Source organism: Acidimangrovimonas pyrenivorans (genome assembly GCF_042643245.1).
In the GTDB taxonomy this organism is placed as follows: domain Bacteria; phylum Pseudomonadota; class Alphaproteobacteria; order Rhodobacterales; family Rhodobacteraceae; genus Acidimangrovimonas; species Acidimangrovimonas pyrenivorans.
Genome location: NZ_JBHRSK010000011.1, coordinates 109,782 through 152,516, shown reverse-complemented (window position 1 = coordinate 152,516; position 42,735 = coordinate 109,782). Strand labels below are relative to the sequence as shown.

Here is a 42,735-nt window from a genome sequence, read left to right as displayed (position 1 = left end):
TCCTCAGCCGCCGCCGTCAGCCGCCGTCCTCAGCCCGCCGCTCGACCGGCTGATCCCGCGCCAGCCCGAAACGCCCGCACAGCAGCAGCCAGAGAACCGCAAGACAGGGAAAGATTGCCAGCGCAGCCAACATCGATCGCTACGGCTCCGAAAAGATTAATATGTTAACACATCGTGTCACAGCACGGCGCGGGCGGTCAATTAATGCGGTGCTTGCCGGGTAATTTGATCCGCAAGGGTTGCAAAATGGCCTTGTGACGGGACGGGCGGCGCGATCGGGGCGGGGCCGCGAGCGCCGCTATCGGGCATATTGATAATTCTAGGTTATCGTTGCGATCAGAAAACAGAACTTATTCTAATAAATGGTCTCTGCTACTGTCCCGCGCAGGGAGAGGAGCCCCCGACAAGCCGCAAGCCGGCCGGTGCCACTGGCGCCGCCGGGCGTTTCGAGGGCCTCGTCCGGGAGAATTCAAGACGCAGCCATGATCGGAGAGACCCATGGACGGAAATGACATCGACAACAGCGGCAAGTGCCCGGTGATGCACGGGGTGCGCCCCAACGCCATCTTCGGCGGCCGGTCGAATCGCGACTGGTGGCCGAACCAGCTCAACCTGCGGATCCTGCACCAGAACGCGCCCATGTCGAACCCGCTGGGCGATTTCAACTATGCCGAGGCGTTCAGGAAACTCGACCTCGCCGCGGTGAAGAAGGACCTGAGCGCGCTGATGACCGACAGCCAGGACTGGTGGCCGGCGGATTACGGCCATTACGGCGGGCTGTTCATCCGCATGGCCTGGCACAGCGCCGGCACCTATCGCACCGGCGATGGCCGCGGTGGCGCCGGCTCGGGCTCGCAACGTTTCGCGCCGCTCAACAGCTGGCCCGACAACGGCAACCTCGACAAGGCCCGGCGCCTGCTGTGGCCGATCAAGCAGAAATACGGCAACGCCATTTCCTGGGCCGACCTGATGATCCTGGCCGGCAACGTCGCGCTCGAGTCGATGGGCTTCAAGACCTTCGGCTTCGGCGGCGGGCGCGAGGACGTCTGGGAACCCGAGGAAGACATCTACTGGGGCGCCGAGGGCGAATGGCTCGCCACCAGCGACACCGCCAACAGCCGCTATTCGGGCGAGCGTGACCTCGAGGACCCGCTGGCGGCGGTGCAGATGGGCCTGATCTACGTCAACCCGGAAGGCCCGGACGGCAATCCCGATCCGCTCGCTTCGGCCAAGGACATCCGCGAGACCTTCGCCCGGATGGCGATGAACGATTACGAGACCGTGGCGCTGACCGCCGGCGGCCACACCTTCGGCAAGACCCATGGTGCCGGCGATGCCGCGTTGGTCGGGCCAGAACCCGAGGCCGCGCCGCTCGAGGCGATGGGGCTGGGCTGGCTGTCCTCCCATGGATCGGGCAAGGGCCGCGACGCCATCACCTCGGGCATCGAGGGCGCCTGGACGCCGAACCCGACGCAATGGGACATGGGCTATTTCGACGTCCTGTTCGGCTATGAGTGGGAGCTGACCAAGAGCCCCGCCGGCGCCAACCAGTGGACGCCAAAGGACCTCAAGCCCGAGGACTTCGCCCCCGATCCCGAAACCGGCGAGCGCAGCCACCGGATCATCATGACCACCGCCGACATGGCGATGCGGATGGACCCGGATTACGAGAAGATCTCGCGCCACTTCCACGCCAACCCGGAGGAGTTCGCCGACGCCTTCGCCCGCGCCTGGTTCAAGCTGACCCACCGCGACATGGGGCCGAAATCGCGCTATCTCGGTGCCGAGGTGCCGGCCGAGGACCTGATCTGGCAGGACCCGGTGCCGGCGGCCGACCACCCGCTGGTCGAGGCCGCCGACATCGCCGATCTCAAGGCCAGGATCCTCGCCTCGGGCCTGTCCACGGCCGAGCTGGTCTCGACCGCCTGGGCCTCGGCCTCGACCTTCCGCGGCTCGGACAAGCGCGGCGGGGCCAACGGCGCGCGCATCCGGCTGGCGCCGCAGAAGGACTGGGAAGTGAACCAGCCCGCGCAGCTGGCCAAGGTGCTGAAGGTGCTGGAAGGTATCCAGGCCGAGTTCAATGCTGCGGGCGCCAGGAAGGTCTCGCTGGCCGACCTGATCGTGCTCGGCGGTGGCGCCGCCATCGAGCAGGCGGCCAAGGCCGCGGGCCATGCCGTCGAGGTGCCCTTCGCTCCCGGCCGCACCGACGCCAGCCAGGAGCAGACCGATGTCGAGGCCTTCGAGGTGCTCGAGCCGATCGCCGACGGCTTCCGCAACTACCTCAAGGGCGACTATTCGGTCTCGGCCGAGGAACTGCTGGTCGACCGGGCGCAACTGCTGACCCTGACCGCGCCCGAGATGACGGTGCTGGTCGGCGGCCTGCGGGTGCTGGGCGCCAATGCCGGCGGTTCGCAGCACGGGGTCTTCACCGAGATGCCGGGCACGCTGACCAACGACTTCTTCGCCAACCTCGTCGACATGGGCACGGACTGGACCGCGACCTCGGAGAAAGAGAGCGAGTTCGAGGGCCGCGACCGGGCGACGGGCGAGGTCAAGTGGACCGCGACGCGGGTCGACCTCGTCTTCGGCTCGAACTCGCAGCTGCGGGCGATTGCCGAGGTCTATGCCCAGGACGACGCCAGGGAGAAGTTCGTCAACGACTTCGTCGCCGCCTGGACCAAGGTGATGAACGCCGACCGCTTCGACCTCGCCTGAGGCCGCGGCCGGACAGAGGAACGGGAAAGGCGCGCCGGGCATCGGCGCGCCTTTTCAATTTCGCGAGGGGGCGTCAGTCTTCGCCCTTGTGGATCGGTTCGGCGCAGAAGGCGCCGCCCTGCCACCTGGCCGCCGGATCGTCGCGGTCGGGCGCCGGCTCCGCCGCCTCGACCTCCTCGCGGAAGGTCTCGGCGCTGTCCTGCGGCCGCCAGCCCAGGAAGGCGGCCTCGGAATTGTCCCACCACGAGGACGGATTGTCCGAGGCGCCCCAGACGATGGGGCAGCCCAGCCGCGGCACCGCGAACATGCGTTCGATCAACCGGGCGAAATCGTCGGCCGAGAGCCAGGTCGACAGCATCCGCCGGTTCTTCGGCCGCTCGAAGCACGAGCCGATGCGCACGATCAGCGTCTCCTGGCCGAACTTGTCGTGATACATCGAGGCGATCGCCTCACCGAAGCACTTGGAGACGCCATAGAGGCTGTCGGGCTTCACCGGGTCCGAGGCCGCCAGCCGCCGGTCCTGCGGGTAGAAGCCGATCGTGTGGTTCGAGCTGGCGAACAGGATCCGCGGCAGGCCATGGGCGCGGGCGGCCTCGTAGAGGTTGTAGAGCCCGACGATGTTGGCGTTGAGGATCTGGTCGAAGGGCCGCTCGACCGAGACGCCGCCGAAATGGACGATGCCGTCGCAGCCCTCGACGAGGCGCAGCACCGCCTCGTCATCGCCCAGTTCGCAGGGCACGATTTCCTCGTTTGCCCGCGCCGGGCCGATCTCGGCGACATCCGACAGGCGCAGGGTTTCGGCCAGCGGCGCGAGGCGGTCGCGCATCGCGCGGCCAAGGCCGCCGGCGGCTCCGGTGATCAGCAGTCGTTTCATGGGCACTCCTTGCTACAGCAGGCCGGGCAGGAACATCGAGAAGGCGGGCACATAGGTCACCAGCATCAGCGCCACGAAGATGGCGAGGTAGAAGGGCCAGATCGTCCGCACCGCCTGGTCGATCCGGATTTCGCCCACCGCGCAGCCGACGAAGAGGCAGGCGCCGACCGGCGGGGTGCACAGGCCCAGGCCGAGGTTCATCATCATGACCACGCCGAACTGCACCGGGTCCATCCCCAGTTGCGTCACCACCGGCAGGAAGATCGGCGTGCAGATCAGGATCAGCGGCGCCATGTCCATGATCATCCCCAGCACCAGAAGCGTCAGGTTGAGCATCAGCAGGATGATCAGCGGGTCGGACGAGATGCCGGTCACCGCGTGGGCCAGCAGATCGGGCACCTGGTAGAGCGCCAGCAGGTAGGCGAAGGCATCGGCGCAGGCGACCAGCACCATCACCATCGCCGTGGTCCGGACCGAGGCGACGACGGCGCGGCGGAACTTCTCCCAGGTCAGCTCGCGATAGACCCGCAGGGTGACGACGAGCGCGTAGATCGCCCCGAAGGCGCCGCTCTCGGTCACCGTCATGATGCCGGACAGCACGCCGCCGACGATGATGACGGCGGTGAACAGCCCCGGCAGCGCCATGACGAAGGAGATGGCCAGCGCCCTGAAGCCGGGAAAGCTCTCGGCCGGGTAGCCGCGGCGCACGGCGATGACATAGGCGGCGACGGCGAGGCACAGGCACATCAGCACGCCGGGCACGATGCCGGCGATGAACAGCTTCGAGACCGAGACACCGCCGGCGGCGACGGCGAACAGGATCATGTTGTGGCTGGGCGGGATGACGACGCCGGCGATCGACGAGGCGACGGTGACGTTGGTGGCGTAATCGGCGTGGTAGCCCTCGCGCTTCATCACCGGGATCAGGATCGAGCCGAGCGCCGAGGTGTCGGCCACGGCCGAGCCCGAGATGCCGCCGAACAGCATCGACGAGAACACGCCGACGACGCCCAGCCCGCCGCGCATCCAGCCGACGGCGGCGGCGGACAGGCGCACCAGCCGCTGGGCGATGCCGCCCTGCAGCATGATCTCGCCGGCGAAGATGAAGAACGGGATCGCCAGCAGCGAATAGACCGAGACGCCCGAGACAATGCGCTGGAAGGCGAGGAACAGCGGCAGGCCCTCGTACCAGAAGCCGCAGACCGCGGCGAGGCCGAGGGCGAAGGCCACCGGCATGCCGATGAGCAGGCCGAGGAAGAAGGTGCCGAAAAGCAGGGTCAGGCCCATTCTCAGAGTTCCTTATCCCGGCCGGCTAGCAGGGCCGCCAGATGTTCGACGGAGAAGAGCGCGATCAGCGCGCCGGAGATCGAGACGGGCATTGCGCGCCAGCCCTCGGCGATTCCCAGCATCGGTACGGCGCGGTCCATGTTCGCCGCGGTCAGTGCCGCGCCCTGCCAGGCCATGATCGCGCCGAAGAAGATCATCGCCAGCAGCGCCAGCGCGGTGCAGAGCAGCCGCAGTGGCCGGGGGAAGGCCTCGCGCAGGAAATCGACGGAAAGGTGGTGGCTGCGCCGCACGCCGAGCGCGGCGCCGAGGAAGGTGATCCAGACCACCAGCATCAGCGCCACCTGCTCGACCCAGGTCGGGGTGTCGTTCATCACATAGCGGCCCCAGACCAGCCAGCCGAAGATCGCGATCAGCGTCACCATGAAGGTGCCGGTCAGCAGGGTGCAAATCCAGCAGACCGCGTCGAGCAGCCGGCTGACGGCCCCGAGCGGAGCGTTCGAAGCGGTCATCCCACCCCTCCTGAGGAAAAGGCCCGGCCCGTGACGGGCCGGGCAGGCCGGGCGCCTACTTGGTCGCCTGGATTTGCTTGATGATCGGCGTCAGCTTGGGATGCGCCTTCTCGAACTTGGTGTAGATCGGAGTCATCCGGGCCTGGAAGGCGCCCAGGTCGGCGACCTCGTTCACCTTGACGCCCGAGGCCTCGACCTTGGTCTCGCTCTTCTGCACCTGCTGGGCCCAGAGCTTGCGCTGCAGCTGCGCCGAGGCGATCGCCGCCTTGCGCACCGCCGCCTGGTCGGCCTTGCTCATCCCGTCCCAGGTCTTCTTGGCGACGCAGAGGCATTCGGGCAGGATCAGGTGGTTGTCGATCGAGTAGTACTTCGCCACCTCGTAATGGTTCGAGCTGTCATAGGAGGGGAAGTTGTTCTCGGCCCCGTCGATGACCCCGGTCTTGAGCGACTGGAACACCTCGCCATAGGCCATCGGCGTGGCGTTGCCGCCCAGCTGGGCCACCATCTGGACGTAAAGGTCGTTGTTCATCACCCGCAGTTTCAGCCCCTTGAGGTCGGCCGGCGTCTTGATCGGGTGCTTGGTGTTGTAGAAGCTGCGCGAGCCGCCGTCATACCAGGACAGCGCGATGATGTCCTTCTTCGCCATCGCCTTGGCGAATTCCCGGCCCACCGGCCCGTCCATCACCCGGTGCATCTGCGCCGGGCTCTTGAACAGGTAGGGCAGCGAGACGATGTCGGTCGCAGGCACCACCGGCCCCATCGGCCCGAGGTTGAAATTGGCGAAGTTCAGCGCCCCGGCGCGCAGCTGGTCGATGGCGTCGGGCTGGTCGCCCAGGATGCCGCCATTGTAGACCTTGGCGGTGATCCGGCCGTCGGTCGCCGTGGCCACGTCCTTGGCGAATTGCTCGATCGCGGTGGTGTTCGGATAGCCCTCGGGGTGGATGTTCCAGCCGCGCCAGTTCTGCGCGACGGCCGGCGCCGCCACGGCGGCCAGCGTCAGCGCCCCGGCCAGCGCCGCCCCGATGTGAAGACGGATAGTCATGTACTCCTCCCTTGGCGAATGCTCGCCATCTTTAACCAAAGCGCGCTCATCCTTATATGTCATATAAGTTCTGTCAATATGTAATATGTCGGCGCGGATTTGTCGTTTCAGATTGACAAGTTGGGGCGCGGCGGCCTTTCTGGGGCGGCAAGATCGGAGGGATAGGTGACGAAGAGCGAGACCGGAGAGGGCCGGGCGGGCCGCCGCAGCGACAGGCGCAACCTGGTCGAGTCGGTGCGCGAGGGGCTGCGGGCGGAGATCCTGTCCGACGCGATGAAGGCCGGCGACAAGCTGCCCAGCGAGGCGCAGCTGACCGAGCGTTTCGGGGTCAGCCGCACCGTCGTGCGCGAGGCGATCGCCTCGCTGCGGGCCGACGGTCTGGTGGCGGCACGGCAGGGCGCGGGGGTTTTCGTGCTCGAGCGCAAGCCGTCCCCGGCGCAGCCGTTCCAGGCCGTCGATCCGGAGCGAATTTCCCATATGATTGAAATGCTTGAGCTGCGCGCGACGGTCGAGATCGAGGCCGCGCGGCTGGCCGCGATCCGGCGCTCGCCGGCCCAGGAAGAGGAAATCCTGCAGCGCATGCATGTCATCGAGGCGCTGATCGAGCAGGGCGCGCCGACGACCGAGGCCGACTTCGCCTTCCACATGGCCATCGCCGAGGCGACGAACAATCCCCGCTTCGCCGAGTTCCTGCGCCTGATGGGGGCCAGCATGATCCCGCGCGCGGCGCTGCAGAAGGATCGGGCCGAGGCCAGCTCGCCCGCCTATCTCGCCCATATCGCCGACGAGCACCGCGCCATCGCCGAGGCGATCTCGAATCGCGACGAGCAAGCGGCGAGCCAGGCGATGCGGACCCATCTGAAGGGCAGCGAGCAGCGCTACCGCGAGCTTCTGCGCCAGGCACGCACAACTTATCATACAAGTTGTTGACACGCGCGCCCGGGCTGGTCTAATTGCGGGCAAGCCTGCACGGCGCCCGATCCCGTTTCGAGAGGACGACCCATGACCCCGCAAGACCTCAAGGCCGCGCTCGGCGCGGGCCTGCTGTCCTTTCCCGTCACCCCCTTCGGCCCCGACGGCGCTTTCGACGCCGATGCCTACCAGAAACACGTCTCCTGGCTGTCGGGTTTCGAGGCCGCCGGGCTGTTCGCCGCCGGCGGCACTGGCGAGTTCTTCTCGCTCGCCCCCGATGAAGTCCCGGCCATCGTCGCCGCGGCGAAAGAGGCGGCAGGGGACACGCCGATCATCTCGGGCTGCGGCTACGGCACCGAGATCGCCGTGCCGTTGGCCAAGGCGGCCGAGAAGGCCGGCGCCGACGGGTTGCTGCTGCTGCCGCATTACCTGATCGAGGCGCCGCAGCAGGGCCTGTTCGACCACGTCCGCCGGGTCTGCGACGCGGTCGGCATCGGGGTGATGATCTACAACCGCGACAACTGCATCTTCCACCCCGACACCGTTGCCCGGCTGTGCGAGGCCTGCCCGAACCTCGTCGGCTTCAAGGACGGCTCGGGCGATATCGGGCTGGTGCGGCAGGTGACCGCGACGCTGGGCGACCGGCTGACCTATCTCGGCGGCATGCCGACCGCGGAACTGTTCGCCGAGGCCTATCTGGGCGCCGGCTTCACCACCTATTCCTCGGCCGTGTTCAACTTCGTCCCCGGCCTTGCCGTCGATTTCTACCAGGCGCTGCGCGGCGGCGACCGGGCGCGTTGCGAAGAACTGCTGACCGGCTTCTTCTATCCCTTCATGGCGATCCGCAACCGGCAGAAGGGCTATGCCGTCTCGGCGATCAAGGCGGGCGTCCGGCTGGCCGGGTTCGAGGCCGGTCCGGTGCGGCCGCCGCTGACCGACCTGACGGCGGAGGAGATGGACATGCTGGCCGATCTCGTGGAACGTTTCGGCCAATGAAGATCGCGCGCGTCCGCACCCATCTGCTCGAACACCGGCTCGAGGTGCCGTTCGAGAGCGCCTCGATGCGCTTCGACCGGCGCAGCCACCTGCTGGTCGAGATCGAATGCGACGACGGCACCACCGGCTGGGGCGAATGCCTCGGCCCGGCCCGGCCCAATGCGGCGGTGGTCGAGTTCTATGCCGGCTGGCTGATCGGCCAGGACCCGCTGGAGACCGAGAAGATCTGGCTGACGCTCTACAACGCCTCGCGCGACCAGGGCCAGCGCGGGCTGGCGATCACGGCGCTGTCGGGCATCGACGTGGCGCTGTGGGACATCAAGGGCAAGCGTTTCGGCGTCCCGGTCTCGACCCTGCTCGGTGGCCGGTTCCGCGACCATGTCCGGGCCTATGCCACCGGCAGCTTCAAGTGCGACGGCGTCGACCGGGTCGAAGACAACGCCGCCGAGATGGCGGGGTATCGCGATGCCGGCTTCCATGGCGGCAAGATCAAGATCGGCTTCGGCGTCGCCGAGGATCTGCGCGTGATCGAGGCGGTGCGCGCGGCGATCGGGCCCGGGATGCGGCTGATGATCGACGCCAATCACGGCTATGATGCGCGCGAGGCGATCGCGCTGGGCCGGGCGGCGGCCGAGCATGACATCGACTGGTTCGAGGAGCCGGTGATCCCCGAGGCGCTGGCCGCCTATCGCGCGGTCCGGGCCGGGCAGCCGATCCCGGTGGCGGGCGGCGAGACCTGGCACGGCCGCTGGGCGATGAAGGAGCCGCTGGAAGCTGGCTGCGTCGACATTCTCCAGCCCGACCTGTGCGGCACCGGCGGCTTCACCGAGATGAAGCGGATCATGGACATGGCGGTGCTGGCGGGTGTCCGGCTGGTGCCGCATGTCTGGGGCACAGCGGTGCAGATCGCCGCCTCGCTGCAGTTCATGGCGGCGCTGCTGCCCAACCCGCCGCGGGTCAACCCGGTCGAGCCGATCCTCGAATTCGACCGCACGCCGAACCCGTTCCGCCAGGCCGTCCTTACCCGGCCGATCGAGCACGAGAACGGCATCGTCGCGATCCCCGACGGTCCCGGGCTGGGGATCGAGATCGACCGGGCGGCGCTGAGGGAATTTCGCCCCAAGGAGGGATGATGCTGCAGCGTCGCCATGAGGGGGCCGCGCCGCGCCTCCGGCTGCCGAAGGGCGCCGTCGACACCCAGATGCATGTCTACCTGCCGGGCTATCCGGCCCTGCCCGGCGGGCCCGGCCTGCCGCCCGACCCGCTGCCGCAGCCCGAGGATTACCGCAAGGTGATGGGCTGGCTGGGCATCGACCGCTTCGTCATCACCCAGGGCAACGCCCATCAGCGCGAAAATGCCTGCCTGCTGGCCTGCCTGGCGCGGTTTCCCGACCTCGCGCGCGGGGTGGCGGTGATCGACGGCGCCACGGACGATGCCGAGCTGCGCCGGCTGGATGCGGCCGGCATCGTCGGCGCGCGGGTGATGGAGCTCAATGGCGGGGCGGTCGGGCTGGCGGCGCTGGAAGAGGTCGACGCCCGCGCCCACGCCATGGGCTGGATGCTGGCGGTGCAGTTCGACGGCTCGGATATCCTCGAGCATGAGCCCCGGCTGGCGCGGTTGAAAAGCCGCTGGGTGCTCGACCATCACGGCAAGATCTTCCGCGACGCCACGCCCGACGGGCCCGAGATGGCGGCGATCAGGCGACTGATCGACGGCGGCAACGTCTGGTACAAGATCGCCGGCTGCTACGAGAGCAGCCGGGACGGGCCGCCCGACTATGCCGATACCGCCGCGATGACGCGGGCGGTCGCCACCCACGCGCCCGAACGCATCGTCTGGGGCACCAACTGGCCGCACAACCTGGCCAGAACGACGGCCGACTACCCGGACGACGCGGCGCTGCTGGACGTCACGCTGGGCTGGCTGGCCGACGATGCGGCCCGCCGCCTGGCGCTGATCGACAACCCGGAGGCGCTGTTCGGCGGTCGCCTGCCGCCGCTGGCGGGCTGATCTTCCGGTCGCCGCGCCGCCGGTTCCTCTTGCACGGGTGGCGCCCGGTCGGTCAGGTCCGGTGCCGGCGCTGCCCTCGAACCGGGGGGCAAGACACCGGGGAGCAAGCCGTGCTTGCCGCCTTCCGGCCGGGAAGGCGGGGGCGCACCCTTCGCCCGAGATCAAGCTCCCGTGTTCGGGGCGGCGGATCACCCCCGGGGCCACGCAACCTGGCTGCAGCGAAACGTCATCCCTTCTGGTGTCGCGGCCATTTATTCACTAAAAGTCAATGAGAACGGGGTAGCTCGGGCAACCCGTAGCGGTCGATCCGCAAGCCGAATCGCCAGGCCGCACAAGCGGCGGCAAGGCAGGAGCCCGATCGTGACGAGTTGACGGACGTTGCTTCGTGGAACAGATAAAATCCGTGGCCAAGCGGAGCGATTGGAAAGGCAGCAGCACTCCGATGAAGATACTCGCAGTCGACGACGACCCGCTGTTCCTTGACGTGCTGAAGGAAGTCCTGGCTTCTGCCGGGCAGCAGGATGTTGCCCTGGCGACCTCGGCCGTCGAGGCCGCCAAGCTCATCAGCGAGGCCGAGCCTGCCTTCGACGTCTGCTTCATCGACATCCGCATGCCCGAGATCGAGGGCGACTACCTGTGCAAATGGGTGCGCCGCCTGCCGCAATATCACGACAAGGCGATCGTGATGCTCACCGCCAGGAAGGACAAGGCGGATATCGACCGCGCCTTCGCCGCCGGCGCGTCGGATTATGTCACCAAGCCGGTCGATTTCGGCGACTTCATCGACAAGGTCAAGGAGATCGAGCATCGCCTCCGGCGCGAACGGCAAGGGGCGCAACCGATGCGTCCGACGACGCGCGTCCCGTCGCGTCCGGGGATCGATTTCGCCCTGCCGCTGGCGCTGGACGACGTCAAGGGCGCGATCGAGATCGGTGCGCTCGAGAATTACCTGCTCAAGCTGTCGGAATCGCAGACCCACCAGATGACCGCCGTCGCCCTCAAGGTGGTCGATGCGGCCAAGCTGCATCTGACCTGCACCCCCGGCGATTATGTCCAGCTGCTCGAAACCGTGGCGAAGGGCATCCTCAAGACGCTGGGGGTTTCGGGCGCCTTCATCTCCTATGCCGGCTATGGCGCCTTCGTCTGCGTTGCCGAGGACCCGAGGATCGCCGACTGGACGCCCGAGTCGCTCGAGGCGGCGGTGGCCAAGACCCTGGAGGGGATGGGCGCGCCCAAGACCGACCTTTGCGCCAGCCCGCCGCTCAAGCTGGGGCGGTGGTCGGGCCGCAAGGTCGCAGACGCGATGTATCGCACCATCGGCGATGCCGAGGCGCGCTGCAGCATGTTCCGGATCGAGGCGCTTTCGGGCGTGATGGACGGCCTGGACGAGAAGTGACGCCGCGGGCCGACCCGCCGGGTCAGGACCGGCGCCGCCCGACCCGCATGTTGTGCAGCACCACCCACAGGTAGAGCGCGGCCAGCAGCCACAGCTCGGTCTCGCCGCCCAGCAGCCACAGCCAGACCGCCAGCGCCGTGCCGAGCCCCTTGGCGGCGATCAGCGCCGGCACCACGCCGATCCGCCGCATCAGCCAGGCCAGAAGCGGGTTCACCTCGCGTCCGCCGCGGCGCAAGGCGCCCAGCGTGCTGGTCATGTCGCCGATCTGCAGCGCGATCACGGCGAGGGCGAGAAAATCGATGGTCGTCATGCGGGAATGCGCGGTCGGGTGGATCAGTAGACCGCGGCAACCTCGTACATCACCGGCTCGAAGCGCGAGCAGAGCTCGGCGATGCGGCGGTTGCGCTCGCGCATCTCGGGGGTGCGCAGCATGGCCTGGAAATCCTCGCGCCGCTGCCATTTCGAGTAATTGGCGATCCGGGTCTGGGCGTCGTTGACATGCAGGCCGGCGCCGAGGAAGCCCGGCTGGTGGCGGATGAAATGCTCGTAGGCGTCCCTGAGCTCGTCGAGGAGGTCGGCGCAGGTGCCCGGGGTCATCTCGAAGGTGGTCAGGACCGTCTGACCCTCAAAGGCGCTGGAAATGTCTGGCATGGCGGCTCCTCCCTCATCTGCCCGGGGATCATGATAGGAGCCTAACATAGTCTTCGGGAAGGGGTGTTTCTTCCCCCGCCGAGCCGTCGTGCACGAAGCCGCTGACCGCGGCGGCATGGGCGCGCAGCAGCAGGACGATATTCGCATCGTCGCTGGTCTGGCGCACCTCGACCCCGTCGGCCAGTCGCGTCACCTGCATCCGCACCGCGTTATGGGCGGCGAAGATCTCGCGGAAGGCTGGGTCCCAGTGGCGCAGGCCGAATCCCTCGGTCAGGCGGCGCTGCATCTGGGCGACATGGTCGTGGAGCAGCGCGACGACCTCGGGCACCTCCGAGGTGGTGCGGGCAAGGACGCCGTCGGGCAGCTCGATCACTTCGCGGGCGATCTCGTCGTGGCGGGCGAGGAGGGTGTGGAAGACCTGCTGGTCGTGGCGGTGGCGGCGGGCGCGGTCGGGGCCGTGCGGCCCGCCACCGCCATGGCCCATGCGGCGCGGAGAGGGGATTTCGGTCATGATGCCTCCAAAATATGTGATAATATCACATTCATTTCCCGCTCTCCCCCAGACCGCAGATTGTCGCAGCTCTTTCGCGGTCGCGGCGAAGCGGATAAGCTGCGGTCATGAAGCTGCTCGATCCCAACGACCCGTTCTTCCGTCCCGCCTGGCGTCGCTGGGCCACGGCCGGGGTGCCCGGGCTCTGGGCCTGTGTCGAGGCCTGGTCGGGCAGCAAGACCTGGGCGCTGGTCTTTGCCGCCATCGCCGTCTTCGCCTATTGGCAGCTGATCCTGAAGGGCCCCGACGACGAGGCCAAGTGAGGACGTGGCGTCGCCGTCAGCCGGGCTCGGCCAGCAGGCCCAGGACCTCGTCCATCAACGCCGCGATTTCCGCCTTGGCCGAGCCGTTGCCCGCTTCCGGCGCGGCCAGGCCCTGGCCCAGCGTCTCGGCATAGACCACCCGGTTGGCCAGCCGCGACGCCGCCAGGGCCGCCCCCAGCGACTCGGCGGCCGCGGCGACATCGCCGGCCAGCCTTGTCCCGGCCCGGCCGCGGTTGAGCACGATCGCCGCCGGCCGTCTTTCCCGCGCGGCGAGGTCGAGCACGCCCTCGGTCGCCCACAGGTCGACATGGCTCGAGGCAACCGGGATCAGGACGAGGTCGGCGGCCCGCAGCGCCGGGCGCAGGTCGGCATCGACCTTGGGCGGGGTGTCGACGATGACGAAATCATGCGCCTTGCGCAGCTTCTCGCATTCATAGGTCACGCCCCAGGCCGAGGCGGTGGCGAATTCCAGCCCCGGCGCGCCCAGCCGCTCGATCCGGGTCATGAACCAGCGCCCCAGGCTGCCCTGCGGGTCGGTGTCGAGCAGGGCGACGCTGTGCCCCGCCGCCGCCAGCGCCACGCCCAGGTTGACCGCCAGCGTCGTCTTGCCGCTGCCGCCCTTCTGCTGCGCCACCGTGATGATCCCGTCGGCCATGGTCCGCTCCTGTGATGCTGCGTTGCAGCATGGCACGTTTGCGGCGCGATGCAAAGCGGCGGCAACAAAACGTGCGCGGCCAGGGGCTCAGGGAGTGGCCTTGGCCGGCGTCGCCTTCTTGGCCTTGGTCTTGCTCAGGTCCCAGCTGAAATAGAGATCGTGCGTCATCTTGCGCGCATCCCGGACCACCTTCTGTGCCAGATCGGCGGGCACCCAGTGTTTCCAGCTCGAGAATTGCCAGGTCAGCGCCATGTATCCGCCCTTCGAGGAGGTGCCGTCGAAACTGTAGCTGAAGGCCGGGTTGTCGAGGCTCAGGCTCTTGGGCGGGTTGAAGTCGATCGGCGCGTTCTCGACGGTGACCCGGTGCAGGATCGAACGCGGCTCGCGCTGGGCGAGCGGTGCCATCCGCGGGGCGGGCAGCGAGTCGGGATAGTATTTGTCGATCTCGGGCCCGACGAAGGGGTAGTGCTGAAGCAGGTCGTTGTCGCGGATCGCCTTCATCGGCACCAGGTAGTGTTCGTGCACTTCGAAGGTATTGGCTTCGCGGTTGTCGGTGCCCCGGGCCGGGGCGGCGACGGTGATGCCGGGATAATACTGGCGGTAGTAATCGAGAAACTGGTCGCGAATGTCGCGCACCGCCCGGGTGGCCCAGTCCGAGCGGGCAATGTTGGCGGCGTCGCCCTGGTAGCGCGTGGTCACCTCGATGCGGTCGCCGGCCTCCGAGAAGTGATGATCCTCGAACAGCGTCATCGCGTAGGTCTGCGATAGCGGCCGCACGAGCTTTTCCAGCTTGCCCGGCGCGTCGCGGCCGACCCGCAGCACGTAGCCGTAATCCGGGGTCACCGCGTTGGCCAGCGTGCCGCCCTCGAACTGCGCCGTCGGGTCCATCCAGTAGAGCCGGCCCGCCACCCGGGTCCAGGTGATCATGTGGTCGAAGAGGTCGGCGCCGGGCGGTTCCTTCGCCAGGCCCTGCCCGGTATCGACCGCGGCCAGGGCAACCCCGGCGGGCAGGCCGAGCCGGTGCAGCACGGTCTCGAGCAGCACCGCCTTGCCCTTGCAGTCGCCGAAGCCGTTGGCGATCACCTCGGCCGGGGGCTGGGCGAAATAACCGCTGCGGCCGATCTCGACGCCGACATAGCGGATCTCGCGCTGGACCAGCCGCAGCGCGGCGATCGCCCGGTCGGCCGGATCGGAAGAGGCCGCCCGGATCGCCTCGACCTTCTTCTGCCAGCTTTCGGGCAGCGCCTCGTCGCGGCTGTAATAGGCGTGCAGCGCCGCCTCGACCGGTTCCCACGAGTCGTTGGCGCTGTAGCGCAGCCCGGCCCGGTTGGGATACCAGGCGGGCACCCGTTTCTCGGCCCGTCTCACCGGCAGGTCGCCGCGCTCCCAGACCTGCTGGGTCACGCCGCGTTCGGTCACCGTGCGATGCGTCATCTCCTCGGGGTGCCAGACGCTGACATGGAACGGCCATTCGTTGGGCCAGTCGAGGATGACGCGGGCGTCCACGACCGGGACCGAGAAACCGATCCGCAGTTCGCCGGCACGGGTGGCGCCGGCGAACAGGGGCGTCCGCGACCAGAGAAAGCCGACATCGACGACATCGCCGACCCGGACATCCGGGATTTCGAAATGCGCAGTCAGGGTCCCGTCGATGATGCCGCGGTCGAGCTGGGTCTCGCGGCGATAGACCTGCGGCTCGATGCTGCCGAGATGCGAGATCGTCTTGCCGTCGCGGATCACGTTCAGGCGGGTCGCGGTCAGGGTCTCGGATCGGGGATCGAAGTCGCGCAGCAGCGAGGCGGCGGTTTCCAGTCCGGCGCGGTTGAGCACCTTCATCGCGATCCGGCGGTAGGTCTGGCGGACCTCGCCCTGCCAGCGGATCTGGGTGTCGTAGACCAGGTAGAGGACGCCGTTCCGGGCCTCGTCGAGCCGGTCGGTGGAGGGTTTGGGGATCGGCAGGGGTTCGATCCAGCCCGGCTCGGGCTTCTGGGCGACCTGCGCCGCCGCCGCGGGCAGGCAGGGAAACAGCAGGACCAGAAACAGGACCACAAATCGCATCGCGCGTCACTCCTTGAGCCGTCCCGCCCACGCTACTGCGCAACTTGGGCGGGTGGAACAGCCGGCGTGAAGAAACCCGTTCGCTGTGTCGGCGGAAAAGCGGCGCTGCGGTCGGGCGCGCAAACGAAAAAGGGCGCGCCCGGCGGACGCGCCCCGTTTCGGTCAGCTCAGGCGGAGGCTCAGGCCTCGGCGCCTTCGACGGCCTTGGTCTCGATATCGTTGCTGCGCGCGATCTCGATCCGGCGCGGCTTGAGCGCCTCGGGCGTCTCGCGCACGAGGTCGATATGGAGCATGCCGTCGGCATGGGCCGCCCCGGTCACCTTGACATGATCGGCCAGCGCGAAGCGGCGATCGAAGGCGCGGGTGGCGATGCCGCGATACAGGTAGGTCTTTTCGCTGTCATCGGCGGCCTTGCGGGCCGACACGACGAGGGTATTTTCCTTCACCTCGACCGAAAGCTCGTCGGCCGAGAAGCCGGCGACGGCGATCGAGATGCGATAGGCGTTCTCGTCGATCTTTTCGATGTTGTAGGGCGGATAGGTCGGCTGGCTGCCGTCATTGGTCAGCACGCGGTCCATCAGGTCGGCGACGCGGTCGAAACCGACAGTGGCGCGGTAGAGCGGAGCAAAGTCAAAGGTACGCATTTTCATCCTCCATCGAGCGATGTTCGTGACGCTTTCCCCCGCGGGGACAAGCAGGTTGTCCGGACCCGTTGCGGCGCCCGGTCAGGCTGAGATGGGATCGGATTTCCGCGCTTTCAAGACCCGGCGCTGCGCCGCCCGCCCGGTCAGGGTCGGACGAACTTGGCGCCGCCGGCCCGCAGCGTGTCGTGCATTGCCAGCCCGGGGCTGGGCGCCTTCTCGAACCGGCTGCCGTCGGCCCGCGCCAGCGCCGCCCGCAGTATCTGCAGCGGCCCGTCCAGCGCGATCCCCAGCGCCACCGGCGTATCCTTCATCTTGGCCTTGGCCGAAATGACGGCGACCACCCGGGCGATGCCGTCGCGGAGCGAGAAGACCGGCGCGCCGGACGAGCCGAAATCGACATTGCAGGTCATCACCGCCACCGAGGCCTTGCGCCCGACCACCTGGCAGCTCTTCTGCAGCGAGGGCACCTCGGCCCGGTGCTCGGCATAGGAGACGACGCCGACCGAGTCGCCGCGGCGCGGGCTGGCACCGGTGGCGAAGGGGGTGATCGAGGGCAGGCGGATCGGCCGCGCCAGCTCGAGCAGGGCGAGGTCGTAATTCACCTCGGCGATATCCTCGCGCGCGGTATAGACGTAGTCGGGATGCAGCACCGCCCGCTTGACGGCGCGATAGGCGGCGGCGCGGCCGTTGCGCCAGCCGGCCAGGAACTCCATCTGCGCCGGCGCGACCCGCTGGCCGGTGGCCTTGTCGAACAGGCAATGGCCGGCGGTCAGCACCAGTGTCGGCGAGATCAGCGCCCCGGTGCAGAAGCTTCTCTTGCCGATATTGATCCGCCCGACGGCATCCCAGCCCCGGCTCTGGTCGCCGGTTTCCAGTGCGGTCAGCCGGCTGGGCCGGGGCAGGGTGGCCGCCTGCTGGGCCTGCAGGGCGGCGGGGGCGAGGGTGCACAGGGCGGCAAGGGCAAGGAAAAGGCGGCGCATGGAACCTCCGGAAACGCCGTCTTCCTAGCCCGGCGGTACGGCAATACTATGGCCGTTTCTAGCCGCCTCCCGTCAGCCCCGTCCAGCCTCCAGCGCCCGCGGTTTCGGCCCGCCCGTGGCCCAGTCGAGCAGTTCGACGGTATGGACCACCGGCACCCCGGTGCCCGAGCCGATCTGCATCATGCAGCCGATATTGCCCGCGGCGATGATCTCGGGTTGGCGTGCCTCCAGCGTCCTGACCTTGCGCTCCTTCAGCTTGGCCGAGATCTCGGGCTGGAGCAGGTTGTAGGTGCCGGCCGAGCCGCAGCACAGGTGGCTGTCGGCGGGCTCGACGACCTCGAACCCGGCACGCTTGAGCAGGTCCTTGGGCGTGGTCTTGATCTGCTGGCCGTGCTGGAGCGAGCAGGCGGCGTGGTAGGCGACGCGGATGTTCTTTTCGGCGCCCTCGGGCAGGCCGACCCTCTCGATCAGCTCCGAGACGTCCAGCGCCATGCCGGCCACCGTGGCGGCATCCTCGGCCAGCGCATCCTGCGCGAACATGTGACCGTAATCCTTCACCGTGGTGCCGCAGCCCGAGGTGTTGATGACGATCGCGTCCAGCCCCTTGCCGCGCTTCTCGGCCATCCAGGCGCGGATGTTCTTCGCCGCCGAGGAATGGCTCTCGCCCTCCTGGCCCATGTGATGGGTCAGCGCCCCGCAGCAGCCGGCGCCCTTGGCCACGACCACCTCGCAGCCCAGCCGGCGCAGCAGCCGGATCGTGGCGTCGTTGATGTCGGTGTTCAGCGCCTTCTGGGCGCAGCCGGTCATCAGTGCTACCCGCATCCTGGTCTCGCCCTGGGCCGGGAAGACCTGCGGCGCGTCGTTCGGGCTGACCGGCGGCACCCGCTTGGGCGCCATTTCGATCATCGCCTTCAGTCGCGGATCGGGCAGGAAGCGGGCGAAGGGGCGGCCGATCCTGGCCCCCAGCAGCGCCAGCCGGAAGCGGCCGGGATAGGGGATGATCCGCGCCAGCATCCAGCGCAGCGCCCGGTCGCCGAAGGGGCGGCGGTAATTCTTCTCGATATAGGCGCGGGCATGGTCGACGAGGTGCATGTAATGCACGCCCGAGGGGCAGGTCGACATGCAGGCCAGGCAGGACAGGCAGCGGTCGACATGCTTGACCGTCTTGGCATCCGGCACCCGGCCGTTCTCGAGCATGTCCTTGATCAGGTAGATGCGGCCGCGCGGGCTGTCGAGCTCGTCGCCCAGCACCTGGTAGGTCGGGCAGGTGGCGGTGCAGAAGCCGCAATGGACGCAGGCGCGCAGGATCTCGTTCGAGCGCGCGATGCCGGGATCGGTGAGCTGTTCGGGGGTGAAATTGGTCTGCATCTGATCAGCCCATCAATCCGGGATTGAGAATGCCGCGCGGGTCGAATTTCTGCCGCAGCCCGGCGGTGAGCGCCGCCAGCGGCGCCGGCTCGGGCTGGAACGGCGCGATGCGGGCGCGGGTCTCGGCATCGGCGCGGACCAGCGTGGCATGGCCGTTGAAGGCGCCGATCCTGTTGCGCAGGTCGGTCCCCGGCGCCACCAGCGCCCAGATCAGTCCGCCGGCCCAGTCGAGCAGCCGTTCTTCGGCCTCCAGCCGCGCCGCGATCCCGGGCGCGTCCGAGGGTTTCACCGACAGTCGCCAGACATCGCCCGGCTTGTCCTGGAACGCCGCCACGTCGCGGATCGCCGCCCAGCGGGCAGCCACCGCCGCGGCCCCTGTCTCGGCCTCCGCCGCGCCGAACTTGGCCAGCAGCGCCGTCAGCTTGCCGATGCGATAGGCTACCGAATTGGCGAAGCCCTCCAGCCGCAGCACCACCCCGGTGCCCGGCAGCCAGGCCGCGCCCGACACCTCGTAGGGCGAGCCGACCGCGGCCGCCATCGCGGTGACGGCGGTCTCGGCCTCCGCGACCGGCAGGATCAGGCTGGCCGCCGATTCCGGCACCGGCAGCAGCTTGAACGAGACCTCGCTCAGCACCCCCAGCGTGCCCCAGCTGCCGGCCATCAGCTTGACCAGGTCGTAGCCGGTGACGTTCTTCATCACCCGGCCGCCATTCTTGATCACGGTGCCTGCCCCGTCGACGAAGCGCAGCCCGATCAGGCTGTCGCGGCAGGCCCCGGCGACGAACCGGCGCGGGCCCGAGGCGTTGGCTGCCACCACGCCGCCGATCGTCGAGTTGCCCTCGGTGCCCAGCAGCCCGCGCATGTCCGGCACCTCGAAGGGCAGCCGCTGCCTCTCCGCCGCCAGCGCCGCCTCGATCTCGGCCAGCGGCGTGCCCGCACCGGCCACCAGCGTCAGCGCGCCCGGCTCGTAGAGCGAAATCCCGGCCAGCCCGCCGGTCTCCAGCAGTTCGCCCTGCACCGGCCGGCCGATGCCGCGCGTGCCGCCGCCGCGGATCGCCAGCGGCCCGCTGGCGTCCCGCACCACTTCGCTCAGCTCTGCCTCGGTCTCAGGCCGCATCCTGCCCCCACTTTCTGTTCAAAAATATCCTCCGGGGGCCCGGGGGTGGAAAACCCCCGGCGTCCCGGCTTCAAGCCGCGCGCCGGCCGGCGGTCACGGTCAGCGGAAACACCTTGGCCGGGTTCAGCAGCCACTTCGGGTCGAACACGTCCTTGACCCGCAGCTGCGCCTCCAGGTCGTCGGGGGCGTATTGCACCGTCATCAGGTCGCGCTTCTCGATGCCGACGCCATGTTCGCCGGTCAGGCAGCCGCCGACCTCGACGCAGAGCTTGAGGATGTCGGCGCCGAAGGCCTCGCATTTCTCCAGGTCGCCCGGCTTGTTGGCGTCGAACAGGATCAGCGGGTGCATGTTGCCGTCGCCGGCATGGAAGACGTTGGCGACGTCGAGGCCGTAGTCCCGGCTCATCTCGCCGATCCGGCGCAGAACGGTGGGCAGGCTCGAGACCGGGATCGTGCCGTCGAGGCACATGTAGTCGTTGATCTGGCCCATCGCGCCGAAGGCCGACTTGCGGCCGAGCCAGATCTTGGCGGATTCCTCGGCCGACTGGCTCTCGCGCAGTTCCACCGGGTTGTGCTTGGCCGCGATCTGCTTGATCAGGCCGAGCTGCTCGTCGATCTCCTCCGGGCTGCCCTCGACCTCGATGATCAACAGCGCCTCGCAATCGGGATAGCCGGCATGGGCGAAATCCTCGGTGGCGCGGATGCAGGGCCGGTCCATGAACTCGATCGCCACCGGCAGCACGCCGGCCTTGATGATGTCGCTGACGCATTCGCCCGCGACCTCGTTGGCGTCGAAGCCCATCAGCACCGGCCGCGCGCCCTCGGGCTTGGGCAGGATGCGCAGCGTCGCCTCGGTGACGACGCCCAGCTGGCCCTCGGAGCCGCAGATCACGCCCAGCAGGTCCAGCCCCGGCGCGTCGAGATGGGCGCCGCCGATCTCGACCACCGTGCCGTCCATCAGCACCATGGTCACGCCCAGCAGGTTGTTGGTCGTCACGCCGTATTTCAGGCAATGCGCGCCGCCCGAATTCATGCCGATATTGCCGGCGATGGCGCAGGCGAGCTGGCTCGACGGGTCGGGGGCGTAGAAGAAGCCGTCGGCCTCGACCGCGCCGGTGACGGAGAGGTTGGTGCGCCCGGTCTGCACCCGGATGAAGCGGTTGTCGTAATCGGTCTCGATCACCTCGTTGAGCCGGGCGACGCCGAGGATCACGCTGTCGGCGGTCGGCAGCGCCCCACCGGCGAGCGAGGTGCCCGAGCCGCGCGGCACCACCGGCACGCCTTCCTCGTGGCAGATCTTCAGCACCGCCGCGACCTCCTCGGTCGAGCGCGGCAGCACGGCGCAGAGCGGCGGGCAGCGATAGGCGGTCAGCGCGTCGCATTCATAGGCGCGGGTCTCGGCGGCGTCGGAAATGACGGCATCGGCCGGCAGCACCTCGGCCAGCCGGGCGACGATCCTGTCCTTGCGGGCCAGGATGGCCGAATTCGGGGCAGGCATCTCCATGATCCATCCTCCTCGCGGAACTGGTCAACAAATATAACCAATTGCGCCCGCAAGCAAGGGATCAATTCGCCGCGGCGGCCTCCGGCGCGGCGCAGTCGCGGTCGCCGACCGCCTCGCGCCAGTGGCGCCGACAGAGCGAGACATAGGTCTCGTTGCCGCCGATCTGGACCTGCGCCCCGTCCTTCGCCACCTCGCCGTCGGGGCCCATCCGGACCACCATCGTCGCCTTCTTGCCGCAATGGCAGATCGTGCGCACCTCGCGCATCTCGTCGGCCAGCGCCAAGAGGGCAGCCGAGCCCGGGAACAGCTCGCCCCGGAAGTCGAGCCGCAGCCCGTAGCACATCACGGGGACGTTGAGGTCGTCGACGACGCGGGCAAGCTGCCAGACCTGATCCTTCGACAGGAACTGCGCCTCGTCAAAGAAGATGCAGGCGACGGGCCCCTCGGCCAGCCGCGCTTCGATCTTGGCGAAGAGGTCCTCGCCCTCGACGAAGGTATCCGCCGGCTCGTTGATGCCGATGCGCGAGCCGATCCGCCCGTCGCCGGCCCGGTCGTCGAGCTTGGCGGTGACGAGATAGGCGGTCATCCCCCGCTCGCGATAGTTATGCGCCGCCTGCAGCAGCAGCGTCGACTTGCCCGCGTTCATGGTCGAGTAGTGGAAGTAGAGCTTGGCCATGCAGGGGATGTGCCCGGTTGCGGGGCGGGGATCAAGGGGGAGGTGTGGAGAATGGAACGGGTTGCGACCGAGGACCACGCAAATTGCCCCTGCTCCGGGGCGTCAGCCCCGGATCGCGCCCGACCCGCCCCTATGGGCGGGCGCGATGCGCCCACCCTCGGGCCGGGCGCGATCCTCTGTTCTATCGACTGTGCTGTGGTGCCAGACGGGGGCCGCCCGGCGCCGGGCCTCACCCCTGCAGCGTCCGCACGCCAATCTCGCCTTCGCCGCGGGCCTGCATCGCCTCGACCGCGGCGATGCTTGCCGCCGCCGTGGTGTAATAGGCGATCTTGTCGTAGAGCGCGACGGCGCGGATCTCGCGGCTGTCCTCGATCGCCTGCTGGCCCTCGGTGGTGTTGAACACCAGCGCGATCTCGCCGTTCTTCAGCCGGTCGACGATGTTCGGACGGCCCTCGTAGACCTTGTTCACCAGTTCGCAGGCGACGCCGGCCCCTTTCAGGAACCCAGCCGTGCCGCGGGTGGCGACGATCTCGAAGCCCATCCCGACCAGCGCCCTGGCGGCGGCGGCCAGCGCCTCGGTCTTGTCAGCATCCTTGATCGAGACGAAGACCCGGCCGCTTTCCGGCAGGTTGGTGCCGGCGCCGAGCTGGGCCTTGAGGAAGGCGAGCGCGAAGCTGCGGTCCCAGCCCATGACCTCGCCGGTCGAGCGCATCTCGGGGCCGAGGATGGTGTCGACGCCGGGGAAGCGGGCGAAGGGCATCACCGCCTCCTTGACCGAGAACCAGGGCGTCAGCGGGTCGGCCAGCGTCAGCGGATCGGCCAGCGGCAGCGGCGTGTCGGGGCCGACGCCCTCGGGATAGGCGGCGCGCTGCGGGAAGGCCGACAGCTTCTCGCCCGCCATCAGCCGGGCGGCGATCGAGGCGATGGCGCTGTCGGTCGCCTTGGCGACGAAGGGCACGGTGCGCGAGGCGCGCGGGTTGACCTCGAGCACGTAGATCACCCCGTCCTTGATCGCGAACTGCACGTTCATCAGCCCGCGCACGTCCAGCCCCTTGGCCATCAGCACGGTCTGGCGCTTGAGTTCCTCGACCGTCGCGGCGTCGAGCGAATGGGGCGGCAGGCAGCAGGCACTGTCGCCCGAATGCACCCCGGCCTCCTCGATATGCTCCATGATGCCGGCGACATGGACCGTCTCGCCGTCGCAGAGCGCATCGACATCGACCTCGATCGCGCCGGTCAGGTAGCTGTCGAGCAGCACCGGGTTGTTGCCCGAGACATGCACCGCCTCGCGGATGTAGCGTTTCAGGTGGGCGGTGTCGCGGACGATCTCCATCGCCCGGCCGCCGAGGACGTAGGACGGGCGGATGACCAGCGGGTAGCCGACCCGCTCGGCGATCTCGAAGGCCTGCTCGTCGGAGGAGGCGATGCCGTTGACCGGCTGCTTGAGGTCGAGATCGTTGAGCAGCTTCTGGAACCGCTCGCGGTCCTCGGCCAGGTCGATCGCGTCGGGCGAGGTGCCGAGGATCGGGATGCCTTCCTCTTCCAGCGCGTTGGCCAGCTTGAGCGGGGTCTGGCCGCCGAACTGGACGATGACGCCGTGCAGCGTGCCCTTGTCCTGCTCGACGCGCAGGATCTCCAGCACGTGCTCGAGCGTCAGCGGCTCGAAATAGAGCCGGTCCGAGGTGTCGTAGTCGGTCGACACGGTCTCGGGGTTGCAGTTGACCATGATGGTCTCGTAGCCGGCATCGGTCAGAGCGAAGCAGGCGTGGCAGCAGCAATAGTCGAACTCGATGCCCTGGCCGATCCGGTTCGGGCCGCCACCGAGGATCACCACCTTCTTGCGGTCCGAGGGCCGGGCCTCGCATTCGACCTCGCCCATCACCGGGCTTTCGTAGGTCGAATACATGTAGGGCGTCTGGGCCTCGAACTCGGCGGCGCAGGTGTCGATGCGCTTGAACACCGCCTGGACGCCGAGGTTGCGGCGGGCGCGGCGGACCTGGCCCTCGTCGCGGCCGGTCAGCGCGGCCAGCCGGGCATCGGTGAAGCCCATCATCTTGAGATTGCGCAGCCCGTCCTCGGTCACCGGCAGGCCCTCGGCGCGGATCTTCTCCTCGGCTTCGACGATCTCGCGGATCCGGGCCAGGAACCACGGATCGAAGGCGGTGGCGTGCTGGATCTCGTCGTCGCTCAACCCGTGGCGCATCGCCTGGGCGATCAGCCGCAGCCGGTCGGGCGTCTGCGCCGAGATCGCCTTGATCACGGCGGCCTTGCCCGAAGCCGGATCGTCGGCGCCCTCGATGGCGATCTCGTCGAAGCCGCTCAGGCCGGTCTCGAGCGAGGCCAGCGCCTTCTGCACCGATTCATGGAAGGTGCGGCCGATGGCCATCGCCTCGCCGACCGATTTCATCGCCGTGGTCAGCTCGGCCTTGGCGCCGGGGAATTTCTCGAAGGCGAAGCGCGGGATCTTGGTGACGACATAGTCGATGGTCGGCTCGAAGCTGGCCGGGGTCACCTTGGTGATGTCGTTGTCGAGCTCGTCGAGCGTGTAGCCCACCGCCAGCTTGGCGGCGATCTTGGCGATCGGGAAGCCGGTGGCCTTGGACGCCAGCGCCGAGGAGCGGCTGACCCGCGGGTTCATCTCGATCACCACCATGCGGCCGTCGGCCGGGTTGATCGCCCATTGCACGTTCGAGCCGCCGGTCTCGACCCCGATCTCGCGCAGCACGGCAATCGAGCCGTTGCGCATGATCTGGTATTCCTTGTCGGTCAGGGTCAGCGCCGGGGCGACGGTGATCGAATCGCCGGTATGGACGCCCATCGGGTCGACGTTCTCGATCGAGCAGATGATGATGGCGTTGTCGGCGCGGTCGCGCACGACTTCCATCTCGTATTCCTTCCAGCCCAGCAGCGATTCGTCGATCAGCACCTGCGCGACTGGCGAGGCATCCAGCCCCGAGCGCACGATGCGCTCGTAATCGTCGCGGTTATAGGCGACGCCGCCGCCGGTGCCGCCCAGCGTGAAGGCGGGGCGGATGATCGCCGGCAGGCCGACATATTCGATCGCCTCGATCGCGGCCTGGACGCCGGCATTGATGTCGTAGGCGCCCTTGTCGTCCTTGGGCGCGGCGATGATGGTGGCGCGCGGGTTCTCCAGCCCGATCCGGTCCATCGCCTCGCGGAACAGCTTGCGGTCCTCGGCCATCTCGATGGCCTCGCGGTTGGCGCCGATCAGCTCGACCCCGAACTTCTCGAGAACGCCGGCATCCGCCAGCGCCAGCGCGGTGTTCAGCCCGGTCTGGCCGCCCATGGTCGGCAAGAGCGCGTCGGGGCGTTCCTCGGCGATGATCTTGGCGACGACCTCGGGGGTGATCGGCTCGATATAGGTGGCGTCGGCCAGCCCCGGGTCGGTCATGATCGTCGCCGGGTTCGAGTTGACGAGGATGACGCGGTAGCCTTCCTCGCGCAGGGCCTTGCAGGCCTGGGCACCGGAATAGTCGAACTCGCAGGCCTGGCCGATGATGATGGGGCCGGCGCCGATGATCATGATGGACTTGATATCGGTTCTCTTCGGCATGGTCGGACCCCCTGCGTGCAAATCGTCCGGGGTTATACCTACGACGCGCAGATGCGCAAGGCATGTCTTGCCGCTACCGGATGACGCGGAGGCTGTCGATCCGGCGCTCGGCCTCCCTCGTGAAGCCCGGCCGGCGCCGGGGCGGAGCAACGATGCGGGACAACGGCGGCGCTGGCACCGCGTCCGGCGCGGGTCCGGAGCGAAGGGCGAGGCCCCCCGGACGGGGGGGGCTATTCGGCGGCGCGGGCGCTGGCCGGGGCGACGTCGGTGTGGAGGTAATCGCGCGTCAGCGGCACGGCGTCCTGCTTGTGGGCGAGCTGGATCTGGAAGACGCACTGGTTGTTGTGGCGGAAGGTCAGCTCGGAGGCGACGAGGTAGTAGCGCCACATCCGGCAGAACCGCTCGTCATAGAGTTCCCGCGCCTTGTCGCAATTGGCCATGAAGCGGTCATGCCAGTGGCGCAGCGTCTCGGCGTAATGCAGCCGCCAGATCTCGATGTCGGTTTCGTAGAGATGCTCGCGCTCGACCGCGGCCATGGTCTCCGACAGCGCCGGGCAGTAGCCGCCGGGAAAGATGTACTTGGTGATCCACGGGCTTGTGGCGCCGGGTGGGGTCGGCCGGCCGATGGTATGGATCAGCGCCACCCCGTCGGGCGCCAGCCGGTCATGGACGTTGCGGAAATACTCGCGGTAATGCGGGATGCCGACATGTTCGAACATGCCGACCGAGACGATGCGGTCGAACTTGCCGGTGACGGTGCGGTAGTCGCAGAGACGGAACTCGACCTGGCCCGACAGCCCGGCCTCGGCGGCCCGGCGTTGCGCGATCTTGTGCTGCTCCTCGCTCAGCGTCACGCCCAGCACCTTGGCGCCGTAGTCGCGCGCCAGCGTCAGCCCCAGCCCGCCCCAGCCGCAGCCGATATCCAGCACGGTCATCCCCGGCTCGATCAGCAGCTTCCTGGCGATATGGTCCTTCTTGGCGCGCTGGGCCTGCTCCAGCGTGTAGTCCGGTTCGCGGAAATAGGCGCAGGAATACTGCCGGTCGTCGTCGAGGAACAGGTCGTAGAGCTCGCCCGAAAGATCGTAGTGATGGGCGACGTTGGCCCGGGCCTTGCCCATCGGGTTGAACTGGGCGGCGCGGCGGAACAGCGCGTGCAGCTCCATCAGCCGGTCGCGCCAGTTGCTGGGCGCGGCGGCGATATTGGTCAGCGCAAGTCCCAGCAAGCCGTAGAGATCGTCGTTCTCGATGATGACGGTGCCGTCCATGTAGCCCTCGCCCAGCGCCATGTCGGGATTGAGGACCAGCCGTCGGGGCAATGCCGGGTCGGTGATCTTGACCGTCACCTCGGGCAGTCCCACGCCGTAACGACGGGTCCCGCCGTCCGGCATGGTCAGCGACAGGGTGCCGTGGTGGACCAGCCGGTCCAGCATCCGGTCAAGCAGGCTTGTCCACATGCCATCCTCCTTACACTGCTGCGCGGGGGCAGTATCGATCGGAACAGGGTGAGCATAGGACAATCTGTCGCGACAGGTAAAGACGCCTGTCCCTTGCAATTTCTCGCATTGAAGCCCTGCCGACTTGACTTCCCGGGCGTCACAAGGTGTATCGGCGCAAAACCGGATCAAGCGCCTCGGAAGGGGAATCCTCATGCATGCCTATCGCAGCCATACCTGCGCGCAACTCACCAAGGCCGATGTCGGCCAGACGGTCCGGCTTTCGGGCTGGGTGCACCGGGTGCGCGATCATGGCGGTGTGCTGTTCATCGATCTGCGCGACCATTACGGTGTGACCCAGATCCTCGCCGACGGCGACAGCCCCGCCTTCGCCGAGGTCGAGAAGGTGCGCTCGGAATGGGTGATCCGCATCGAGGGCACGGTGAAGGCGCGCGACGAGAGCCTGATCAATCCCAAGCTGCCGACCGGCGAGATCGAGGTCTATATCCGCGACCTCACCGTTCTCGGCGCCGCCGAGGAACTGCCGCTGCCGGTCTTCGGCGATCAGGAATATCCCGAGGAAACCCGCCTCGCCTACCGCTTCCTCGACCTGCGGCGCGAGAGCCTGCACAACAACATCATGCTGCGCAGCCACGTCATCAAGTCGATGCGCGACCGGATGTGGGACAGCGGCTTCACCGAGTTCCAGACCCCGATCATCACCGCCTCGTCACCCGAGGGCGCGCGCGACTTCCTGGTGCCGTCGCGGCTGCACCCGGGCAAATTCTACGCCCTGCCGCAGGCGCCGCAGCAGTTCAAGCAGCTGATCATGGTCGCCGGCTTCGACCGCTATTTCCAGATCGCCCCCTGCTTCCGCGACGAGGATCCGCGCGCCGACCGCAGCCCGACCGACTTCTACCAGCTCGACGTCGAGATGAGCTTTGTCGAGCAGCAGGACGTCTTCGACGCCGTCCAGCCGGTGATCCAGGGCGTGTTCGAGGAATTCGGCAACGGCCGCAAGGTCGACCAGCACTGGCCGCAGATCGCCTATCGCGATGCCGCGCTGTGGTATGGCTCGGACAAGCCCGACCTGCGCAACCCGATCAAGATGCAGGACGTCTCCGAGCATTTCCGCGGCTCGGGCTTCGCCATCTTCGCCAAGCTGCTGGAAACCGAGGGCAACGAGATCCGCGCCATCCCGGCGCCCACCGGCGGCAGCCGCAAGTTCTGCGACCGGATGAACGCCTTCGCCCAGCAGCAGGGCCTGCCGGGCATGGGCTACATCTTCTGGCGCGAGGGCGCGGACGGCATCGAGGCCGCCGGCCCGCTCGCCAAGAATATCGGCCCCGAGCGGACCGAGGCGATCCGCCAGCAGCTCGGCCTCGGCAAGGGCGACGCCGCCTTCTTCCTCGGCGGCAAGCCGAAGGTGTTCGAGCCGGTCGCCGGCCGCGCCCGCAACGTCATCGGCGAGGAACTGGGTCTGACCGACAAGGACCGCTTCGCCTTCGCCTGGGTCGTCGATTTCCCGATCTACGAGAAGGACGAGGAAACCGGCGAGATCGATTTCGAGCACAACCCGTTCTCGATGCCGCAGGGCGGGCTCGAGGCGCTCGAGGGCGACCCGCTCGAGGTCAAGGGCTACCAGTACGACCTTGCCTGCAACGGCTACGAGATCCTCTCGGGCGCGATCCGGAACCACCGGCCCGAGATCATGTTCAAGGCCTTCGAGATCGCCGGCTACGGCCATGACGAGGTCGAGAAGCGTTTCGGCGGCATGGTCAAGGCGTTCCGCTACGGCGCTCCGCCCCACGGCGGCTGCGCGGCGGGTATCGACCGGATCGTGATGCTGCTGGCCGATACGGCCAACATCCGCGAGGTCATCATGTTCCCGATGAACCAGCGCGCCGAGGACCTGATGATGGACGCGCCGTCCAACCCGACCAACGAGCAGCTGCGCGAGCTCGGGCTGCGGGTGGTCCCGCGGGAGGATTGATGCTGGAGGCGCTCCGCGAGGCCGGGTACGACGTTCAGACCCGCAACCACGCGGAGGCCATCCTGCGCCATGACTTCCCCGACGAGCTGGAGGCGCTGACCGGCGTCCTGGCCGGCTTCCGCATCTCGATGGCCGAGCTGATCGGCGGCGGCGGCGGCGAGAGCGGCCAGACCCAGCGGTTGCGCCGGGCGCTGGCCGGGGCCGGCTGGACCAAGCACAACTTCGCCGTCCAGACCATCGTCGACGGCACCGTCCGCGAGGCGATCAGCCACGAGATCGACCATATCCGGCGCGGTGCGGCGGGCACTCTGGCGCTCGAGATCGAGTGGAACAACAAGGATCCGTTCTTCGACCGCGATCTCGAGAATTTCCAGCGCCTGCACGCGCAGTCGGCGATCTCTCTCGGCATCATCGTCACCCGCGGGCGGTCGATGCAGGACGAACTGCTGGGCCGGATCACCGGCTGGCTGGCGGCCAACGACCTGCATTCCGAGGAGGATCTGGCCCGGCTGGGCATCGGCGACCGCACGGCGCGGCAGGCGGCGGCGGTGGCCGGGCTGGTGGCGCGCGGGATACCGTTCCACGAGGCTTTCGCGCGCCATTTCGTCTCGGACAAGTTCGGCCCGTCCTCGACCCATTGGGCCAAGCTCGAGGACCGGGTGCTGCGCGGCGTCGGCAATCCCTGCCCGCTGTTGCTGCTCGGCCTGCCGGCGACGATCCTGTCCGACGCCCCGCCGGCCGAGGCGCCGCCCGAGGACCCGATGCTGCCGCTTTAAGGGGGCGGGTCACCGATCATCCGCCACGCCCGTCGGGCACCGCCGGGCACGCGTCCGCCCGCCCCACAGGCGGGCGCGTTCCGCGCCCACCTCGGGCGGCCGCGCACCCGGACGACAGGCATGGCGTCTCCAAGAGCAGACGCCCGGCCGCAGCCGGGCGCCCGTGATTGCTGCTCCGCGCAGGGCCTCACCCCTTCGGGTAGCCCAGCCCCTTCAGCGCCTCGCGGATCTCGTCGAGAATCGCCGGATCGTCGATCGTCGCCGGCATCTTGAACTCCTGCCCGTCGGCGATCTTGACCATGGTGGCGCGCAGGATCTTGCCCGAGCGGGTCTTGGGCAGGCGGTCGACGACGCAGGCATGCTTGAAGGCGGCGACGGGGCCGATCTGCTCGCGCACCAGCGCCACGTTCTCCTTGACGATCTCGTCATGCGGCCGGTTGCAGCCGGCGTTGAGGCACAGGAAGCCCAGCGGCAGCTGCCCCTTCAACTCGTCCGCCACCCCGATCACCGCGCATTCGGCGACGTCGGGATGCGACGCCAGCACCTCCTCCATCGCCCCGGTCGACAGCCGGTGGCCGGCGACGTTGATGACGTCGTCGGTGCGCGCCATGATGTAGAGATAGCCGTCCTCGTCGATATAGCCGGCGTCGCCGGTCTCGTAATAGCCCGGGAAGTGGTCGAGATAGGACTTCTGGAACCGCTCCTCGGCGTTCCACAGCGTCGGCAGGGTGCCGGGCGGCAAGGGCAGCTTGACCGCGATCGCGCCCAGCGTGCCCGGCGCCACCGGGTGGCCGCCCTCGTCCAGCACCTGCACGTCATAGCCCGGCATCGCCACCGAGGGCGAGCCGACCTTGACCGGCAGTTCCTCGATCCCGAGCGGGTTGGCGGCGATCGCCCAGCCGGTCTCGGTCTGCCACCAGTGGTCGATCACCGGCACGCCGAGCTGGTTCTGCGCCCATTGGATGGTGTCGGGGTCGGCCCGCTCGCCCGCCAGATAAAGCGCACGCAGCGAGTCGAGGTTGTATTTCTGCAGCAGCTCGCCCTTGGGATCCTCGCGCTTGATGGCGCGGAAGGCGGTGGGGGCGGTGAAGAAGCTGGCCACCTTGTGATCGGCGATGACGCGCCAGAAGGTGCCGGCATCGGGGGTGCCGACCGGCTTGCCCTCGAAGACGATCGTGGTGTTGCCGTGGATCAGCGGCCCGTAGGCGATGTAGCTGTGGCCGACGACCCAGCCGACATCCGAGGCCGCCCAGAACACCTCGCCCGGATTGACGCCGTAGATGTTCTTCATCGTCCAGTTCAGCGCCACGAGGTGGCCGGCGGTCGGCCGCACCACGCCCTTGGGCTGGCCGGTCGTGCCCGAGGTATAGAGGATGTAGGCGGGGTGATCGCCCTCGACCGGCACGCATTCCGCCGGCTGGGCGCCATACTGGAAGCTGTGCCAGCCGAAATCGCGACCCTCGACCAGCTTGGCCACCTCCTGCTCGCGCTGGAGGATGACGCAGAAATCGGGCTTGTGCTCGGCCTGCTCGATGGCGGCGTCGAGCAGCGGCTTGTAATGGACGACGCGGCCCGGCTCGATCCCGCAGGAGGCGGCGAGGATCGCCTTGGGCTTGGCGTCGTCGATCCGCACCGCCAGCTCATGCGCCGCGAAGCCGCCGAAGACGACCGAGTGGATCGCGCCGAGACGGGCGCAGGCCAGCATCGCCTCGATCGCCTCGGGCACCATCGGCATGTAGATGATCACCCGGTCGCCCTTCTCGACCCCCTTGGCGCGCAGCGCCCCGGCCAGGCTGGCGACGCGGTTGCGCAGCTCGGAATAGGTGATCTTGTGGGTGGTGCCGGTGACCGGGCTGTCATGGATGATGGCGTATTGCGGCCCGCGGCCGGCCTCGACATGGCGGTCGACGGCGTTCCAGCAGGCATTGACCTTGCCGTCCTTGAACCATTCGTAGAGCGGCGCATTGTCGTCGAACAGCGCCTTCGAGGGCTTTTCGATCCAGTCGATCGCCTCGGCCTGCTCCATCCAGAATCCCTCGGGATCGGCTTGCCAGCGCCTGTAGATATCTGCGTATGCCATTGTATACCCTCCTCCACGACTCGCGTTTTGTTACGCCTCGGCGCGACATGGCACAAGAATGTTGCGCAAGTTTTTCCTGCGCCGAAATGTCCTCGCCGGCCCGGCCTTGCCCGTGGCGGTCACGATCCCGGCACCCTTGCCCGCCATCGGCTCGGGCCCGGGCCGCCGGCGGCGGAGGGATCAGCCATGGCCGCCCTCGGAGCTGCCGGACGGCTCCGGCGCGAGGATGGCGGGCACCCAGGTCGAGAACCAGGCCCGGATGCGCTTGCTGCCGCCCTCCAGCGCGCCGGACTTCGCGCCGGCCGGCTGCAACCGGCCGCTCAGGCGGCCCTTGAGATGCAGCCAGCTTCCCTGCCGCAGCGCCTGTCGCAGGGTGACCTTCAGGCCATCCGGCGCGTCCGCCGACAGCGCGCCGCCAAGGGCGTCCGGCTGTTCGAGCCGCGCCGCCACCGGCCTCCCGTCGTTCAAGGTCAGTTCCAGCACCAGCCGGTCGGTCGGCAGGGGGCCGTGCCAGTCCAGCGTCACCGTGACGACCTTGCGCGCACCCTGCCAGGCCGAGCCCGCCCCGGGCGCGTCGGTGATCCGGTAGGCCAGGTCGTGGCCGGCGACGCTCGCGTTCATCCGCCCCAGCACGGTCGCCGCGGCCGGGTCGGGCCGGGCAAGGGCGGCGAGCATGAGGGCGGCAACGAGGCAGGCGGCGCGCATCGCGTTCTCCTGGCGGATCCGATCCTGGCGCGATGGTCGCCGAGCGGCGCGCCGAACTCAAGCGCCCATTCGGCTTGAGGCGGTCGGCCCCAGCGCCTAACCTGCCGGCGAACCGTCCCCCCTCACGATCCGGAACATTCGCATGAGCTTCACCATCGCCACCTGGAACATCAACTCGGTCCGCCTGCGCGAGGGGCTGGTCTGCCGGCTGCTGACCGAGGAGGCGCCGGACGTGCTCTGCCTGCAGGAATGCAAGAGCCCGGTCGACAAGATCCCGCTCGAGGCGTTCAAGGCGCTGGGCTACGGCTTCATGGTGGCGCGCGGCCAGAAGGGCTATAACGGCGTCGCGATCCTGTCGAAACTGCCGCTCGAGGATGTCGGCGACATGGATTTCGCCGATCTCGGCCATGCCCGCCACGTCGCCGCCCGGCTCGAGAACGGCGTGACGGTGCACAACTTCTACGTCCCCGCCGGCGGCGACGTGTCCGACCGCGCGGTGAACGAGAAGTTCGGCCAGAAGCTCGACTACCTCGCCGGCATGCGCGACTGGTTCCGCGACAGCCGGCCCGAGCAGGCGATCCTGGTCGGCGACCTCAACATCGCCCCGCGCGAGGACGACGTCTGGAGCCACAAGCAACTGCTCAAGATCGTCAGCCACACCCCGGTCGAGGTCGAGCAGCTGGGCGCGGCGCAGGAGGCCGGGCGCTGGATCGACGTCACCCGCCAGGACATCCCCGAGGGGCTGCTCTACAGCTGGTGGTCCTACCGCGCCAAGGACTGGGACGCGGCCGACAAGGGCCGGCGGCTCGACCATGTCTGGGCCTCGCCCGACATCGCCAACGCCGCCCATGGCAGCCGCATCCTGCGCGCCGCCCGCGGCTGGGAGAAACCGTCCGACCACGCCCCGGTTTTCGCGACCTTCGACCTGTGATCCTGCGGCGCGCGCTGCGCGCGCAAGACTTCTGGCACTGCGTGCGGTGGGGGGGCGCTGCCCCCCGTCGCCAAAGGCGACTCCCCCCGGAGTATTTTCGCAAAGGTGAAATGCAGAAACAGCGCCTGACTTTCATCTTCACCCAAATATCCCGGGGGGGCGGGGGCAGGGCCCCCGCGAATCCCGCCCTGCGCGGCTGAATCCCCTTGGCCTTTGGCGCCTGCGGGCACATATAGGGCGCAACGGACGATCTGAAGGGAGAGCGAGATGCTCGAGTTTGGCACGAACGGACAGGCCGGCGCCGCGCCGGCGGGGGATCTGATCAAGGACGGCTCGGAAGCCACCTTCGTGGCCGATGTCGTCGAAGCCTCGAAAGAGGTGCCGGTGATCGTCGATTTCTGGGCGCCGTGGTGCGGGCCGTGCAAGGCACTGGGGCCGGCGCTGGAGAAGGCGGTCACCGAGGCCGGCGGCAAGGTGCGCATGGTCAAGGTCAATGTCGACGAGAACCAGATGATCGCGTCGCAGCTGCGCATCCAGTCGATCCCGACGGTCTATGCCTTCTATGACGGCAAGCCGGTCGATGGGTTCCAGGGCGCGCTGCCGCCGGGCGAGATCAAGACCTTCATCGACCGGGTCGTCGCCGCGGGCGGCGGCGAGGCCGGCGGCGGGCTGGAAGAGGCGATCGAGGCGGCCGAGCAGATGCTGGCCGAGGGCGCCGCGGCGGATGCCGCCGAGACCTTCGCCGCGATCCTCGGCGAGGATCCGATGAACGCCGCCGCGCTGGGCGGTCTGGCGCGGGCGCATCTGGCGCTGGACAATGTCGACCAGGCCGAGGCGCTGGTCGCCAACGCCCCGGCCGAGATCGCCGAGGCCAAGGAAATCGAGGCGGCGAAGGCCCAGATCGCGCTGGCCCGGCAAGCCGCCGCGGCCGGTCCGGTCGACAAGCTGCGCGCCGCCGTCGAGGCCAACGCGGAGGATCACCAGGCGCGCTACGACCTGGCCCAGGCGCTCTATGCCGGCGGTCAGGTCGAAGAGGCGGTCGACGAGCTGCTCGAGCTGTTCCGCCGCGACCGCGAGTGGAACGACGGCGCGGCCAAGGCGCAGCTCTTCACCATCTTCGACGCGCTCAAGCCGCAGGACCCGATCGTGCTCAAGGGCCGGCGCCGGCTGTCGTCGATGATCTTCGCCTGATCGTCGCCGGTGGTCGGCCCCGGGGTCGAAAGCCGGGGCCGCGGCACCGGGAGGGTGGAATTCATGGGGGCGCATCCTAGCTCATGGGCATGAAGAAGATCGCCGACCTGCCGGATGTGATTCCCATCTTCCCGCTTTCCGGGGCGCTGATGCTGCCCCGTGCCCGTCTGCCGCTGCATATCTTCGAGCCGCGCTACCTGGCGATGCTGGACGATGTGCTCAAGACCGAGCACCGGCTGATCGGCATGGTCCAGCCCTGCGAGGTGCCGGAGGCCTGCGAGGGCCGGTTGCACGCGATCGGCTGCGCCGGGCGGCTGACGGCCTTTTCCGAGACCGAGGACGGCCGCTACATGATCACCCTGACCGGGTTGGCGCGGTTCCGGCTGCGGCGCGAGGTGGCGGGCTTCACGCCCTATCGGCGGAGCGAGGTCGACTGGTCCTGCTTCGGCCGCGACCTGGGGCCGTCCGAGACCGATCCGGGCTTCTGCCGCGACGCCTTTCTCGACCTGCTCGGGCGCTATTTCGAGGCGATGGACCTGGCGACCGACTGGGGCAGCCTGCATGACGCCGACGAGGAATTGCTGATCAACTCGCTGTCGATGCTGTGCCCGTTCGATCCCGAGGACAAGCAGGCGCTGCTCGAGGCGCCGTCGCTGCCGACCCGGCGCGAGACGCTGGTGACGCTGATCGAGTTCGCCCTGCGCGGCGGCGGCAACGAGGAGATGATGCAATGAGCGAAACGCGACAGGGCGGGACGGGGCAGGCGGTGTTCGACCGCCGCATGCTGGAGGCGCTGGTCTGCCCGGTGACCCAGGCGACGCTGAGCTACGATGCCGAGCGCCAGGAACTGGTGTCGAAGGCGGCCCACCTGGCCTTCCCGATCCGCGGCGGCATCCCGATCATGCTGGTCAGCGAGGCGCGCGAGCTGGACTGAGGCGGTCCGCGGGGCCTGCAAGAGAGCGGCACGTGGAGGGGCCTTGCCGGCTTCGTCGCGGCCGGAATCGAGGCCCCGATCGGGCCTGGCCCCGACCAAGGAGAAGAAAAGGGGCGCCGGATGGCGCCCCTTTCTCGTTTCCATGCCGCCGGTTCACTTCCAGCAGGAGACCAGCACGGTCATGTTGCGGCCCAGCCGCGACAGGTCCTCGGGCGCCATCAGGCCGATGCTGTCGGCCGGCGAGGTGGTCACGCCCGCCGCCGACAGGGCGTCCTCGATCTGGGCCGCTCCGGTGGCGAAGCTGACATCCTCGGGCAGGTCGCGGCCGCTGTCGGCCGGGCGCGGGCGCAGCATGCCCAGCACCGCGCCGCTGCGGTCCAGCACCGGCCCGCCGGCATCGCCGGGCAGGGCGCGCAGGCTCAGCCGGCGCAGCGCCGTTTCGCCGTTCAGCCCGGTCATCGCCGCCAGCGACCCGAAGGTGACCGCCGGCGCGTCCAGCACGCCGCCATAGGAATAGCCGGCCACCGCGATTTCCGAGGCCGGGCGCTGCGAGGCCGGCTCGAACTTGGCGTAGGCCATCGGCGCCAGCGCCGTCTTGGGCGTCAGCACGACGAGGCCGAGGCTGTCATCGCGATAGCTCACCTCGGCGGCGTGACCGGCGCCGACGGTGATCCGGTCGCAGCTTTGCAGCACGTCGGTGGTGGTCAGCACCGTGCCGCGGCCGTCGACGAAGAAGCCCGAGCGGCTGAGCAGCGGCTTGCGCACCTCGAGCCCGGCCAGCAGCTCCTGGCGCTGGGCGGCCGGCACCGGCACCATGGCCGGGTCGAGCGCCTGGTCGCCGAAGGGGCGGAAGCTGGCCTTCATCGCCGCCAGCACCTTCTCCATCTGTTTGTCGCGCTCGGGCGACCAGACCAGCGTGTAGCCCTTGATCAGCCCGTCCCGGGTCTCGGCATAGGTGTAGGAGCGCAGGGTGTCGTTCCGGCCCGAAAGGACGAAGGACCGGTCCTTGAGCTCCCGCGTGCCCTTGATCGGCACGATCGAGAGGGTCTGCATGACGTGGTAGAGCCCGGCCAGGGCGGCGTTGTCGCCCGGCTCGCTGATCAGCAGGGCGCGGACGCCGCTGTCGCCCTTCGAATCGTACTGGGCGAAGGGGGCGTCGTAATGCGCCGGCGACAGCAGCGCCATCGGCAGCGTGATCTCGATTCCGGCCTCCTCGTCGCGCACCGTCTGCAGGCCCAGGGCGGCCTGGGCCTTGCGGTACTTCGTCAGCAGGGCGTCGCGCTGGCGCGTGGTCAGGACGCCGGTCGGCTCATAGCCGGCATAGCTTTGCCAGTCGGCCATCGCGGCGCGGGTGCCGCGGCCGAAGGCGCCGTCGATGGCGGAATCGTAGAAGCCGTCCCATTGCAGGGCGCGCTGGATTTCCTCGCGCTCGCCGCGGGTCAGCTGGGCCTCGCCGCGCCGGGCCTCGGCCGGGGTCTCGCGCGGGGTCTCGGCCGCGGTCTGCAACGGCGTCTCGGCCGTGGCTGCCGGGTCGGCGGCGGGCGGGGCGGCGGCGGGCGGGACGGCGGGATCGGTTGCCGGCGCCTGCGGCTGGGCCGCCCGGGCGCCGACCGGCCAGAACTGGCGGCCGAAATTCGCGCCGTCGGCAACGAAGCTGTCATCGGGGATCAGCCGCTCGCGCCGGAAGCCGCGCAACGCCGTCAGCGCCTCGTCCGGGCCGTAGGGGCCGAGCACGATCGCATACCAGCCCGAGGGCAGGGCGAAGCCGTTCACATTGGCAAAGGCGCCGGCATAGGCGCGGGCGCGTTCCTCGGCCTGCCGCAGATTGGGCTGCGCCTCGATCTGCAGCCAGGCCGTATCCTGTGCGCGGGCGATCGACCCGAAGGCCAGGGCGCAGATCAGCGCGGCCAGGTAAGCAAGCTGTTTCATCAAATGGATCCCGAAAAGCCGTTTGTCTCGCGTCTGTTCGCGACCCTAGCGAGGGCGGATCGGGGATGCACCCCCCAAACCCGGGCAGGTCCACGGCGGCAGGGGGATTTGTCCGCAAGCGTGGCCTTCGGGTTGCAGCCGGGGCCGGCTGCCGTGCCCTCGGGCGGGGGCGCCGTCGCCGCTGCGGCCAAGGGATTGATTGACCCTCCCGCGGCTTGACCCTATTGAGAACGCGCTTTTCGAGAGGTTGGCGATGGCTCAGACAGGTTCCACCCCGCGCAGTTTCCAGGAAATCCTGCTTCGGCTCCAGGGCTATTGGGGCGCGCAGGGCTGCGCCGTGCTGCAACCCTACGACATGGAGGTGGGCGCCGGCACCTTCCACCCGGCCACCACGCTGCGGTCGCTCGGCTCCAAGCCGTGGTCGGCGGCCTATGTCCAGCCCTCGCGGCGGCCGACCGACGGCCGCTACGGCGAGAACCCGAACCGGCTGCAGCACTACTACCAGTTCCAGGTGCTGATCAAACCCAGCCCGCCGAACTTGCAGGCGCTCTACCTCGGCAGCCTCGAGGCGATCGGCATCGACATGGGCCTGCACGACATCCGCTTCGTCGAGGATGACTGGGAGAGCCCGACGCTGGGGGCCTGGGGGCTGGGCTGGGAAGTCTGGTGCGACGGCATGGAAGTCAGCCAGTTCACCTATTTCCAGCAGGTCGGCGGCCATGACTGCAAGCCGGTCTCGGGCGAGCTGACCTACGGGCTCGAACGCCTCGCCATGTACGTGCTCGGCATCGACCACGTCATGGACATGCCGTTCAACGACCCCGACAGCCCGATCCCGCTGAGCTATGGTGACATCTTCCGCCAGACCGAGCAGGAATACAGCCGCTGGAACTTCGACCAGGCGGAAACCGAGATGCTGCTGCGCCATTTCGAGGATGCCGAGGCGGAATGCGAGCGTATCCTGGCGGCCGGCGAGGAGGACAAGGCGGGGCGCAAGATCATCATGGCGCACCCGGCCTACGACCAGTGCATCAAGGCCAGCCACCTGTTTAACCTGCTCGACGCCCGCGGCGTGATCTCGGTCACCGAGCGCCAGGCCTATATCGGCCGGGTCCGGGCGCTGGCGAAGAAATGCGCCGACGCCTTCGTGCTGACCGAAGCCGGCGGCGCGGGGGCATGAACGGGGCCGGCAGATGAATGGCAAGGTGATCGTGACGGGACTTCTGGCAGTGGCGCTGATCGGCGGGGCGGGGCTCTATTACAGCCTCGAATACGCCTATTACGCGCCGGTGCCGGCCGACAGCGCCGAGGCGCGGATCGAGATGACCTCGATCGTCACCGGCAAGCCCGAGATGCTGCCGATCGAGGACTTCCAGGGCATCGACGCCGACACCTCGCCGCTGCGCTACCGCGCCTGCTTCAAGCTGCCGACCTCGATGGCGACGCTGACCGAGAGCTTCGTGATCTACCAGAAGCCGACGCCGCTGGTGGCGCCGACCCAGTTCTCGTGCTTCGATGCCGGCGCCATCGCCGACGCGCTGAAATCAGACAAGGCCGTGGCCTTCCTCGGCCAGAAGAACATCCAGTATGGTATCGACCGCGTGATCGCCGTCTTCGACGACGGCCGCGCCTATGCCTGGAACCAGATGAATCACTGTGGCGAGGTCGTCTATAACGGCGAGCCCGCGCCCAAGGGCTGCCCGCCCCCGCCGGAGACCAACTGATGCCCGATCTGCTGCTCGAACTGTTTTCCGAGGAAATCCCGGCGCGGATGCAGCCGCGCGCCCGCGAAGACCTCAAGCGCCTGGTCACCGACGGCCTGGTCGAGGCCGGGCTGACCTATGAATCCGCCGGCGTCTTCTCGACCCCGCGCCGCCTGACCCTGACCCTGACCGGGCTGAGCGCCGAAAGCCCGACCCTGCGCGAGGAGCGCAAGGGCCCGCGCACCGACGCGCCGGAAAAGGCGATCGAGGGCTTCCTGCGCGCCACCGGGCTGAGCCGCGAGCAACTGGAGACCCGCGCCGACAAGAAGGGCGAGGTGTTCTTCGCCACCGTCACCAAGCCGGGCCGCCCCGCCGCCGAGATCGCCGCCGAGGTGGTCGAGAAGACGATCCGCAGCTTCCCCTGGCCCAAGTCGATGCGCTGGGGCGCGGGGGCGCTGCGCTGGGTCCGGCCGCTGCATTCGATCCTCTGCCTCCTGATCACCGAATCGGGGGCCGAAGTGGTGCCCGTCGAGGTCGACGGCATCCAGGTCGGCGACAGCACCGAGGGCCACCGCTTCATGGCGCCGGCCCGGTTCTCAGTCACCGGCTTCGACGATTACGCCGCCAAGCTGAAGGCGGCCCATGTCATGCTCGACCCGGCCGAACGGGCCGAGCATATCTGGCATGACGCCACCAACCAGGCCTTCGCGCAGGGCCTTGAGGTGGTCGAGGACAAGGGCCTCCTGGAAGAGATCGCCGGGCTGGTCGAATGGCCGGTGGTGCTGATGGGCCCGATCGGCGAAGAGTTCCTCGGCCTGCCGCCGGAGGTGCTCCAGACCTCGATGAAGGAGCACCAGAAGTTCTTCTCGGTGCGCAATTCCAAGACCGGGCGGATCGAGAAATTCGTCACCGTCGCCAACCGCGAGACCGCCGATCACGGCGCCACCATCCTCGCCGGCAACCGCAAGGTGCTGGCGGCGCGGCTGTCCGACGCCCGCTTCTTCTGGGAAAACGACCTGCGCCGGGTCAAGACCGTCGGCATGGAGGGCATGGCCGCGGGCCTGAGCCACGTCACCTTCCACAACAAGCTGGGCAGCCAGGCCGACCGGATCAAGCGGATCGAGGCGCTGGCGCGCGAGGTCGCGCCCTTCGCCGGCGCCGCGCCCGACCTTGCCGCCCAGGCCGCCCGCATCGCCAAGGCCGACCTGCAATCGGAAATGGTCGGCGAGTTCCCCGAGCTGCAGGGCATCATGGGCGGCTACTACGCCCGCGCCGAGGGCCTGCCCGATGCCGTCGCCGAGGCCTGCGCCGCCCATTACCGGCCGCTCGGCCCCTCCGACGCGGTGCCGACCGCGCCGGTCGCCGTTGCCGTGGCGCTGGCCGACAAGCTCGACACCCTGGCCGGGTTCTGGGCCATCGACGAAAAGCCGACCGGCTCGAAGGATCCGTTCGCGCTGCGCCGCGCCGCGCTGGGCATCATCCGGCTGGCCCTGACCAACGAGCTGCGCCTGCCGCTGCGCCGCTTCATCGACACGCAGCTGCTCAAGCACGAGATTGCCGACAACCTCGACAGTGCCGAGGAGCGCGAGATCTACTTCCTGCACGAGATCGTCGACGACATCGCCGAGCGCGGCGTCTTCGGCGCCGCCTTCCATGCCGTGGTCGACAAGCTCAGGGGCAAGGAGCAGGCGATCGAGATCCACGAGGGCAGCTGGCTCGACGAGCTGCGCGGCCGCCTGCCCGAGACCGCCGAGGACCTGCTGGCCTTCTTCCACGACCGGCTCAAGGTCTACCTGCGCGATGCCGGCATCCGCCACGACGTCATCGACGCCTGCCTGGCGCTGCCGGGCAATGACGACCTGACCCTGCTGGTCAAGCGGGCCCGGGCGCTGGCCGGTTTCCTCGAGACCGACGACGGCGAGAACCTGCTGCAGGGCTTCAAGCGCGCCAACAACATCCTGATCCAGGCGGAAGAGAAGGATGGGGTCGAATACCGCTTCGGCGCCGAGCCCAAATTCGCCGAGGACGAGACGGAAAAGGCGCTCTTCGCCGCGCTCGACGCCGCCGACCTCGCCATCGCCCCGGCGATGACGCGCGAGGATTTCGAAGGCGCGATGGCGGCGATGGCCGGGCTGCGGGCCCCGATCGACGCCTTCTTCGAGGCGGTGCAGGTCAACAGCGACAACCCGGTTGTGCGCCGCAACCGGCTCAACCTGCTCAACCGCATCCGCGCCACCTGCCTGCAGGTCGCCGACCTGACCCGCGTCGAGGGCTGATCCCCCTCTCCGCCCATTCTGGCGGGGCGCAATGCGCTCGGGCGCGGGAGCGGCCCCGCGCCGCCCCACGCTTGCGCGGGTCGATCAGCGGAGTATGCTGCGCAGGACCGCGAAAGGCGCCGCAGTGCAGAAACACACCAACTTCCCCGCGTTCTCCGAGATCGCCCCGACGGCGCCGATCGCCCGCGAAAGCCATGGCTGGCGGGCCAAGTGCCTGCAACGTCTGGTCCGGCTCGAGATCCCGGTGCCGCGCAGCGTCGCGCTGTCCTTCTCCGCCGTGCGCGCCATCGCTGCCGGCCAGCCGGTCGACGCCCGGGCGATCCTGTCGCCTTTCGGCCCGGCGCCGCTGATCTCGGTCCGGCCGTCCTCGGAAGATCCCGATTGGGGCGGGCCCGGGACGATCCTGAACATCGGCATGAACGATGCCCGCCACGCCGCGCTGGTCGAAAGCCACGGCGCCGAGGCGGCGACGACGCTCTACCTGCGCTTCGTCCAGGCCTATGCCACCCATGTCGCCCGGCTCGATCCCGACGCCTTCGCCGCCGACAAGCCCTCGGCGGAGGCGTTGCAGGCGGCGCTGGCGACCTATGAAGCCGAGATGGAAGAGCCGTTCCCGCAGGACCCGGCGGAACAGCTGACCGGCGTGCTGGGCTCGATGGCGCGGGCCTGGGAAGGGACCACGGCGCGGCTGCTGCGCCAGGCCAAGGGGGCGCCGGCGGATGCCGGGCTCGGGCTGGTGGTGCAGCAGATGGCGCTGGGCATCGGCCGCGGGCAATGCGGCTCGGGCGTGATCCAGTTCGTCGACCCGGTGACGGGCCAGCCGCAGGTGACCGGCCGTTACCTCGGCCAGAGCCAGGGCCGCGACGCGCTGGCCGATCCCGAGGCGGCGATCTACCTGACCCGCGACCCGCGCGGACTGTCGCTGGAGGAGGTCGCGCCCGAGATCTTCGCCGACCTGATCCGCTTCGGCGAGGCCTGCCGCCACCGCCTGCGCGAGGAGAT

The 42,735-nt window shown here is 68.7% G+C and carries 37 protein-coding genes (1 of these 37 cut by a window edge); 17 read left to right on the top strand and 20 right to left on the bottom strand.

Annotated features, from left to right (window positions below; translation table 11 throughout):
- Positions 1–498 precede the first annotated feature (498 nt).
- Positions 499–2,715, top strand: a complete 2,217-nt coding sequence (gene katG, locus ACFOES_RS14740; RefSeq protein ID WP_377834070.1) for a catalase/peroxidase HPI — start codon at positions 499–501, stop codon at positions 2,713–2,715.
- Between the two features lie 73 nt (positions 2,716–2,788).
- Here katG and ACFOES_RS14735 read toward each other — a convergent pair whose 3' ends face one another.
- From ACFOES_RS14735 to ACFOES_RS14720, 4 genes are read right to left on the bottom strand one after another with little or no spacing between them, the layout of a single operon-like run.
- Complete coding sequence (locus tag ACFOES_RS14735) at positions 2,789–3,589, bottom strand: NAD-dependent epimerase/dehydratase family protein (RefSeq protein ID WP_377834069.1); 801 nt, start codon at positions 3,587–3,589, stop codon at positions 2,789–2,791.
- Positions 3,590–3,601: 12 nt separating this feature from the next.
- Entirely contained in the window at positions 3,602–4,876 is a 1,275-nt protein-coding gene (locus tag ACFOES_RS14730) for a TRAP transporter large permease (protein ID WP_377834068.1), read from the bottom strand.
- A 2-nt stretch (positions 4,877–4,878) separates the two neighbouring features.
- Entirely contained in the window at positions 4,879–5,385 is a 507-nt protein-coding gene (locus ACFOES_RS14725) for a TRAP transporter small permease (RefSeq protein ID WP_377834067.1), read from the bottom strand.
- A gap of 55 nt (positions 5,386–5,440) precedes the next feature.
- Complete coding sequence (locus ACFOES_RS14720; RefSeq protein ID WP_377834066.1) at positions 5,441–6,427, bottom strand: TRAP transporter substrate-binding protein; 987 nt, start codon at positions 6,425–6,427, stop codon at positions 5,441–5,443.
- A gap of 165 nt (positions 6,428–6,592) precedes the next feature.
- Here ACFOES_RS14720 and ACFOES_RS14715 point away from each other — a divergent pair, with 165 nt between their 5' ends.
- From ACFOES_RS14715 to ACFOES_RS14695, 5 genes are all read left to right on the top strand, one after another.
- On the top strand, positions 6,593–7,357 hold the full coding sequence (locus ACFOES_RS14715; RefSeq protein ID WP_377834065.1) for a FadR/GntR family transcriptional regulator: 765 nt from the start codon (positions 6,593–6,595) through the stop codon (positions 7,355–7,357).
- 72 nt (positions 7,358–7,429) lie between these two features.
- Positions 7,430–8,335 (top strand): 5-dehydro-4-deoxyglucarate dehydratase, encoded by a 906-nt coding sequence (kdgD, locus tag ACFOES_RS14710; protein ID WP_377834064.1) that lies wholly within the window; start codon positions 7,430–7,432, stop codon positions 8,333–8,335.
- Positions 8,332–9,468 (top strand): mandelate racemase/muconate lactonizing enzyme family protein, encoded by a 1,137-nt coding sequence (locus ACFOES_RS14705; RefSeq protein WP_377834063.1) that lies wholly within the window; start codon positions 8,332–8,334, stop codon positions 9,466–9,468. Before kdgD ends, ACFOES_RS14705 begins: the two co-directional genes overlap by 4 nt.
- Positions 9,468–10,346, top strand: a complete 879-nt coding sequence (locus tag ACFOES_RS14700; protein WP_377834062.1) for an amidohydrolase family protein — start codon at positions 9,468–9,470, stop codon at positions 10,344–10,346. Before ACFOES_RS14705 ends, ACFOES_RS14700 begins: the two co-directional genes overlap by 1 nt.
- Before the next feature lie 442 nt (positions 10,347–10,788).
- Positions 10,789–11,742 (top strand): response regulator, encoded by a 954-nt coding sequence (locus ACFOES_RS14695; protein ID WP_377834061.1) that lies wholly within the window; start codon positions 10,789–10,791, stop codon positions 11,740–11,742.
- A gap of 22 nt (positions 11,743–11,764) precedes the next feature.
- Here the strand turns inward: ACFOES_RS14695 and ACFOES_RS14690 are convergent, their stop codons facing one another.
- Genes ACFOES_RS14690 through ACFOES_RS14680 form a run of 3 tightly spaced genes read right to left on the bottom strand, consistent with a single transcriptional unit; the run spans position 11,765 to position 12,904 of the window.
- Positions 11,765–12,052, bottom strand: a complete 288-nt coding sequence (locus ACFOES_RS14690) for a DUF5658 family protein (RefSeq protein ID WP_377834060.1) — start codon at positions 12,050–12,052, stop codon at positions 11,765–11,767.
- 23 nt (positions 12,053–12,075) lie between these two features.
- Entirely contained in the window at positions 12,076–12,393 is a 318-nt protein-coding gene (locus ACFOES_RS14685; protein WP_377834059.1) for an antibiotic biosynthesis monooxygenase family protein, read from the bottom strand.
- 28 nt (positions 12,394–12,421) lie between these two features.
- Positions 12,422–12,904 (bottom strand): hypothetical protein, encoded by a 483-nt coding sequence (locus tag ACFOES_RS14680; protein WP_377834058.1) that lies wholly within the window; start codon positions 12,902–12,904, stop codon positions 12,422–12,424.
- 107 nt (positions 12,905–13,011) lie between these two features.
- On the opposite strand from ACFOES_RS14680, the gene ACFOES_RS14675 reads away from it, so the two are divergent.
- Positions 13,012–13,206: a hypothetical protein gene (locus ACFOES_RS14675; RefSeq protein ID WP_377834057.1), complete on the top strand. Its 195-nt coding sequence runs from the start codon at positions 13,012–13,014 to the stop codon at positions 13,204–13,206.
- 16 nt (positions 13,207–13,222) lie between these two features.
- On the opposite strand, the gene parA is transcribed toward ACFOES_RS14675, so the two are convergent.
- From parA to ACFOES_RS14625, 10 genes are all read right to left on the bottom strand, one after another.
- Positions 13,223–13,861, bottom strand: a complete 639-nt coding sequence (parA, locus tag ACFOES_RS14670; protein ID WP_377834056.1) for a ParA family partition ATPase — start codon at positions 13,859–13,861, stop codon at positions 13,223–13,225.
- Positions 13,862–13,948: 87 nt separating this feature from the next.
- Entirely contained in the window at positions 13,949–15,919 is a 1,971-nt protein-coding gene (locus ACFOES_RS14665; RefSeq protein WP_377834055.1) for a DUF3857 domain-containing protein, read from the bottom strand.
- A gap of 179 nt (positions 15,920–16,098) precedes the next feature.
- A complete protein-coding gene (locus ACFOES_RS14660) occupies positions 16,099–16,563 on the bottom strand; it encodes an Hsp20 family protein (protein WP_377834054.1) in 465 nt (154 codons plus the stop codon).
- A gap of 143 nt (positions 16,564–16,706) precedes the next feature.
- A complete protein-coding gene (locus ACFOES_RS14655; RefSeq protein ID WP_377834053.1) occupies positions 16,707–17,543 on the bottom strand; it encodes a trypsin-like serine peptidase in 837 nt (278 codons plus the stop codon).
- A gap of 72 nt (positions 17,544–17,615) precedes the next feature.
- On the bottom strand, positions 17,616–18,911 hold the full coding sequence (gene glcF, locus ACFOES_RS14650; RefSeq protein WP_377834052.1) for a glycolate oxidase subunit GlcF: 1,296 nt from the start codon (positions 18,909–18,911) through the stop codon (positions 17,616–17,618).
- A 4-nt stretch (positions 18,912–18,915) separates the two neighbouring features.
- Positions 18,916–20,028, bottom strand: a complete 1,113-nt coding sequence (locus ACFOES_RS14645; RefSeq protein WP_377834051.1) for an FAD-binding protein — start codon at positions 20,026–20,028, stop codon at positions 18,916–18,918.
- A gap of 70 nt (positions 20,029–20,098) precedes the next feature.
- Positions 20,099–21,532 carry an FAD-linked oxidase C-terminal domain-containing protein gene (locus tag ACFOES_RS14640; RefSeq protein ID WP_377834050.1) on the bottom strand — a complete coding sequence of 478 codons (1,434 nt, stop codon included), beginning with the start codon at positions 21,530–21,532 and terminating at the stop codon, positions 20,099–20,101.
- Between the two features lie 61 nt (positions 21,533–21,593).
- On the bottom strand, positions 21,594–22,208 hold the full coding sequence (locus tag ACFOES_RS14635; RefSeq protein WP_377834049.1) for a thymidine kinase: 615 nt from the start codon (positions 22,206–22,208) through the stop codon (positions 21,594–21,596).
- 229 nt (positions 22,209–22,437) lie between these two features.
- A complete protein-coding gene (carB, locus tag ACFOES_RS14630) occupies positions 22,438–25,782 on the bottom strand; it encodes a carbamoyl-phosphate synthase large subunit (protein ID WP_377834048.1) in 3,345 nt (1,114 codons plus the stop codon).
- Positions 25,783–26,012: 230 nt separating this feature from the next.
- Positions 26,013–27,236: a class I SAM-dependent methyltransferase gene (locus ACFOES_RS14625; protein ID WP_377834047.1), complete on the bottom strand. Its 1,224-nt coding sequence runs from the start codon at positions 27,234–27,236 to the stop codon at positions 26,013–26,015.
- A 193-nt stretch (positions 27,237–27,429) separates the two neighbouring features.
- On the opposite strand from ACFOES_RS14625, the gene aspS reads away from it, so the two are divergent.
- Both aspS and ACFOES_RS14615 read left to right on the top strand, forming a co-directional pair.
- Positions 27,430–29,208: an aspartate--tRNA ligase gene (gene aspS, locus ACFOES_RS14620; RefSeq protein ID WP_377834046.1), complete on the top strand. Its 1,779-nt coding sequence runs from the start codon at positions 27,430–27,432 to the stop codon at positions 29,206–29,208.
- Positions 29,208–29,984 carry a BglII/BstYI family type II restriction endonuclease gene (locus tag ACFOES_RS14615; protein WP_377834045.1) on the top strand — a complete coding sequence of 259 codons (777 nt, stop codon included), beginning with the start codon at positions 29,208–29,210 and terminating at the stop codon, positions 29,982–29,984. The genes aspS and ACFOES_RS14615 overlap by 1 nt, the downstream gene beginning before the upstream one ends.
- Positions 29,985–30,171: 187 nt before the next feature.
- On the opposite strand, the gene prpE is transcribed toward ACFOES_RS14615, so the two are convergent.
- A complete protein-coding gene (gene prpE / locus ACFOES_RS14610; RefSeq protein ID WP_377834044.1) occupies positions 30,172–32,064 on the bottom strand; it encodes a propionate-CoA ligase PrpE in 1,893 nt (630 codons plus the stop codon).
- A 180-nt stretch (positions 32,065–32,244) separates the two neighbouring features.
- A complete protein-coding gene (locus ACFOES_RS14605; RefSeq protein ID WP_377834043.1) occupies positions 32,245–32,769 on the bottom strand; it encodes a hypothetical protein in 525 nt (174 codons plus the stop codon).
- 142 nt (positions 32,770–32,911) lie between these two features.
- Here ACFOES_RS14605 and ACFOES_RS14600 point away from each other — a divergent pair, with 142 nt between their 5' ends.
- The 4 genes from ACFOES_RS14600 to ACFOES_RS14585 all read left to right on the top strand — a co-directional run bounded on the left by ACFOES_RS14600 (position 32,912) and on the right by ACFOES_RS14585 (position 35,825).
- Positions 32,912–33,700, top strand: coding sequence for an exodeoxyribonuclease III (locus tag ACFOES_RS14600; protein WP_377834042.1), 789 nt, complete (start codon positions 32,912–32,914; stop codon positions 33,698–33,700).
- Between the two features lie 267 nt (positions 33,701–33,967).
- Positions 33,968–34,891 carry a thioredoxin gene (trxA, locus tag ACFOES_RS14595; RefSeq protein ID WP_377834041.1) on the top strand — a complete coding sequence of 308 codons (924 nt, stop codon included), beginning with the start codon at positions 33,968–33,970 and terminating at the stop codon, positions 34,889–34,891.
- Positions 34,892–34,980: 89 nt separating this feature from the next.
- Positions 34,981–35,625, top strand: a complete 645-nt coding sequence (locus ACFOES_RS14590) for an LON peptidase substrate-binding domain-containing protein (protein ID WP_377834040.1) — start codon at positions 34,981–34,983, stop codon at positions 35,623–35,625.
- The gene (locus tag ACFOES_RS14585) at positions 35,622–35,825 is read left to right on the top strand and encodes a Trm112 family protein (protein ID WP_377834039.1); all 204 of its coding nucleotides are present in this window, start codon (positions 35,622–35,624) and stop codon (positions 35,823–35,825) included. The genes ACFOES_RS14590 and ACFOES_RS14585 overlap by 4 nt, the downstream gene beginning before the upstream one ends.
- Positions 35,826–35,978: 153 nt before the next feature.
- On the opposite strand, the gene ACFOES_RS14580 is transcribed toward ACFOES_RS14585, so the two are convergent.
- Complete coding sequence (locus tag ACFOES_RS14580; RefSeq protein ID WP_377834038.1) at positions 35,979–37,754, bottom strand: serine protease; 1,776 nt, start codon at positions 37,752–37,754, stop codon at positions 35,979–35,981.
- 253 nt (positions 37,755–38,007) lie between these two features.
- Here ACFOES_RS14580 and ACFOES_RS14575 point away from each other — a divergent pair, with 253 nt between their 5' ends.
- From ACFOES_RS14575 to ppdK, 4 genes are all read left to right on the top strand, one after another.
- The gene (locus ACFOES_RS14575; RefSeq protein WP_377834037.1) at positions 38,008–38,934 is read left to right on the top strand and encodes a glycine--tRNA ligase subunit alpha; all 927 of its coding nucleotides are present in this window, start codon (positions 38,008–38,010) and stop codon (positions 38,932–38,934) included.
- 13 nt (positions 38,935–38,947) lie between these two features.
- Positions 38,948–39,478 (top strand): DUF6446 family protein, encoded by a 531-nt coding sequence (locus tag ACFOES_RS14570; protein ID WP_377834036.1) that lies wholly within the window; start codon positions 38,948–38,950, stop codon positions 39,476–39,478.
- Positions 39,478–41,733: a glycine--tRNA ligase subunit beta gene (gene glyS, locus ACFOES_RS14565; RefSeq protein WP_377834035.1), complete on the top strand. Its 2,256-nt coding sequence runs from the start codon at positions 39,478–39,480 to the stop codon at positions 41,731–41,733. Before ACFOES_RS14570 ends, glyS begins: the two co-directional genes overlap by 1 nt.
- Before the next feature lie 94 nt (positions 41,734–41,827).
- A protein-coding gene (gene ppdK, locus ACFOES_RS14560; RefSeq protein WP_377834034.1) for a pyruvate, phosphate dikinase crosses the window boundary here: on the top strand, positions 41,828–42,735 show its beginning. The gene runs 1,672 nt beyond the window's last position; the window shows 908 of its 2,580 coding nt (coding positions 1–908); its start codon is at positions 41,828–41,830; its stop codon lies off the right edge, out of view.

Coding starts and splice junctions, on each gene's coding strand:
- ACFOES_RS14635 (WP_377834049.1), bottom strand. CDS start 22,208: ATGGCCAAGCTCTACTTCCACTACTCGACCATGAACGCGGGCAAGTCG.
- ACFOES_RS14690 (WP_377834060.1), bottom strand. CDS start 12,052: ATGACGACCATCGATTTTCTCGCCCTCGCCGTGATCGCGCTGCAGATC.
- carB (WP_377834048.1), bottom strand. CDS start 25,782: ATGCCGAAGAGAACCGATATCAAGTCCATCATGATCATCGGCGCCGGC.
- ACFOES_RS14585 (WP_377834039.1), top strand. CDS start 35,622: ATGAGCGAAACGCGACAGGGCGGGACGGGGCAGGCGGTGTTCGACCGC.
- ACFOES_RS14600 (WP_377834042.1), top strand. CDS start 32,912: ATGAGCTTCACCATCGCCACCTGGAACATCAACTCGGTCCGCCTGCGC.
- prpE (WP_377834044.1), bottom strand. CDS start 32,064: ATGGCATACGCAGATATCTACAGGCGCTGGCAAGCCGATCCCGAGGGA.
- ACFOES_RS14640 (WP_377834050.1), bottom strand. CDS start 21,532: ATGGAGATGCCTGCCCCGAATTCGGCCATCCTGGCCCGCAAGGACAGG.
- ACFOES_RS14615 (WP_377834045.1), top strand. CDS start 29,208: ATGCTGGAGGCGCTCCGCGAGGCCGGGTACGACGTTCAGACCCGCAAC.
- ACFOES_RS14680 (WP_377834058.1), bottom strand. CDS start 12,904: ATGACCGAAATCCCCTCTCCGCGCCGCATGGGCCATGGCGGTGGCGGG.
- ACFOES_RS14580 (WP_377834038.1), bottom strand. CDS start 37,754: ATGAAACAGCTTGCTTACCTGGCCGCGCTGATCTGCGCCCTGGCCTTC.
- ACFOES_RS14675 (WP_377834057.1), top strand. CDS start 13,012: ATGAAGCTGCTCGATCCCAACGACCCGTTCTTCCGTCCCGCCTGGCGT.
- ACFOES_RS14590 (WP_377834040.1), top strand. CDS start 34,981: ATGAAGAAGATCGCCGACCTGCCGGATGTGATTCCCATCTTCCCGCTT.
- ACFOES_RS14575 (WP_377834037.1), top strand. CDS start 38,008: ATGGCTCAGACAGGTTCCACCCCGCGCAGTTTCCAGGAAATCCTGCTT.
- ACFOES_RS14660 (WP_377834054.1), bottom strand. CDS start 16,563: ATGCGTACCTTTGACTTTGCTCCGCTCTACCGCGCCACTGTCGGTTTC.
- ACFOES_RS14655 (WP_377834053.1), bottom strand. CDS start 17,543: ATGCGCCGCCTTTTCCTTGCCCTTGCCGCCCTGTGCACCCTCGCCCCC.
- ACFOES_RS14730 (WP_377834068.1), bottom strand. CDS start 4,876: ATGGGCCTGACCCTGCTTTTCGGCACCTTCTTCCTCGGCCTGCTCATC.
- ACFOES_RS14625 (WP_377834047.1), bottom strand. CDS start 27,236: ATGTGGACAAGCCTGCTTGACCGGATGCTGGACCGGCTGGTCCACCAC.
- ACFOES_RS14665 (WP_377834055.1), bottom strand. CDS start 15,919: ATGCGATTTGTGGTCCTGTTTCTGGTCCTGCTGTTTCCCTGCCTGCCC.
- glcF (WP_377834052.1), bottom strand. CDS start 18,911: ATGCAGACCAATTTCACCCCCGAACAGCTCACCGATCCCGGCATCGCG.
- ACFOES_RS14570 (WP_377834036.1), top strand. CDS start 38,948: ATGAATGGCAAGGTGATCGTGACGGGACTTCTGGCAGTGGCGCTGATC.
- aspS (WP_377834046.1), top strand. CDS start 27,430: ATGCATGCCTATCGCAGCCATACCTGCGCGCAACTCACCAAGGCCGAT.
- ACFOES_RS14700 (WP_377834062.1), top strand. CDS start 9,468: ATGCTGCAGCGTCGCCATGAGGGGGCCGCGCCGCGCCTCCGGCTGCCG.
- parA (WP_377834056.1), bottom strand. CDS start 13,861: ATGGCCGACGGGATCATCACGGTGGCGCAGCAGAAGGGCGGCAGCGGC.
- kdgD (WP_377834064.1), top strand. CDS start 7,430: ATGACCCCGCAAGACCTCAAGGCCGCGCTCGGCGCGGGCCTGCTGTCC.
- ACFOES_RS14695 (WP_377834061.1), top strand. CDS start 10,789: ATGAAGATACTCGCAGTCGACGACGACCCGCTGTTCCTTGACGTGCTG.
- trxA (WP_377834041.1), top strand. CDS start 33,968: ATGCTCGAGTTTGGCACGAACGGACAGGCCGGCGCCGCGCCGGCGGGG.
- ACFOES_RS14645 (WP_377834051.1), bottom strand. CDS start 20,028: ATGCGGCCTGAGACCGAGGCAGAGCTGAGCGAAGTGGTGCGGGACGCC.
- ACFOES_RS14685 (WP_377834059.1), bottom strand. CDS start 12,393: ATGCCAGACATTTCCAGCGCCTTTGAGGGTCAGACGGTCCTGACCACC.
- ACFOES_RS14735 (WP_377834069.1), bottom strand. CDS start 3,589: ATGAAACGACTGCTGATCACCGGAGCCGCCGGCGGCCTTGGCCGCGCG.
- ACFOES_RS14705 (WP_377834063.1), top strand. CDS start 8,332: ATGAAGATCGCGCGCGTCCGCACCCATCTGCTCGAACACCGGCTCGAG.
- katG (WP_377834070.1), top strand. CDS start 499: ATGGACGGAAATGACATCGACAACAGCGGCAAGTGCCCGGTGATGCAC.
- glyS (WP_377834035.1), top strand. CDS start 39,478: ATGCCCGATCTGCTGCTCGAACTGTTTTCCGAGGAAATCCCGGCGCGG.
- ACFOES_RS14720 (WP_377834066.1), bottom strand. CDS start 6,427: ATGACTATCCGTCTTCACATCGGGGCGGCGCTGGCCGGGGCGCTGACG.
- ACFOES_RS14725 (WP_377834067.1), bottom strand. CDS start 5,385: ATGACCGCTTCGAACGCTCCGCTCGGGGCCGTCAGCCGGCTGCTCGAC.
- ACFOES_RS14605 (WP_377834043.1), bottom strand. CDS start 32,769: ATGCGCGCCGCCTGCCTCGTTGCCGCCCTCATGCTCGCCGCCCTTGCC.